This window comes from Pseudomonas alcaligenes, assembly GCF_041729615.1.
Classification (GTDB): Bacteria; Pseudomonadota; Gammaproteobacteria; order Pseudomonadales; family Pseudomonadaceae; genus Aquipseudomonas; species Aquipseudomonas alcaligenes_B.
This window is the reverse complement of the sequence record NZ_CP154874.1, coordinates 3,705,832-3,759,712: the sequence shown is the minus strand read 5'-3', so window position 1 is coordinate 3,759,712 and position 53,881 is coordinate 3,705,832. Positions and strand designations below refer to the sequence as shown.

64 protein-coding genes (2 of these 64 running past the window's edge) are annotated in these 53,881 nt (G+C 66.5%); 25 read left to right on the top strand and 39 right to left on the bottom strand.

Translation table 11 applies throughout. The features are described from left to right. Positions 1-729, bottom strand: the 5' portion of a protein-coding gene (locus tag AAG092_RS18295) for an NnrS family protein (protein WP_373387782.1). It extends 456 nt beyond the left edge of the window; the window shows 729 of its 1,185 coding nt (coding positions 1-729); its start codon is at positions 727-729; its stop codon lies beyond the left edge, outside the window. Then, positions 716-973 (bottom strand): transmembrane sensor/regulator PpyR, encoded by a 258-nt coding sequence (locus AAG092_RS18290; RefSeq protein WP_110682245.1) that lies wholly within the window; start codon positions 971-973, stop codon positions 716-718. The genes AAG092_RS18295 and AAG092_RS18290 overlap by 14 nt, the downstream gene beginning before the upstream one ends. Positions 974-1,214: 241 nt before the next feature. Between AAG092_RS18290 and AAG092_RS18285 the strand changes: the two genes are divergently transcribed. Further along, positions 1,215-1,496: a peptidylprolyl isomerase gene (locus AAG092_RS18285; protein WP_110682246.1), complete on the top strand. Its 282-nt coding sequence runs from the start codon at positions 1,215-1,217 to the stop codon at positions 1,494-1,496. Between the two features lie 60 nt (positions 1,497-1,556). Here the strand turns inward: AAG092_RS18285 and AAG092_RS18280 are convergent, their stop codons facing one another. Continuing rightward, complete coding sequence (locus AAG092_RS18280; RefSeq protein ID WP_373387781.1) at positions 1,557-1,973, bottom strand: HPF/RaiA family ribosome-associated protein; 417 nt, start codon at positions 1,971-1,973, stop codon at positions 1,557-1,559. A gap of 199 nt (positions 1,974-2,172) precedes the next feature. On the opposite strand from AAG092_RS18280, the gene AAG092_RS18275 reads away from it, so the two are divergent. From AAG092_RS18275 to AAG092_RS18245, 7 genes are all read left to right on the top strand, one after another. Beyond that, positions 2,173-2,544, top strand: a complete 372-nt coding sequence (locus AAG092_RS18275) for a DUF3597 domain-containing protein (protein ID WP_373387780.1) — start codon at positions 2,173-2,175, stop codon at positions 2,542-2,544. A 181-nt stretch (positions 2,545-2,725) separates the two neighbouring features. Continuing rightward, positions 2,726-3,427, top strand: a complete 702-nt coding sequence (locus AAG092_RS18270; protein WP_110682249.1) for a YebC/PmpR family DNA-binding transcriptional regulator — start codon at positions 2,726-2,728, stop codon at positions 3,425-3,427. Then, on the top strand, positions 3,427-3,615 hold the full coding sequence (locus AAG092_RS18265; RefSeq protein ID WP_110682250.1) for a hypothetical protein: 189 nt from the start codon (positions 3,427-3,429) through the stop codon (positions 3,613-3,615). Before AAG092_RS18270 ends, AAG092_RS18265 begins: the two co-directional genes overlap by 1 nt. Further along, complete coding sequence (locus tag AAG092_RS18260; RefSeq protein WP_373387779.1) at positions 3,612-4,016, top strand: NUDIX domain-containing protein; 405 nt, start codon at positions 3,612-3,614, stop codon at positions 4,014-4,016. Before AAG092_RS18265 ends, AAG092_RS18260 begins: the two co-directional genes overlap by 4 nt. A 120-nt stretch (positions 4,017-4,136) precedes the next feature. Beyond that, entirely contained in the window at positions 4,137-4,268 is a 132-nt protein-coding gene (locus tag AAG092_RS18255) for a hypothetical protein (RefSeq protein WP_258371509.1), read from the top strand. A gap of 151 nt (positions 4,269-4,419) precedes the next feature. Then, positions 4,420-4,740, top strand: a complete 321-nt coding sequence (locus AAG092_RS18250) for a DUF2025 family protein (RefSeq protein ID WP_373387778.1) — start codon at positions 4,420-4,422, stop codon at positions 4,738-4,740. Between the two features lie 57 nt (positions 4,741-4,797). Beyond that, positions 4,798-5,649, top strand: coding sequence for a substrate-binding periplasmic protein (locus AAG092_RS18245; protein ID WP_373387777.1), 852 nt, complete (start codon positions 4,798-4,800; stop codon positions 5,647-5,649). Here the strand turns inward: AAG092_RS18245 and AAG092_RS18240 are convergent. The 4 genes from AAG092_RS18240 to AAG092_RS18225 all read right to left on the bottom strand — a co-directional run bounded on the left by AAG092_RS18240 (position 5,640) and on the right by AAG092_RS18225 (position 10,414). Then, positions 5,640-6,950 (bottom strand): phospholipase, encoded by a 1,311-nt coding sequence (locus AAG092_RS18240; RefSeq protein WP_373389617.1) that lies wholly within the window; start codon positions 6,948-6,950, stop codon positions 5,640-5,642. The two genes, AAG092_RS18245 and AAG092_RS18240, sit on opposite strands and share 10 nt — an antisense overlap. A 101-nt stretch (positions 6,951-7,051) precedes the next feature. Further along, a complete protein-coding gene (locus AAG092_RS18235; RefSeq protein WP_110682254.1) occupies positions 7,052-7,903 on the bottom strand; it encodes an FHA domain-containing protein in 852 nt (283 codons plus the stop codon). Positions 7,904-7,919: 16 nt separating this feature from the next. Further along, positions 7,920-9,614 carry a protein kinase gene (locus tag AAG092_RS18230; protein ID WP_373387776.1) on the bottom strand — a complete coding sequence of 565 codons (1,695 nt, stop codon included), beginning with the start codon at positions 9,612-9,614 and terminating at the stop codon, positions 7,920-7,922. A gap of 17 nt (positions 9,615-9,631) precedes the next feature. After that, positions 9,632-10,414 (bottom strand): PP2C family serine/threonine-protein phosphatase, encoded by a 783-nt coding sequence (locus AAG092_RS18225; protein ID WP_258371510.1) that lies wholly within the window; start codon positions 10,412-10,414, stop codon positions 9,632-9,634. Positions 10,415-10,582: 168 nt separating this feature from the next. Between AAG092_RS18225 and AAG092_RS18220 the strand changes: the two genes are divergently transcribed. The 6 genes from AAG092_RS18220 to AAG092_RS18195 all read left to right on the top strand — a co-directional run bounded on the left by AAG092_RS18220 (position 10,583) and on the right by AAG092_RS18195 (position 14,484). Further along, a complete protein-coding gene (locus tag AAG092_RS18220; RefSeq protein ID WP_110682256.1) occupies positions 10,583-11,272 on the top strand; it encodes an endonuclease in 690 nt (229 codons plus the stop codon). Between the two features lie 179 nt (positions 11,273-11,451). Continuing rightward, positions 11,452-11,661, top strand: coding sequence for a cold-shock protein (locus AAG092_RS18215; RefSeq protein ID WP_110682257.1), 210 nt, complete (start codon positions 11,452-11,454; stop codon positions 11,659-11,661). A 90-nt stretch (positions 11,662-11,751) separates the two neighbouring features. After that, positions 11,752-11,934 carry a hypothetical protein gene (locus AAG092_RS18210; protein ID WP_110682258.1) on the top strand — a complete coding sequence of 61 codons (183 nt, stop codon included), beginning with the start codon at positions 11,752-11,754 and terminating at the stop codon, positions 11,932-11,934. Positions 11,935-12,033: 99 nt separating this feature from the next. Next, entirely contained in the window at positions 12,034-13,062 is a 1,029-nt protein-coding gene (locus AAG092_RS18205; protein WP_373387775.1) for a diguanylate cyclase domain-containing protein, read from the top strand. 53 nt (positions 13,063-13,115) lie between these two features. Continuing rightward, on the top strand, positions 13,116-13,670 hold the full coding sequence (locus AAG092_RS18200) for a magnesium transporter (protein WP_373387774.1): 555 nt from the start codon (positions 13,116-13,118) through the stop codon (positions 13,668-13,670). A 139-nt stretch (positions 13,671-13,809) separates the two neighbouring features. Next, complete coding sequence (locus tag AAG092_RS18195) at positions 13,810-14,484, top strand: substrate-binding periplasmic protein (RefSeq protein ID WP_373387773.1); 675 nt, start codon at positions 13,810-13,812, stop codon at positions 14,482-14,484. A 3-nt stretch (positions 14,485-14,487) separates the two neighbouring features. On the opposite strand, the gene pdxJ is transcribed toward AAG092_RS18195, so the two are convergent. The 12 genes from pdxJ to rpoE all read right to left on the bottom strand — a co-directional run bounded on the left by pdxJ (position 14,488) and on the right by rpoE (position 24,826). Next, the gene (pdxJ, locus tag AAG092_RS18190) at positions 14,488-15,234 is read right to left on the bottom strand and encodes a pyridoxine 5'-phosphate synthase (protein WP_373387771.1); all 747 of its coding nucleotides are present in this window, start codon (positions 15,232-15,234) and stop codon (positions 14,488-14,490) included. Beyond that, positions 15,227-15,925, bottom strand: a complete 699-nt coding sequence (gene recO / locus AAG092_RS18185) for a DNA repair protein RecO (protein WP_373387770.1) — start codon at positions 15,923-15,925, stop codon at positions 15,227-15,229. The genes pdxJ and recO overlap by 8 nt, the downstream gene beginning before the upstream one ends. A gap of 4 nt (positions 15,926-15,929) precedes the next feature. Continuing rightward, the gene (gene era, locus AAG092_RS18180) at positions 15,930-16,832 is read right to left on the bottom strand and encodes a GTPase Era (protein ID WP_373387769.1); all 903 of its coding nucleotides are present in this window, start codon (positions 16,830-16,832) and stop codon (positions 15,930-15,932) included. Further along, entirely contained in the window at positions 16,825-17,514 is a 690-nt protein-coding gene (rnc, locus tag AAG092_RS18175; protein ID WP_110682265.1) for a ribonuclease III, read from the bottom strand. Before rnc ends, era begins: the two co-directional genes overlap by 8 nt. Beyond that, positions 17,511-17,888 (bottom strand): DUF4845 domain-containing protein, encoded by a 378-nt coding sequence (locus tag AAG092_RS18170; RefSeq protein ID WP_373387768.1) that lies wholly within the window; start codon positions 17,886-17,888, stop codon positions 17,511-17,513. The genes rnc and AAG092_RS18170 overlap by 4 nt, the downstream gene beginning before the upstream one ends. 89 nt (positions 17,889-17,977) lie before the next feature. Further along, positions 17,978-18,829, bottom strand: coding sequence for a signal peptidase I (gene lepB / locus AAG092_RS18165; RefSeq protein ID WP_110682267.1), 852 nt, complete (start codon positions 18,827-18,829; stop codon positions 17,978-17,980). Positions 18,830-18,834: 5 nt separating this feature from the next. After that, positions 18,835-20,634 carry a translation elongation factor 4 gene (gene lepA / locus AAG092_RS18160; protein ID WP_373387767.1) on the bottom strand — a complete coding sequence of 600 codons (1,800 nt, stop codon included), beginning with the start codon at positions 20,632-20,634 and terminating at the stop codon, positions 18,835-18,837. Between the two features lie 150 nt (positions 20,635-20,784). Further along, complete coding sequence (locus AAG092_RS18155) at positions 20,785-22,206, bottom strand: DegQ family serine endoprotease (RefSeq protein WP_373387766.1); 1,422 nt, start codon at positions 22,204-22,206, stop codon at positions 20,785-20,787. Positions 22,207-22,244: 38 nt separating this feature from the next. Further along, entirely contained in the window at positions 22,245-22,688 is a 444-nt protein-coding gene (locus AAG092_RS18150) for a SoxR reducing system RseC family protein (protein ID WP_110682270.1), read from the bottom strand. Next, the gene (locus tag AAG092_RS18145) at positions 22,685-23,629 is read right to left on the bottom strand and encodes a MucB/RseB C-terminal domain-containing protein (protein WP_373387765.1); all 945 of its coding nucleotides are present in this window, start codon (positions 23,627-23,629) and stop codon (positions 22,685-22,687) included. The genes AAG092_RS18150 and AAG092_RS18145 overlap by 4 nt, the downstream gene beginning before the upstream one ends. 8 nt (positions 23,630-23,637) lie before the next feature. Then, positions 23,638-24,213 carry a sigma-E factor negative regulatory protein gene (locus tag AAG092_RS18140; RefSeq protein WP_110682272.1) on the bottom strand — a complete coding sequence of 192 codons (576 nt, stop codon included), beginning with the start codon at positions 24,211-24,213 and terminating at the stop codon, positions 23,638-23,640. Between the two features lie 31 nt (positions 24,214-24,244). Next, entirely contained in the window at positions 24,245-24,826 is a 582-nt protein-coding gene (gene rpoE, locus AAG092_RS18135; RefSeq protein ID WP_110682273.1) for an RNA polymerase sigma factor RpoE, read from the bottom strand. A gap of 355 nt (positions 24,827-25,181) precedes the next feature. On the opposite strand from rpoE, the gene nadB reads away from it, so the two are divergent. After that, positions 25,182-26,798: an L-aspartate oxidase gene (nadB, locus tag AAG092_RS18130; protein ID WP_373387764.1), complete on the top strand. Its 1,617-nt coding sequence runs from the start codon at positions 25,182-25,184 to the stop codon at positions 26,796-26,798. Here nadB and AAG092_RS18125 read toward each other — a convergent pair. Both AAG092_RS18125 and AAG092_RS18120 read right to left on the bottom strand, forming a co-directional pair. Next, entirely contained in the window at positions 26,767-27,219 is a 453-nt protein-coding gene (locus tag AAG092_RS18125) for a protein YgfX (protein WP_373387763.1), read from the bottom strand. The two genes, nadB and AAG092_RS18125, sit on opposite strands and share 32 nt — an antisense overlap. Continuing rightward, positions 27,203-27,457 (bottom strand): succinate dehydrogenase assembly factor 2, encoded by a 255-nt coding sequence (locus AAG092_RS18120; protein ID WP_110682276.1) that lies wholly within the window; start codon positions 27,455-27,457, stop codon positions 27,203-27,205. The genes AAG092_RS18125 and AAG092_RS18120 overlap by 17 nt, the downstream gene beginning before the upstream one ends. 119 nt (positions 27,458-27,576) lie before the next feature. Here AAG092_RS18120 and AAG092_RS18115 point away from each other — a divergent pair, with 119 nt between their 5' ends. The 3 genes from AAG092_RS18115 (at position 27,577) to AAG092_RS18105 (ending at position 30,343) form a co-directional block, all read left to right on the top strand. Beyond that, the gene (locus AAG092_RS18115; protein WP_373387762.1) at positions 27,577-28,518 is read left to right on the top strand and encodes a folate-binding protein YgfZ; all 942 of its coding nucleotides are present in this window, start codon (positions 27,577-27,579) and stop codon (positions 28,516-28,518) included. 110 nt (positions 28,519-28,628) lie between these two features. Further along, the gene (locus AAG092_RS18110; protein WP_110682278.1) at positions 28,629-29,465 is read left to right on the top strand and encodes an HDOD domain-containing protein; all 837 of its coding nucleotides are present in this window, start codon (positions 28,629-28,631) and stop codon (positions 29,463-29,465) included. Between the two features lie 122 nt (positions 29,466-29,587). Next, on the top strand, positions 29,588-30,343 hold the full coding sequence (locus AAG092_RS18105) for a substrate-binding periplasmic protein (RefSeq protein WP_373387761.1): 756 nt from the start codon (positions 29,588-29,590) through the stop codon (positions 30,341-30,343). Between the two features lie 23 nt (positions 30,344-30,366). Here the strand turns inward: AAG092_RS18105 and AAG092_RS18100 are convergent, their stop codons facing one another. After that, positions 30,367-31,749: a sensor histidine kinase gene (locus AAG092_RS18100; RefSeq protein WP_110682367.1), complete on the bottom strand. Its 1,383-nt coding sequence runs from the start codon at positions 31,747-31,749 to the stop codon at positions 30,367-30,369. A gap of 1 nt (position 31,750) precedes the next feature. Beyond that, positions 31,751-32,422, bottom strand: a complete 672-nt coding sequence (locus AAG092_RS18095; protein ID WP_373387759.1) for a response regulator — start codon at positions 32,420-32,422, stop codon at positions 31,751-31,753. Between the two features lie 209 nt (positions 32,423-32,631). Between AAG092_RS18095 and AAG092_RS18090 the strand changes: the two genes are divergently transcribed. The 5 genes from AAG092_RS18090 (at position 32,632) to AAG092_RS18070 (ending at position 38,000) form a co-directional block, all read left to right on the top strand. Next, complete coding sequence (locus AAG092_RS18090; protein WP_373387758.1) at positions 32,632-33,882, top strand: OprD family porin; 1,251 nt, start codon at positions 32,632-32,634, stop codon at positions 33,880-33,882. Positions 33,883-33,912: 30 nt separating this feature from the next. Next, entirely contained in the window at positions 33,913-34,887 is a 975-nt protein-coding gene (locus AAG092_RS18085) for a Bug family tripartite tricarboxylate transporter substrate binding protein (protein ID WP_373387757.1), read from the top strand. A 147-nt stretch (positions 34,888-35,034) separates the two neighbouring features. Then, positions 35,035-35,481, top strand: coding sequence for a tripartite tricarboxylate transporter TctB family protein (locus AAG092_RS18080; protein ID WP_373387756.1), 447 nt, complete (start codon positions 35,035-35,037; stop codon positions 35,479-35,481). Position 35,482: 1 nt separating this feature from the next. Further along, on the top strand, positions 35,483-36,991 hold the full coding sequence (locus tag AAG092_RS18075; protein WP_373387755.1) for a tripartite tricarboxylate transporter permease: 1,509 nt from the start codon (positions 35,483-35,485) through the stop codon (positions 36,989-36,991). Then, the gene (locus tag AAG092_RS18070; RefSeq protein ID WP_373387754.1) at positions 36,975-38,000 is read left to right on the top strand and encodes an AbrB family transcriptional regulator; all 1,026 of its coding nucleotides are present in this window, start codon (positions 36,975-36,977) and stop codon (positions 37,998-38,000) included. The genes AAG092_RS18075 and AAG092_RS18070 overlap by 17 nt, the downstream gene beginning before the upstream one ends. 102 nt (positions 38,001-38,102) lie before the next feature. On the opposite strand, the gene ccoM is transcribed toward AAG092_RS18070, so the two are convergent. From ccoM to AAG092_RS18050, 4 genes are all read right to left on the bottom strand, one after another. Continuing rightward, positions 38,103-38,228 (bottom strand): cytochrome c oxidase subunit CcoM, encoded by a 126-nt coding sequence (ccoM, locus tag AAG092_RS18065; protein WP_258371511.1) that lies wholly within the window; start codon positions 38,226-38,228, stop codon positions 38,103-38,105. A 142-nt stretch (positions 38,229-38,370) separates the two neighbouring features. Then, positions 38,371-38,529, bottom strand: coding sequence for a hypothetical protein (locus AAG092_RS18060; protein ID WP_181418760.1), 159 nt, complete (start codon positions 38,527-38,529; stop codon positions 38,371-38,373). Next, complete coding sequence (locus AAG092_RS18055) at positions 38,526-39,128, bottom strand: alpha-ketoglutarate-dependent dioxygenase AlkB (protein ID WP_373387753.1); 603 nt, start codon at positions 39,126-39,128, stop codon at positions 38,526-38,528. The genes AAG092_RS18060 and AAG092_RS18055 overlap by 4 nt, the downstream gene beginning before the upstream one ends. A 40-nt stretch (positions 39,129-39,168) precedes the next feature. Then, the gene (locus AAG092_RS18050; protein ID WP_373387752.1) at positions 39,169-39,468 is read right to left on the bottom strand and encodes an aspartate-semialdehyde dehydrogenase; all 300 of its coding nucleotides are present in this window, start codon (positions 39,466-39,468) and stop codon (positions 39,169-39,171) included. 164 nt (positions 39,469-39,632) lie between these two features. Between AAG092_RS18050 and rapA the strand changes: the two genes are divergently transcribed. Next, positions 39,633-42,482, top strand: coding sequence for an RNA polymerase-associated protein RapA (gene rapA / locus AAG092_RS18045; RefSeq protein ID WP_110682287.1), 2,850 nt, complete (start codon positions 39,633-39,635; stop codon positions 42,480-42,482). 61 nt (positions 42,483-42,543) lie between these two features. Here rapA and AAG092_RS18040 read toward each other — a convergent pair whose 3' ends face one another. Together AAG092_RS18040 and AAG092_RS18035 are read right to left on the bottom strand one after the other, a co-directional pair. Next, entirely contained in the window at positions 42,544-43,353 is an 810-nt protein-coding gene (locus tag AAG092_RS18040; protein ID WP_110682288.1) for an SDR family oxidoreductase, read from the bottom strand. A gap of 102 nt (positions 43,354-43,455) precedes the next feature. Then, the gene (locus AAG092_RS18035) at positions 43,456-43,818 is read right to left on the bottom strand and encodes a DUF2784 domain-containing protein (protein ID WP_110682289.1); all 363 of its coding nucleotides are present in this window, start codon (positions 43,816-43,818) and stop codon (positions 43,456-43,458) included. Between the two features lie 282 nt (positions 43,819-44,100). Between AAG092_RS18035 and bfr the strand changes: the two genes are divergently transcribed. Further along, complete coding sequence (bfr, locus tag AAG092_RS18030) at positions 44,101-44,571, top strand: bacterioferritin (RefSeq protein WP_110682290.1); 471 nt, start codon at positions 44,101-44,103, stop codon at positions 44,569-44,571. A gap of 45 nt (positions 44,572-44,616) precedes the next feature. Here the strand turns inward: bfr and AAG092_RS18025 are convergent, their stop codons facing one another. From AAG092_RS18025 to AAG092_RS17980, 10 genes are all read right to left on the bottom strand, one after another. Further along, the gene (locus AAG092_RS18025; RefSeq protein ID WP_110682291.1) at positions 44,617-45,168 is read right to left on the bottom strand and encodes a hypothetical protein; all 552 of its coding nucleotides are present in this window, start codon (positions 45,166-45,168) and stop codon (positions 44,617-44,619) included. A 27-nt stretch (positions 45,169-45,195) separates the two neighbouring features. Further along, entirely contained in the window at positions 45,196-45,879 is a 684-nt protein-coding gene (locus tag AAG092_RS18020) for a TadE family protein (protein ID WP_181418761.1), read from the bottom strand. 1 nt (position 45,880) lies between these two features. Beyond that, positions 45,881-46,324: a tetratricopeptide repeat protein gene (locus AAG092_RS18015; RefSeq protein ID WP_110682293.1), complete on the bottom strand. Its 444-nt coding sequence runs from the start codon at positions 46,322-46,324 to the stop codon at positions 45,881-45,883. Continuing rightward, positions 46,312-46,668: a DUF192 domain-containing protein gene (locus tag AAG092_RS18010; RefSeq protein WP_110682294.1), complete on the bottom strand. Its 357-nt coding sequence runs from the start codon at positions 46,666-46,668 to the stop codon at positions 46,312-46,314. Before AAG092_RS18010 ends, AAG092_RS18015 begins: the two co-directional genes overlap by 13 nt. After that, a complete protein-coding gene (locus AAG092_RS18005) occupies positions 46,668-47,546 on the bottom strand; it encodes a type II secretion system F family protein (RefSeq protein WP_110682295.1) in 879 nt (292 codons plus the stop codon). The genes AAG092_RS18010 and AAG092_RS18005 overlap by 1 nt, the downstream gene beginning before the upstream one ends. Next, positions 47,546-48,403: a type II secretion system F family protein gene (locus AAG092_RS18000; RefSeq protein ID WP_181418762.1), complete on the bottom strand. Its 858-nt coding sequence runs from the start codon at positions 48,401-48,403 to the stop codon at positions 47,546-47,548. Before AAG092_RS18000 ends, AAG092_RS18005 begins: the two co-directional genes overlap by 1 nt. Before the next feature lies 1 nt (position 48,404). Beyond that, on the bottom strand, positions 48,405-50,060 hold the full coding sequence (locus tag AAG092_RS17995) for an ATPase, T2SS/T4P/T4SS family (RefSeq protein WP_110682297.1): 1,656 nt from the start codon (positions 50,058-50,060) through the stop codon (positions 48,405-48,407). A gap of 10 nt (positions 50,061-50,070) precedes the next feature. Then, positions 50,071-51,558 carry a type II and III secretion system protein family protein gene (locus tag AAG092_RS17990; protein WP_110682298.1) on the bottom strand — a complete coding sequence of 496 codons (1,488 nt, stop codon included), beginning with the start codon at positions 51,556-51,558 and terminating at the stop codon, positions 50,071-50,073. Between the two features lie 73 nt (positions 51,559-51,631). Beyond that, positions 51,632-53,665, bottom strand: coding sequence for a Flp pilus assembly protein CpaB (gene cpaB, locus AAG092_RS17985; protein WP_373387751.1), 2,034 nt, complete (start codon positions 53,663-53,665; stop codon positions 51,632-51,634). A 104-nt stretch (positions 53,666-53,769) separates the two neighbouring features. Further along, positions 53,770-53,881, bottom strand: partial view of a hypothetical protein gene (locus AAG092_RS17980; RefSeq protein ID WP_373387750.1) — the final stretch only. Its footprint extends 962 nt past the window's final position; the window shows 112 of its 1,074 coding nt (coding positions 963-1,074); its start codon lies off the right edge, out of view; its stop codon occupies positions 53,770-53,772.

The following is a 53,881-nucleotide window of genomic DNA, read 5'->3' as shown; positions in this document are numbered from 1 at the left end:
CGCCAGCAGCGGCGTCGGCCGCTGGTTGAAGCCGACGGCGAACAGCAGCGCGGCCGCCAGCGAAAGACCGAGCAGGCCCCACATCAGCCAGGGGCGCGCCGCCGCCTGATTGGCCAGACCCAGGCCGCGCGCGGTGAAGAAGGGAATCACCCGCCCGCCGATGATGCTCATGAGGGCCGCCACCAGCCACAGCGCGGCCAGGATGCCGCGCCGCTGCAGGGCGTCGTCGCCCTCGACCAAGCCATACAGGGTCAGGGCCTGGCAGGCACCGAGCAGGCCGATGACCAGGACGATGGGCGCGTTGTGCCGCTGCCGCGCCCTGAGGATCAGGCGGCCGAAGACCAGCAGCAGCGCCACGGCGAAGGCCAGTTCGAGCAAGGCCAGCAGGACCGGCGACAACGGCAGGAACCAGGCCAGGCGGCCACCCAGCCACAGGCCGAACAGTGCCAGCAGCGGTCGCCCGGCGAGGCTGGGCAGGCCGGTCCAGGTCTGCACGGCGGTGAGCAGGAAACCGGCGATGATCGCCAGGCCGAAGCCGTACAGCATCTCGTGGCGGTGCCAGGCCAGCAGGCCACCCAGGGGTTGCGGCACGGCCAGACCGGCCAGGGCCACCCCCCACAGCGCCACGGCCAGCAGGGCGAACAGCGCACCGAACAGAAAGAACGGGCGAAAGCCCAGGCGCCAGAGCGGCGCGATGGCCAGGGCGGCACTGCGATCAAGCGGCTGCACAGCAGTCCTCCCGACCGGCCTTGCCCAGGTAGTGCTGGGCCAGCAGCCGCATCACGTAGCCGATCTTCAGCAGGCTGGGGCCGAGAATCACCGCCGAGTGTGCCGCCACCTGGGTGCCGATGGTCAGCCGGCTGTCCAGGCCGTAGGCGACCACGACCCCGAGCAGCAACAGCAGCAGGCCGGCGACCAGCAGGTGGGTGGATAGCCGCAGGACATTCCTGGGGCAGCTCAGGTACTCGATCATGGCGGCATCTCCCTTGAGAGTCGGGTGGAAATCCCCTGCCCTGTCCATTTCAGGAAGCGTGCCACTCGCGCAACCCAGCAGAATCGGGGCCTTGCGGGTTCTGGAGTCATACCGACAACAACCAGATAAGAGTCACCAGGACAGCATAGAGTCATATCGACAACACCGTACGGCGACAACAGGTGCAAGCTCGCGCCGACCGCGCTAGGCTCTGCACCTCGTTCAACTGGAGGTATTTCCCATGGCCCGCGCCACCGCCCGTCACATCCTGGTTTCCAGCGAAGCCAAGTGCAATGAACTGAAAGCCGCCATCGAAGCCGGCGCCGACTTCGCCCAGGTGGCCAAGGACAATTCCAGCTGCCCGTCCAGCCGCGACGGCGGCAACCTCGGCTCCTTCGGCCCGGGGCAGATGGTCCGTGAATTCGACCAGGTGGTATTCAGCGCCCCGGTCGGCGTGGTCCAGGGCCCGGTGAAGACCCAGTTCGGCTACCACCTGGTGGAAGTCACCAGCCGCCAGGACTGAGTGTTCCCAGACCATGAAAAACGCCGGCAATCGCCGGCGTTTTTTCAGTTGCAGGAAAGGTCAGACGCTGCGCAGCTGCTGCTCGGCGAGGAAGTCCTCTTCCAGCAGCTGGTCCTGGGCGCCGGCATCGCCAGCCGCCACGCCATCGCGGTGGCTCGGCCCGCGCTTGCTGCGCAGCTTGCCGAGCTGGTGATCGAGGGCATGGCCCAGTTTCTCCACGGCGCCATCGAGGGCGAACTCGATGGATTCGGCCTTGTGCGTGACCGATAGCGGCTGCAGCCCCTTGGGCCGCGCCTCGATCTGGCAGCGCTTGTCGTTGGCGCCGGCCTTGCCGCCATTCTCATCGTTGAAGTGGACGACGACGCGGGTCAGTTCCTCGTCGAAACGTTCCAGTTGGCTGGTGATGGTGGAGCTGACCCAGCCGGCGAGGCGGGCGCTACCGTCGATATGGTTATCGCTGTGAACCTGGATTTGCATAAAGCCTTCCTTATTCAACTTTCAGCCAGAGGTCGCTGTTGCGCGACACCCCCAGCCTACGCCTTCCGTTCGGAAAAAGGCGAGCCTGTTGCACGTCGAAACACTCTTTGCTGACCTGCATCAAGGGCGTCGGATCGGTCGACACACGAGCCATGGTCTAAGCTCCCGCCTCCACCTCGACAACAACGGAGGGTATCCCATGGGCCTGTTCAACAAGATCCTGCAAGTGCTCGGATTCGGCGCCGCCGAGGCCGCCACCGCCGAGCCCAAGGCGCCGGCACCGGCACCAATCGACGCCGGCGCCGTGCCTTTGGTGGACGTGGTGGCCAGGCTCGAGACCCTGGCTGCCAGCCATCCGGAAAAGCTCAACTGGAAGGTCTCCATCGTCGACCTGCTCAAGCTGCTCGGCCTCGACAGCAGCCTGGCGGCGCGCAAGGAACTGGCCGGGGAACTGGGCTGCCCGGTGGAGAAGATGGGTGACTCGGCACAGATGAACATCTGGCTGCACAAGACCGTGCTGCAGAAGCTCGCTGCCAACGGCGGCAACGTGCCGGCCGACCTGCTCGACTGAGACACGCGACACCGCTCGCTGCCGCGGCGCGCCTCAGCGGGCCGCCGCGACCCACCCATACCCGACCGGCTCGCGATGCGCCCGGCGATGGCGACCCGCCATGGCAAGACGCTAGAATCTGCACCCTCAGCCCGCCCCGCCTGCCGGGGCTCCGTCAGACGCAACCCGCGAGAACACCGCCATGGGCGCCCAGTGGAAAGCCAAACCCAAAGAAGCCGCCGCAAATGCCCGAGGAAAGATCTTCGGCAAACTGGTGAAGGAAATCATGATCGCCGCGCGTAACGGCGCCGATCCGGACATGAACCCCAAGCTGCGCCTGGCCGTGCACCAGGCCAAGAAGGCGTCCATGCCCAAGGACACCCTGGAGCGTGCGATCAAGAAAGGCGCCGGCCTGTCCGGTGAGGTGGTCAACTACGAGCGCACCCAGTACGAGGGCTTCGCCCCGCACCAGGTGCCGGTGATCGTCGAATGCCTGACCGACAACGTGAACCGTACCGTGGCCGAGATCCGCGTGCTGTTCCGCAAGGGCCAGCTGGGGGCCTCCGGCTCGGTGAGCTGGGACTTCGACCATGTCGGTCTGATTGAGGCCAGCAGCGACAGCGGCGCCGATCCGGAGCTGGCCGCCATCGAGGCCGGTGCCCAGGACTTCGTCCCGGACGACGAGGGCGCGACCCTGTTCATCACCGACCCGACCGACCTCGACGCCGTGTGCAAGGCCCTGCCGGAGCATGGCTTCACCGTCAACTCGGCCAAGCTCGGCTACCGCCCGAAGAACCCGGTGACCAGCCTGACGCCGGAGCAGCTGGAAGAGGTCGAAGCCTTCCTCGAGGCCATCGACGCTCACGACGACGTGCAGAACGTCTACGTCGGCCTCGCCGGCTGATGAGCCGGGCCGAGTTCCACCAGCAGCACGCCGCACGCGCCGAGGCCGAGGCCCGGCGCCTGTTGGCCGAGCGCGCCAGCCTCGGCGCGCGCTGGCTGGACTGGGTGGCCGCCGAGCTGTACCGCCTCACCCCGCCCGCCTACGCGGCCATGGTACGCCGCGAGCTGCAGCGCCTGAGCGGCGCATGAAGCTGCTGCGCATCGCCGCCGTCTGCCTGCTGGACGCCAGCAACCACCTGCTGCTGGTGCGCAAGCGCGACACCCGCGCCTTCATGCTGCCCGGCGGCAAGATCGAGCCCGGGGAAACGTCGCTGGGCGCTCTGCGCCGCGAACTGCAGGAAGAACTGCAACTGAGCCTCGACGAATCCGCACTGCTTGCACTGGGGCGCTTTCGCGCGCCGGCCGCCAACGAGCCGGCCACCGAGATCGACAGCCAGGTTTTTCTCGCCCGCCTGGCGCACCCGGTGCAGGCCGGCGCCGAGCTGGCGGAGCTGCGCTGGCACGACCCGCAGGGCCCGGACACCGCCGACCTGGCCCCACTGCTGCGCCTGCACGTCCTGCCAAGCTTGCGCCATCTGACGCCTGGCTGAGCCACCCGCCGACAGTGGAGCTATGCTCAAGGCAAGGCATGCAGCAGGCTGGCACAGCCTGGGAGGTGGTAGTGGCACTGGAGCTTGACACTCGACCCGGCCCATTTCGGAGGTAACGCCATGAGCAAAGGTATGGACAGGCACAAGGAGGCGAAGAAGAAGCCTCTGAAGAGTGCCCAGGAAAAACGCATGGCCAAGCGCAACAAGAAGTCCGGCACCACCCTGCTGGGCAGCCATGCCCCCAACCCCTGACCCCTCGCACACCCGGCAGCCGCCGGGTGTGTTCTTTGCGGCCGCCGCTCTCGCTTGACCCAGAGCAAGGCGCCGGCGCCACCATGGCCTAGGATGGCCGGCAAAAAACCACACCCCTTGCGTGCAGACCCACCACCAACAGGAGGTTTGCATGAGTATCACATCGTCCAGCATCTGCGCCGCCGCCGACGCCCTGCAGGGCCTGGTCGGCTACAACACCAGGAATCAACAGCACATCGTGCGTTTCAGCGAGGATTCCTTCGGCCTGGATGTGGCCGAGGACAGCATCCAGCCCTGTGCCGAGTTCGTCTGGCAGCCGCTCGAGGGCACGCTGATGACCCTCAGCCGGGCACGCCTGGGCCTGCTGCTGGAGCAGCGGATCGATGAGCGTCTGAACATTTCCGAGCCGCTGCGCGTCTACCTGCGCCGCAGCGACCTGCCGGAAATCATCGCCGAACGGCGCAGGGCCTGAAGCCTCGGGGGCTGGCATAATGCGCGCACCACGATGCTGTGCGAAGGACTGCAATCGATGCCCCTGCGGCGCCTGCCCTGGCTCCTGACCCTGCTGCTGATCGCCCTGCCCTGCCTGTCCGCGGAGGGGGTCTTGCGCTATCCGCGGGCGCCGGCCGGCGACGAGTTCCGCCCGGCCTACCCGCTGGCGCTGCTGCAGCTGGCCCTGGACCGGGCGGGCAGCCCGCTGCGCATCGAACCCTCGCAGCACCATATGGAACAGGGCCGCGCCCTGCTCGGCCTGGAGCAGAACGAAGCGGTGGACGTGGTCTGGACCATGACCAGCGTCGAGCGCGAGCGACGCCTGCTGCCGGTGCGCATCCCGCTGGACCGGGGGCTGTACGGCTGGCGCATCGCTCTCTTGCGCGCCGACCGGGCGCAGTTGCTGCGCGAAGTGCGCAGCCTGGAGGACCTGCGCAAGCTCAGCGCAGGACAGGGGCACGACTGGCCGGACACCCTGATTCTGCGCGGTCATGAGCTGCGCGTGGAGACCAGTTCCAGCTACGACAGCCTGTTCCTCATGCTGCAGGCCGGGCGCTTCGACTACTTCCCGCGCTCGGTGCTGGAGGCCCGCGCCGAGCTGCGCCACCAGAACTCTGCGGATCTGGTGCTGGACCGCCACCTGGTCCTGCACTACCCCACTGCGCTGTATTTCTTCTTCTCCAGGCAGCGCCCGGAGCTGGCCGAAACCGTGGAACTGGGCCTGGAAAAGGCCCTGGCCGACGGCTCCTTCGAGCACCTGTTCCTGCAGCACCACGGCGACGACCTGCGCCAGGCGAATCTGCAACAGCGCCGGGTCATCGAGCTGGACAACCCACTGCTGCCGCCGCAGACCCCGCTGCAGCGCCGGGAACTGTGGTATCAGCGCTGAGCGGCGACCTCGGTCGCATCGGCCTGCACCGCCGCCAGGGCGTTGCGGCTGTGGGCACCGAAGTGGCGGAACAGCTCGACCAGCAGAAGCTCCAGAGCCGGATCGGGCTGCACCGACTGCAGCCGGTTGCCTTCGCTGAAGCCACGGGCCGCACTGCCGCGTGCCATCCATTCACCGATCAGGGCATCGAACTCGTCGGCGCGGGCATGGGACTCGGCCGCCACCACCTGGGCCGCGTAGTCCACGCCGAAGGCCGGGTAGCCGGCATCGGCCTCGACCCGGGCATAGGCGCTCAGCAGCGGATGTTGCTCCTGGCCGTCCCGGAGCAGCGCCTGCATACGATCGAACTGATACTGCTCGATGGCGGTGTGACGGTCGGCCACGCGCTGGATCGCCGCCTCGCGCGCCTGCGGGTAGCCGGCCTCGGCCTTGGCCGCGATCAGCACCATGCCGGCGCTGCTCACCCCCGGCAGCACCCTGGCGTGGTAGGGCTGGGTGAGGTCCTGCAGGTAGTGCATGGCCCAGCCGAGGAAACGGTAGCCCCAGTAGGGGTGGCCGCTGGCGAAGGCCAGACGGGCCAGGCCGCTGTACTGGTAGATGCGCCAGTGCGGCAGGGTCTGCCCCAGGTAGGGCGCAGCGGCGAAGATCAGCGCCGCCTCGTGGTAGTAGCCGATATGGAACGGCGCCTGCGAGGAGTATTCGAAGCGCGCGTCGCCGAACGGCTGCGGGCCGAAGTTGTAGTGCTGCCCCGCCTCGCCGGGGTTGTCGCTGAACAGGTTGATGTCGTGGCCGTAGTCCGGCTCGTCCGCCGCGCTGGCCAGCACCTGCAGCGCCGGAACCGACTCGCCGGCGCGCAGGCCCAGGTAGCGCCAGTGGGTCCAGGGGCCGACCTTGTGGAACACCAGCACCTGGTCGCTGCCGAGCAGCGGCCGGCCGCCGGCATCCTGCCCCGGCAGCTGCTGGATGAAGCTGGCCAGCCGGACTTCGGGATTGATGCGCAGGGCCCGGAGGAAAGCGGCGCGGCGGTCGCCCGTGCCGGTGGCGCTCCAGCGCAGCGCATCCGGGCGCGCCGGGTAGTAGGCGAAATGCTCGCGGGCGAAGGCTTCCTGCTCGTCCAGCAGGCGCTCGAGGGCGATAGCCTGGTCGGCCAGGAAGGCCTCCAGCGGCTCAACGCGCACGTCCTGGTGCAGCTCGGGCCGGTCACGCAGGGCCAGCAGGCTGCCCAGGCTGTGGTTGGACCAGGCCAGGACCGGGGACGACAGGCAACTCAGCAATCCGGCACAGGCCAGCAGGGGTAGCAGCTTCACGGGCACTCCGATCTCCAGGGTCAGCGGCCTAGCCTACCCAGCCAGGGGCCAGGGAACACTGTCAGGCTGCGCCAGGCACACTCACCAATCGGGCATCACAACAGCAGCAGCGCCCCGCCCAGGGCCGCCGCCAACAGCACCAGGCCGAGGCCGAGCGGCAGCAGCGCCGCTCCGCGCTTGCCGGCCGGCGCCGGCGCGGCCTGAGCCTGGGCGGCCGCGCGCAGCGGATTGATGGTGGGCGCGGCACCGGGCCTGGACGCTTTGCCGGCCGCCGGCTTGGGCAGGTCGACGGCACGCACGAACAGGGTGGCGTCCTCGTTCTCCTCCTCCACCGCCTGCACCTCGACCCGCGGACCGATCACCAGCAGGGTCACCGAGCCCATGCGCACCTGGTCACCGGGCTTGAGCACGGCGGCGCCGGTCTTCTCGCCATTGACCAGCAGGCCATTGGCCGAGGCCAGGTCCTTGACCTCCAGCACATCGTCCTTGAGGAAGAACTCGCAGTGCCGGCGCGACAGCTGGGCATCGCTGAAGCACAGCTCGCACTTCACCGAGCGGCCGAAGGTCATGGAGCCGCTGACGTGGAACTTCTTGCCCTCGTGCTCACCCTGGATCACCTGCAGGAACCAGCGCTGGCTGGCCTCGTTGCGCGGCTTGGCCTTGGCCGGATCGCTCAGCTGCAGCTCCACTTCGCCAAGGCGCAGGCTGTCGCCGGAGCGCAACTGGTAGCGGCTGGCGATACGCTCGTCGTTGACGAAGGTGCCCAGCTCGCTGTCGCAGTCACTGACGTAGTAGAGGCCATTTTCCTGGCGGATCTCGGCATGGAAGGCGCTGATCCCGGCATCATCCAGGGCCAGGGTATTGCGCTTGTCGCGCCCGAGGGTGAAGCGTTCCTCGACCAGCCAGATGGGCGCCTGACGGCTGTCCTTGAAGTGCAGCTTGAGCATGGGTGGGTCCTGTCGGTCACTGGCCGAAGATATTGTTCCAGGCGCGCTTGAGCGGGTTGCTCTGGCGCTCCTGTTCCTCGCGCGCGGCCCGCTCGGCGGCCGCACGCGCACTGGCGGCACGGGCCTCGGCGAGCAGTTGCTGGTGCTCGCCGTGCATCCTCAGCAGCTCGGCATTCTGCGGCTCGGCCTCGAGGCCGCGCTCGATCATGGCCAGGGCACCGGGGAAGTCGCCACGCCGGTAGGCGCCCTTGGCCAGGTCGCGGTACAGCAGGGCCACGCGATTGAGGCCGGCCAGGGCATCGGCATTGTCCGGCGCCCAACCGAGAATCTGCCGGTAATAGTGCACGGCGCTGTCTTCGGCAGGCAGCAGCAAGCGCTTGTCGGCGATGCTGCGTTCGGCCAGCTGCAGATAGCGGGCGATGCGCGCGGCCAGCACGCGTTGCAGGCCATCGAGGGCGGCCGCGTGCTGCGGGTCGATCAGCAGGGCCTGGCGGAAATAGTGGTCGGCGTTGTCCCCGGCCGGCTCGGTCAGCAGGCCGTCAGCCAGGCGCTGCTCGGCCTGCTGCAGCAGCGCGCCGATGCGCACCTCGCGGATGCGCTGCAGACCGGCCAGGGCCTCGTCGCTGCCAGCGTCGATGGCCAGCACCTGGTTGAAGTAGTGCTCGGCACTGTCCTGCGCCGGCTCGCTCAGCTGGCCGGCGGCGAAGCGCTGCTCGGCCTGCTCGAGCAGCACGGCGATCTGCCGCTGCTGCTGGATATACAGGCCGGCCGAAGCCAGGGTACCGAGCAGCACCAGCACGCTCAGCACCACCAGCAGCGGCATGGCCGAACGGCGCTTGCGCGGCTTCTGCGCCACGGCTGCCGCCTCGGGCAGCGGCAGCGCCGGGCGCAGCTGGGTCTGCTCCAGGTCGCTCAGCTCCACCTCGTCCAGTGCGGCGAGCAGCGCGCGGCAGTCGGCGAAGCGCTCCTCGGGCTGCTTCGCCAGCATGCGTGCGAGCACGCCACGGAAGGCACCCAGGCTATCGGGCAGAGGTGGCGGCTCCATCTGCACGTGGTTGACCACGGTCTGGGTGTAGTTGCCGCCGCGATAGGGGTTGTTGCCGGTGAGCATCTCCAGAAGGATCACACCCAGGCTGTAGATGTCGCTGCGCGCGTCCAGGGGCTGGCATTGGGCCTGCTCCGGGCTGCTGTAGGCCGGGCTGCCGACGGCCACGCCGAACTGGGTCAGCTCGCTGTCGATGTCCACATCCTTGGCCACGCCGAAGTCGGTGAGCACGGCGGTACCGTCGCCGCGGAAGAGGATGTTGGCCGGCTTCACATCGCGGTGCACCAGGCCCTTGTCATGGACCACGGCCAGGCCGCTGGCGACCTGGCGGACGATCTGCAGGGCACGCTCGGGAGCGAACAGCTCGCCCTTGTGCCGGGCCAGGTCGCCGCCGGGGAGGAACTCCATGGCCAGGTAGTGGCGGCCATCGGCCAGCTGGTCGATATCGTGGATGGTGATGATCGACGGATGATTGAGCGAGGCGACTATGTGCGCTTCCTTGACGAAGCGCTGGCTGAAGGTCTGGTCCTCGGCACTGCGCAGCACCTTGATCGCCACCTTTCGATGCAGCGACTCCTGGGTGGCGAGGAAGACTTCGGCCATGCCGCCCTTGCCCAGCTGGCCGTGCACGCGATAACCGGGAATTTCAAGCAAAGTGTCGCTCATGGGATCTGCGTCGATGGTTAGTGCTTGCGCGATTGCAGCCAGCGGCTGATGAAGTTGCGCGGCCGGGCGTCGGTTGCCGCCGTGTCGGCCAGGCTGCGGCCCAGCACGATGCAGGAGATATTGTCTCTGCCGCCCTGCTGGTTGGCCAGCCCCACCAGCCGCTCGACCAGTTCGTCGAGGGTCGCGGCCGCGGCGCAGAGCGCCAGGATCTGCTCATCCTCCAGCTCGCCACTGAGGCCGTCGCTGCACAGCAGCAGCAACTCGCCGGGCGCCAGGCTGCCCTGTACGCGGCCGACCTCCAGGGCCTGCACGTCCTGCCCCAGGCACTGGGTGACGATGTTGCGCCGCGGATGCTGGCGGGCCTGCTCGGCGCTCATCTCGCCGGCGTCGATCATCGCCTGCACCCAGCTGTGGTCACGGGTCAGGCGCTCGATGCCGTCCAGGCTGATGCGGTAGGCGCGGCTGTCGCCGACCCAGGCCACCTCGAAGTCCGCCTCGGCGATGCGCACGGCCACCAGGGTGCTGCCCATGCGCCGCCCGCCCTCCTCCTGCACCGCAGCGAGAATGGCCCGGTTGGCGGCGTGGATGGCCTGTTCCAGGTCACTGCCGGTCTCGATCGCCTGCTGCAATTGTTCCAGGGCCAGGGCGCTGGCGACTTCGCCGCACTGGTGTCCGCCCATGCCATCGGCCACCGCCCACAGGCCGAGTCGCGGCTGGCACAGCACGGCGTCCTCGTTGTGCGCACGCACCCGCCCCGCGACGCTCTGCGCCGCATACACCAGGAACTGCTCGGTGAGCACTGCTGATTACCTCGCTTGTTGCACTGGCGTGCATGATGCTGCGCCGCGCCCCGCCTGTCAGCCCGAGGCGGTGGAACTGTTAAGCAGTCGAGCCTGGCCAGCGCCGTGCCACGATTGGCAGGCACGTAGCGATCGGTATGATGCGGCGCTTTTCGGGATGCCGTATCCATGCCCATGCGCTGTGCCCTGCTGTTGTTCTGCTGTTTCGCCCTGTCCGCCCTCGCCGCCCCACCGCGCACCTTCAGCGAAGCCAAGAAGATCGCCTGGCGGCTCTATGCCCCGCAGTCGCTGGAGTTCTATTGCGGCTGCCGCTATAGCGGCAAGCGGGTCGACCTGCACAGCTGCGGCTACCGGCCGCGCAAGAACCCGCAGCGCGCCGCCCGCATCGAATGGGAACACCTGGTACCGGCCTGGGTCATCGGCCACCAGCGCCGCTGCTGGCAGCAGGGCGGGCGCGCGCACTGTGCCCGCCACGACGCGACCTTCCGCCAGGCCGAGGCGGACCTGTTCAACCTGGTGCCGAGCATCGGCGAGATCAACGGCGACCGCAGCAACCTGCCCTTCGCCTGGCTGCCACAGCAGCCGAGCCAGTATGGCGCCTGCCCGATGGTGGTAGACTTCGAGGCCGGCAAGGCGATGCCGCGCCCGCGGGTACGCGGCATGATCGCGCGCACCTACTTCTACATGAGTCAGCGTTATGGCCTGCGCCTGTCGAGGCAGGAACGCCAGCTGTTCACGGCTTGGAGCCGGCACTACCCGGTGCAGCCCTGGGAGCGCCAACGCAACCAGCGCATTGCCTGCATCATGGGCTGGGGCAACCCTTTCGTCGGCGCCGTCGACCTGCGCCGCTGCCCCTGAAAGCCCGCCGTTTACCGGAAAAAAGCAGAAATCATTAGGCGATTGGGCCCTTTCCCTGTAGTGTGATCGGACTGTGCTGCATGTGTCATGGCTCCGACCCTCGGTTTCTTCGCTCTTTGCACTCAGTCATGGTCTGGGCAGTTCCAGCGCCATGTTCACTTTGTTCAAGGAGACATCCCATGTCCGTACGTCAAACCGGCACCGTCAAGTGGTTCAACGATGAGAAAGGCTTCGGCTTCATCACTCCGGAAAGCGGCGCCGACCTGTTCGTGCACTACCGCTCCATCCAGAGCAGCGGCTTCAAGAGCCTGAAGGAAGGCCAGCAGGTTTCCTTCATCGCCGTTCAAGGCCAGAAAGGCATGCAGGCTGACGAAGTTCAGGTCATCTGATCTTCTCGCCCGTAAAGGAACCGGCCTACGGGCCGGTTTTTTTATCCCCGCCATTTCGCTCAGTCATCCAACGATTCCTCAGGGGGAACCATGCGCGTCAAGAAGTCCACCCAGCAGCCCAAGCCACAACCGGCCGTGGAAACCCGCGAATCCCTCGAAGCGCAAGTCGCCGCCTTCCTCAACTCCGGTGGCGAGATCCAGCAGATCGCCAAGGGCGTCAGCGGCCAGACTTGGGGCACCCCCAGCCGCCAGATCACCCTGGGCAAGAAATAATACTGGCACTTTGCCTAGCAGTTCCTTGCCGATTGATTCAAAGCGCTGCATCCTTGACCGCATAACAACAAGCGGAGCCCAAGGCCCGAGAAAGCGCTGATGTTCAAGCGACTGCGCAACAACTTCCAGCTATCCATCATCACCCTGATGGGCATCATCGGCGTGCTCGGCATCACGCCCTATGCCATCTATCGCCTGCTGCAGGGCAATTACCTGGTAGGCATCGCCGATACCATCATAGTGCTGTCGACCCTGGCCGCCGTGGTCTACGCCTGGCGCACCGGCGACACGGAAAAACCCGGCCTGTACCTGGCCGGAGTCTTCTCCGTGGGCGCCACGCTGATCGCCATCAACCTGGGGGTCAACGGCCTGTTCTGGATCTACCCGCTGATCCTCTTCAACTTCTTCATGGTCTCGCCGGGCAAGGCGATAGTCGCCACCCTGCTGGTACTGGCCGGCCTGGTCGGCCACGCCCTCTGGGTGCCCGGCAGCGTGTTCGACAGCCACTACCAGATGGTCTCTTTCCTGGTGACCAACGCCATGGCCGGCGTGCTGACCTTCATCTTCGCCTACCGCACCCGCACCCAGCGCGACCAGCTGCAACTGCTGGCCATCCAGGACCCGCTTACCGGGGCGCGCAACCGCCGGGCGATGAACGAGGAACTGAAGATCGCCGTCGCCAGCAAGCGCCGTCACGGCCGCCCCTATGGCGTACTGGCAATGGACCTGGACCACTTCAAGCAGATCAACGACCTCTACGGCCACCACGCCGGCGACCAGGTACTGGTGGACTTCGTCCAGCTGATCAAGGCCGGCTCGCGCCAGGAAGACCGGCTGTTCCGCTTTGGCGGCGAGGAGTTCCTACTGCTCCTGCCGGACAGCGATGCCAAGGGCCTGGAAGCCGCGGCGCGGCACCTGCTGCAGAGCGTGCGCGACAACCTGCGCGGCCCCGGCGGGGCGGTGACGGTATCCATCGGCGGCGCCCTGCTGCGCCAGGACGAGCCCTGGAGCCTGTGGCTGCAGCGCGCCGACCAGTGCCTGTACCGGGCCAAGAGCGAGGGGCGCGACCGCATCATCATCGACGACGGCCGGACCAGCCCGGCCGGCCTGGACCTGACTACACTGTAGAGGTCAACCACGACCGCTCGGGGGAACCGGTCCGCAACGATGGGAGGTGTGCGATGAACCGGCATTACTACATCAGCGACAACCTGGACGACCTGGAGAAGCTGGAAAGCGAGCTCGAAGCCGGCGGCATCGCCACCGAGCAGATTCATGTGCTGAGCGAGCGGGACGCGGAAGTGGAGCAGCACCATCTGCACGACGTGCCCTCGATACTCAAGCAGGACATCGTCCACTCCGGGCGCATCGGCAGCCTGGTCGGGCTGGCACTGGCCGCACTGGTGCTGTTGCTGGCCTGGCTGAACGACTGGACCAGCAGCCCGGCAGGCTGGATTCCCTTCCTCTTCCTCGCCGCCGCCCTGTTCGGCTTCAGCCTCTGGGAAGGCAGCCTGTTCGGCCTGCAACGCCCCAACGAAGTCTTCCGCCGCTTCGCCGACAGGCTGCACGAAGGCAAGCATCTGTTCTTCGTGGATGTCAGCGCGGCCCAGGAGCCCATCCTCAACCAGACGATCGCCCGGCACCCGCGCCTGGAGCTGGCCGGTACCGGCCAGGCCAGTCCCGGCTGGGCCGTCAGCCTGCAGCATCGCCTGCACCAGCTGCGCAAAATGATGTGAACCAAGGCTAGACTGACTCTGGCGGCCCTGGGCCGTACAGACCCAAGGCCCGTCAGAGCTCATGAGAATTTGCCCGCAAGCGCTGGCGGCACTTCTGCTGCTATGCGCCGGAACTTCAAGCGCCGCACCGCTGAAACTGGTGACCGGTGATCAGTACCCACCCTTCACCGGGCAGGCACTGCCCAATGGCGGCATGCTCACCGAGCTGGTCCTGCTGGCGTTGCACGAGGCGAACCACCAGCCCCAACTGGCCTGGCTGCCCTGGAAACGCGGCTACCAGGCCACGCTCAAGGGCCAGTTCGATGCCACCTTCCCCTATCTGCCCTCGGCGGAGCGCGAGGCCGAATTCCTCTACTCCGCAGCGCTCTACGAAACCACCCAGAAAGTCTTCAGCCGCAGCGACCAGCCCCTGGAGCCTGACCAGCTGAGTGACAAGCGCCTGTGCCTGCCGCTCGGCTGGCAACCGCCAAAGCCTCTGCTGCCACTGCTGCAGTCAGGTCGCCTGCAGCGCCATGAGCCTCAGGACCTCAGCACCTGCGCCAGGCTGATCGCCCTGGGCCGCGACGACTTCTTCGTGGCCGACGACCTGCTCGGCCAGCGCGCCATCCGCCAGGCCGGCCTGGGCGTCGATGCACTGCGCGAATCCCGGGCGACCCTGGCGCGCAACAGCCTGCACCTGATCGTGCCGCGCAATCGCCCGGGGGCCAGGGAGCTGATCGCGCAGTTCGACGCTTCGCTACGCCGGCTGCGCGACAACGGCACCTATGCGCGCATCCTGCGCAGCCACCGCGAACACGCGCTCAACGCGCACTAGACCTCAACCACGCGCGGCAGCCGCGACGATCAGTTGCTTCATCTCGGCCACCGCCCCCTTGAAACCGACGAACAGGGCATGAGCGACGATGGCATGACCGATGTTCAGCTCGTGCACCCCGGCAATCGCCGCCACCGGCTCGACGTTGTGGTAGTGCAGGCCGTGGCCGGCATTGACGATCAGGCCATGGGCCAGGCCACAGGCCACGCCATCGCGGATGCGTGCCAGCTCACGAGCAGCCTCCTCGGGCGTGTGCGCATCGGCATAGCGACCAGTGTGCAGTTCGATGGCCGGCGCACCGATGCGCCGGGCCGCCTCGATCTGCCGCTCCTCGGCATCGATGAACAGCGACACCTCGCAGCCGAGCCTGGCCAGGCGCTGCACCGCCGCCAGGATGCGCGCCTCCTGGCCGGCCACATCCAGGCCGCCCTCGGTGGTCAGCTCCTGGCGGGTCTCGGGCACCAGGCAGACGTGTTCGGGACGGATGCGCTCGGCAAAGTCGAGCATGAAGTCGGTGACCCCCATCTCGAAGTTCATGCGCGTCTGCAGCACTTCCTTGAGCAGCAGCACGTCGCGCTCCTGGATGTGCCGGCGATCTTCGCGCAGGTGCACGGTGATGCCGTCGGCGCCGGCCTCCTCGGCATCCAGCGCGGCCTTGACCGGGTCCGGGTAGCGGGTGCCGCGGGCCTGGCGCAGGGTGGCGACGTGGTCGATGTTGACGCCGAGGAAGATACGGTTGGCTTCAGTCACGGGCAGGTTCCTTGAGAGTCATGAAGAGTTCGCGGCTGACCAGGGGTCGACCGCCCAAATGGGGGGCCAGGGCCTGGCGCATCAGGCGCTTGGCCGCGGCCAGGGCGCCGGCGGAGCTCCAGTCCGCCTCGGCCATGGCCAGCAGATCGGCACCCTGGAACAGGCCAGGCTGCAGCTGGCCCACCGGTTCCAGGCCAGCGTCCGGCAGCAGGCGATAGAGGCCATCAGGGGCGATCGGCTGGCCGGCGATATCGACATCCAGAGCGAAACCATAGCCCAGCTCGTCCAGCAGGCGCCATTCGAAGGCGCGCAGCAGCGGCTCCAGCGGCGGGTCGGCGGCCAGCGCCTGGAGGGTCAGGGCATAGTGATCGAACAGGGCGGGATGAGCATCCTCGGCCGGCAACAGGCGCAGCAGCAGCTCGTTCAGGTACATGCCGCTATACAGGGTCTGCCCCTGCAGCCAGTGCGCGATGCCGGAAGACTCCAGGCGGGCGACGTTCTTCAGCTCGCCACGCCCGCGCAGCTCCAACTCCAGCGGAGCGAAAGGTCGCGCCAGGCTGCCTGCCCTGCCCCGCGCAGCGCGCAGCACGGCGCGCAGGCGTCCCTCGGGCGTGAGGAAGTCGACCAGCGCGCTGGTTTCCTTATAGGGCCGGCTGTGCAGGACGAAGGCCGGAAACGCGCCGGAGAGCATGGGGTCAGAAGTCGGTGTAGCCCAGCGACCGCAGCGCGCGCTCGTCATCGGACCAGCCGCCCTTCACCTTGACCCAGAGGTTGAGCATCACCTTGGAGTCGAACATGGTTTCCATGTCCTTGCGCGCCTCCTGACCGATGCGTTTGATGCGCTCACCCTTGTCACCGATGATGATCTTCTTCTGCCCGTCACGCTCTACCAGGATCAGGCCGTGGATGTGCAGGATGCGGCCCTCCTGCTTGAACTCCTCGATCTCCACGGTGATCTGGTAGGGCAACTCGGCGCCGAGCTGGCGCATGATCTTCTCGCGGATCAACTCGGCAGCGAGAAAACGGCTGGAGCGATCGGTAATCTGGTCTTCCGGGTAGAAGTGCTCGGATTCCGGCAGGTTCTCGGCAACCAGGCGCTCCAGGGTATCCAGGTTCTGCCCATGCAGGGCGGAGATGGGCACCACCTCGGCCTGCGGCAGCTGCGTGGCCAGCCACTCCAGATGCGGCAGCAACTCGCTCTTGTCTTCCAGGCGGTCGGCCTTGTTCACCGCCAGCAGGATCGGGCACTTCACGTGCTGGACCTTCTCCAGCACCAGCTGATCCTCGTCGGTCCAGCGGGTACGGTCGACCACGAACACCACCACGTCGACGTCCTTGAGGGCGGTCGAGGCGCTGCGGTTCATGTAGCGATTGAGCGCCTTGTCGTTGTGCTTGTGCAAACCGGGCGTGTCGACATAGACGGCCTGCACCTCGCCCTCGGTCTTGATGCCGAGCATGTTGTGGCGGGTGGTCTGCGGCTTGCGCGAGGTGATCGCCAGCTTCTGCCCGAGGATATGGTTGAGCAGGGTCGACTTGCCCACATTGGGGCGACCGACGATGGCGACATAGCCACAACGGCTCACGGGTGCATCAGTCATGACTGTTCTCCACACCCAGCGCCACCAGCGCGGCGGCGGCGGCGACCTGCTCGGCGATGCGCCGGCTGGCGCCCTGCCCCTGGGTCTTGTCGTTCAATAGGGCCACTTCGCACTGGACGAAGAAGGTACGGCAATGCGGTTCGCCCTGGATATCCACCACCTCGTAGCGCGGCAGCTCGACGGCGCGCGACTGGAGGAACTCCTGCAGGCGGGTCTTGGGATCCTTGTTGGTATCGACCAGGGTCAGGCTGTCCAGTTCGTTGGCCAGCCAGGCCAGCACCCGCTCGCGCGCCACATCCATGCCGGCATCCAGGTAGATGGCGCCGATCAGCGCCTCGAGGGCGTCGGCGAGGATCGACTCGCGGCGGAAACCGCCACTTTTCAGCTCACCCGAGCCCAGGCGCAGGTATTCGCCCAACTCGAAACCGCGAGCCAGCACGGCCAGGGTCTCGCCCTTGACCAGCCGCGCACGCAGACGCGATAGCTGGCCCTCGCGCGCCTGCGGGAAACGCTCGAACAGCGCCTCGCCGGCCACGAAATTGAGAATGGCGTCGCCGAGGAACTCCAGACGCTCGTTGTTGCGCCCGGCAAAGCTGCGATGGGTCAGGGCCAGGAGCATCAGCTCCTGGTTCTGGAAACTATGGCCGAGCTGGCGCTCGAGGCGGGAGAGGGACTGGCTCACTGGGCGCGGACACGAAATTCTTTATCGAACCTGGCTACCAGGTCGAGATTCTGGATCAGCGACTCGCGCTTCTCATAACTGAGATGAACCTGAAAGTCCCTGTCTTCCAGCTTGATCGTCACTGCTTCTTTCAAGTTGATATCTCGGATGTTGTTAACCTGCATGCCTTTCTGCATATGTTCATAGAAGGCATTGACGGTGGATATCTCCAGCGAGGGATCTTTCTCCACCTCGGTAATCATCTTCTCCATGGCCATATAGTCCATGTAGTGCGGAAGCATCTTGAATGCCGTACTGGCAAAGAATGCTACCAGCGCCAGCACCATGAGCCAGCCGAGCAGGGACATACCTTTCTGCGAATGCGTAACCATCATGCGACCCCAATTTTCAGAGTTATTGTGCTGTCGTGACTATATATAGGCAGGCGCCGCTCGATTGAACAGCGCCGCACAGATTCGACTCGTCAGCGGATCAGGCCGACCCGGGAAAAGTGCGGCAGGCTGCGCAGCTTGGGATCGGGCCAGCTCATCCACACGGCAAAGGCCTTGCCGACGATGTTGCGGTCCGGAACCATGCCCCACTCCTCCTTCGGGATATGAGCATCGTTCCAGTAGCGGCTGTCGTTGGAATCGTCGCGGTTGTCGCCCATCATGAAGTAGTGCCCCTGGGGCACCACCCACTCGTCGCCGGGCTGGATATTGCGGTGCAGCTGCTTGCGAATCATGTGCTCCACCTCGCCCAGCTTCTCCCTGAACAGCAGCGCCCGCCCCAGGGAACCCGGTTCTTCGCCGATCAGGCTTTCCGCCACCGGAGTGCCGTTGACCAGCAAGCGCTTGCCCTGGGTGTAGCTGATACGGTCGCCCGGCAGGCCCACCACGCGCTTGATGTAGTTGATGCTCGGATTGCTCGGGTAGCGGAACACCATCACGTCGCCACGCTGCGGATCGCCGACCTCGACGATCTTGGTATCCACCACAGGCAGACGGATGCCATAGGCGAACTTGTTGACCAGGATGAAGTCGCCCACCTCCAGGGTCGGCTTCATCGAGCCCGAGGGAATCTGGAACGGCTCAAGCAGGAAGGAGCGCAGCACCAGGACGATGGCCAGCACCGGGAAGAAGGACTTGCCGTACTCGACCAGCAAGGGCTCCTTGTTCAGGCGTTGCAGAACCTGCTCGTCCGGCTCACCGACCTGGCCTTCGTAGGTGGCGATGGCGGCCCGTCGCCGCGGCGCCAGCAACAGCAGATCAAGCAGGGCTAACGCACCGCAAACCGCAACGGCGATGACCAGAATCAGCGGGAAGTTGAACGACATAGGGATTAGCTATCCACCTTGAGTACGGCCAGGAAGGCTTCCTGCGGGATTTCCACGCTGCCGACCTGCTTCATCCTTTTCTTACCGGCCTTCTGCTTCTCCAACAGCTTTTTCTTACGGCTGACGTCGCCGCCGTAGCACTTGGCCAATACATTCTTGCGCAGCGCCTTGACCGTGGTGCGGGCGATGATCTGGCCGCCGATGGCCGCCTGGATCGCCACGTCGAACATCTGCCGCGGGATCAGCTCCTTCATCTTCTCGGTCAGCACCCGACCCTTCTGATGGGCACGGTCACGATGCACGATCAGCGCCAGGGCGTCGACCTTCTCGCCGTTGATCATCACGTCCAGGCGTACCAGGTTGGCCGACTGGAAGCGATCGAAGCTGTAGTCCAGCGAGGCGTAGCCGCGGCTCACCGACTTCAGGCGATCGAAGAAGTCCAGTACTACCTCGTTCATCGGCAGGTCGTAGGACACCTGCACCTGGCTGCTGAGGAACTGCAGGTCGCGCTGCACGCCACGCTTCTCTATGCACAGGGTGATGACGTTGCCCAGGTGCTCCTGCGGTACCAGGATATTGGCGCGCACGATCGGCTCGCGCATGTCGAGGATACCGGCCGGGTCGGGCAGCTTGGACGGGTTGTCGACGTAGATCGTTTCGCCGTTCTTCATCTCCACTTCGAAGATCACGGTCGGCGCGGTGGTGATCAGGTCCAGGTCATACTCGCGCTCCAGGCGCTCCTGGATGATTTCCATGTGCAGCATGCCGAGGAAGCCGATGCGGAAGCCGAAGCCCAGGGCGTCGGAGCTTTCCGGCTCGTACTGCAGGGCGGCGTCGTTCAGGGTCAGCTTCTGCAGAGCTTCGCGGAAGTCCTCGAAGTCGTCGGAACTGACCGGGAAAAGGCCGGCATAGACCTGCGGCTTGACCCGCTTGAAGCCCGGCAGCACATCGACGTCCGGGGTGGTGGACAGGGTCAGGGTGTCGCCCACGGGGGCGCCGTGAATGTCCTTGATACCGGCGATGATGAAGCCCACCTCGCCGGCCTTGAGATCGGCGGTCTCGGTGTGTTTCGGCGTGAAGACGCCGACGCTGTCGACCTGGTGCATCTTGCCGGTCGACTTGACCAGGATCTTGTCACCCTTCTTCACCCGGCCGTGCTTGACCCGCACCAGGGAGACGACCCCCAGGTAGTTGTCGAACCAGGAGTCGATGATCAGCGCCTGCAGCGGCGCCCCGATATCGCCCTCCGGCGGCGGGATCACCTTGACCAGGTGCTCCAGCACGTCGATCACACCCATGCCACTCTTGGCGCTGCAGGGCACGGCGTCGGTGGCGTCGATGCCGATGATGTGCTCGATCTCGTCCTTGACCCGCTCCGGCTCAGCCTGGGGCAGGTCCATCTTGTTCAGCACCGGCATGACCTCCAGGCCCTGCTCGATGGCGGTGTAGCAGTTGGCAACGGACTGCGCCTCGACGCCCTGGCCGGCGTCCACCACCAGGATCGCGCCCTCGCAGGCGGCCAGGGAACGGCTCACCTCGTAGGTGAAGTCGACGTGGCCGGGGGTATCGATGAAGTTCAGCTGGTAGGTCCTGCCATCCTGCGCCGGATAATGCAGGGTCACGCTGTGCGCCTTGATGGTGATGCCGCGCTCGCGCTCCAGGTCCATGGAGTCGAGGACCTGGGCTTCCATCTCGCGGTCGGAGAGACCGCCACAGATCTGGATGAAGCGGTCGGCCAGGGTCGACTTGCCATGATCGATGTGGGCGATGATGGAGAAATTGCGGATATGACTCAGGTCACTCACGGATCAACACTCGAAAAGGCCGCGGGCAGGCTGCCCGCCGAAAAATAGCCGGGAATTCTACCCGATTGGCGAGCCTGACGTCACGCGACGCCGCCGGCGGCGGGCGCAAAAAGGGCGGCCACGGCCGCCCTTGTCACCCCTGGTGCGAAGCTACTCGGCCAGCTTGAAGGTGATGAAGCTCGCCCGCCCCTGGCGCAGCACGCGCATGGACACCGAACGGTTGACCGGCAGGGACTTGGCCACGTCGGTGAACTGCTTGGCCGATGCTATGGCCTGGTTGTTCAGATGGGTAATGACATCGCCGGGGCGCAGGCCGATCAGGGCCGCCGGGCCATTCTGTACTTCCTTGATGACCACGCCGCCACGCAGGTCGAGGGCCTTCTTCTGCTCGGCAGTCAGTTCGGCCACCGCCACCCCCAGGCGATTGCTGTTGCGCTCGACACCTTCAGTCTCGCCGACCGCCACCTCGTCGCCCTCCTCCGGCAACGCCCCGACGGCCAGCTCGATACGCTGGCGCTCGCCTTCGCGCACCACCTCCAGTTCGGCCTTGGCGCCAGGCTTGAGAGCCCCGACCAGATGCGGCAGATCGGCTGACATCACGATGGGCTGGCCATTGAGGCTGAGGATCACGTCACCCACCTGCAAGCCACCCTTGGCCGCCGGCCCATCCTCCAGAACCTGTGCCACCAGGGCCCCGGCCGGCTTGTCCAGACCGAAGGATTCGGCCAGGTCCTTGTTCACTTCCTGAATCACCACGCCAAGCCAGCCGCGACTGACCTTGCCCTCGGCCTTGAGCTGGTTGGCCACATCCATGGCCACGTCGATCGGAATGGCGAACGACAGCCCCATGAAGCCGCCGGAGCGAGTGAATATCTGCGAGTTGATGCCGACCACCTCGCCATCCAGATTGAACAGCGGACCGCCGGAGTTGCCCGGGTTGATCGCCACGTCGGTCTGGATGAAGGGCACATAGTTCTCGTTCGGCAGGCTGCGACCCTTGGCCGACACGATACCGGCAGTCACCGAATGATCGAAACCGAAGGGCGAGCCGATGGCCAGCACCCAGCTGCCGACCTTCAGCTCGTCGGACTTGCCCAGCTTGACCGTCGGCAACCCCTTGCCCTCGACCTTGAGCAGAGCCACGTCGGTACGCGGATCGGCACCGATCAGCTTGGCCTCGAGCTCGCTGCGATCGGACAGGCGCACAATGATCTCGTCGGCGTCGGCCACCACATGGTTGTTGGTCAGCACATAGCCATCAGCGGAAATGATAAAGCCCGACCCCAGCGACTGCGCCTCGCGCTGGCGCCCACCCGGAGCGCGCGGCATCTGCGGGATGCTGCGCTCGAAGAACTCGCGGAACATCGGCGGCAGCCCTTCCAGATCGGGAATCTGCCCCTGCATGGCGACTTCGCGCTGCGGCAGGTTCTGCCGGGTACTGATGTTCACCACCGCCGGCGAAGCCTCCTCCACCAGCTCGGTGAACTCCGGCAACTCGGCGCGCGCCAGGGACACCTGCCCCAACAGCAGCAGGGCACACAGACCGGACAACGAGGATCTCAGGCTAGGCATCGACTTCAGCTCCATCCACAGAAAACGGCAAGATAATCTCAGCAACCGGCCAGCAGCACGCGCACCACCACGGGCTGCAGCGCCGGCTCATGTGCGGTACGGCGGCTGCGCCAGCGCACCAGCAGCCAGCCCATGGCCAGCCCGGCAAAACCGGCGAGTATCACCAGCGGCTCGGCCAGCCCCCACTGTTGGGCCAGCACGGCAGCGGCAAACAGGCACAACAGCGGCAACAGGTAGACCAGCAGGGAACCACGCACCAGCAGCTCCTCGCGCACCCCTATCACCACCGCATCGCCAACCTGCAACTGCAGATCACAGAGCGCCCGCACCAGCCCGCGCTGGCGCCCGACGCCGAGCTTTTCCATCAAGCCCTGGCCACACCCCGCATTGGCCGAGCAGCTGGAGCAGGTGCTCCGGCGCAGCGTTTCCACCCAGACGGCGCCCGCCTCGACAGCCACGACTCGCCCCTGCTCCTCGATCACGGCGCCGACGCCTCGACGGCGCCAGCGGGCTGCATCGATAGCGCCACCCGCTCGGCCGTACCCAGGGGAATCTCGCCCACCACAGTGACCATCACGTCGCCATCGGCCGTGCTCATGCGCCGCGACACCACGGCGGTCGGACCCAGCTGGCTACGCGCATCCTCGGCACCGACGCCGCGCAGCGGCTCGAGAAAAACGGTGAAACGTGCCAGACCATCGCCATACAGGAGGCTCGCCACCGGCTCGGAGGATGCCGGACTGGTGCGCTGCAGGGCCTGGTTCAGCTCGAAGCCCGGCGGCACCCAGCCGGCCTTCCAGGAAGGCGGCAGCTCACTGACCTTATCCAGGCTCACGGCCTTGCAGGCACTGCCGGGTTGCAGGGCATCCTCCGCCAGCCGGTCGGCCAGTTGCAGGCTGACAAACTGGAAGCGCTCCAGCAGCTGGCCCTTTTCGTTGATCAGCAGGGACTTGAGCGGCAAGGCACTCTCTTCGTCCAGATGCAGTTCGAAGGCATAGCGATGCCTGTCACGCGGAACCAGGGCCAATACCGAGGCGGGCCGGCCGGCGACGCGCGAGCGCCCCAGCACGCGCAACTCGTAGAGTTTCTCCAGCTGCACTGCATCGAGATGGCGCGCCGGCCACTGCACGTCGGCCATCTGGTCGGCAAGTCCGCCGCTGACACACTGCGGACGACCATCGACCCTCAGCACTTCCTGCGGCGAACCATCGAGCTGTAGCAGACGCTCGGTGATGCCCGTCTCGCCACCGCGATGCCAGATGCCATGCGTGGAGAAGCTGCCGTTGCGCTCATAGACGAATGTGCCCTGAAAGCTCTGATGCTCGGCCCGGGCCAGACGCTGCAGCCAATCCTGCGCTTCAGCGGCCTGAACCTGAGCTGCCAGGCCGCCGCCGAGCAGGGCGATTAGCGGGAGTATGCGCATGCACCCTCTCAGCGATTTTCCAGACTGGCGGCACGCGCATAGGGCAAGGCGGAGTCCGCACCACTGGCGGCGGCCTGCTGGGCGTGCTGACGGAGATACGTAGGCAGTCGCTGCTCATGCCAGGAGGAGCCCGACTGTACGGGGCTCTGCTGCGCAGCGGCGCCCTCGCTGTAGCCGGCCAGCACGGCCGGACCCTGGACCTGCGGCAGCACCAGGCTGGGCTGGTTGCCCTGCTGGGCCAGCTGGGCCCCGGCCAGTTCGTCCTGGTTGTAGAAACGCACGCCGACCAGCACAGCCAGGGTTACCGAAGCCGCTACAGCGACACGCCCCAGCGTACGCCAGGGACCACGCACGGCCTTGGCCGGCAGCGCCTCGTCGGCCAGGGCGGCCGATACCGCGGCGGCAATATCCAGGCGCGGCTCCAGCAGCTCCTTGTGCATCACCGCACGGGCGAGCTGGTAACGCGACCAGGTGCCGCGCAACTCGGCATCGTCGCTGGCGGCCAGCACCCGACGCAGCTCCAGTTCGTCCGCTTCGTTATCCATCACCGCGGACAGCGATTCCTGCAGGGCTTCACGACTCATGGTGGTTCCTCTCTTGGCTGTCGCCGCTGTCTCAGGCTTCCTGCAACAGAGGTTGCAGGGCTTTATCGATGGCCTCGCGCGCCCGGAAGATCCGCGAACGCACGGTGCCGACCGGACACTGCATCACATTGGCAATGTCCTCGTAACTCAGGCCGTCGAACTCGCGCAGGGTCAGGGCCGTGCGCAGATCCTCCGGCAGTTGCTGGATGGTTCGGTGCACGGTGGCCTCGATCTCATCCCGCAACATGGCACGCTCCGGTGACTCGATGTCCTTCAGGGCGTGGTCACCCTCGTAGAACTCGGCATCCTCGGCACTTACATCACTGTCCGGCGGCCGACGGCCGCGCGAGACCAGATAGTTCTTCGCCGTGTTGATGGCGATGCGGTACAGCCAGGTGTAGAACGCACTGTCACCGCGGAAATTGCCCAAGGCACGATAGGCCTTGATGAAGGCCTCCTGCGCCACATCCTGGGCCTCGTGGCTGTCGTGAACGAAGCGCACCACCAGGCCGAGAATCTTGTGCTGATACTTGAGCACCAGCAGATCGAAGGCCCGCTTGTCACCGCGCTGCACCCGTAGGACCAGCTGCTGATCGTCTTCCTGGGCTAGCATGAATACTCCTCGTGCATATCGGAGGAGCTCTGCATCGGCCATTCTGTCGGTCTGCCAAGATAGACTCGGACGCTGCGCAAAAGTTCTCCCCTCCGAACAAGCCTCGCGGGCCACTGCGGCCACCCGGGGCATGGCGCCAGGGATTTGCCCTGGCGCCTGATGATCTGTTGACCGATATCGCGGCCGCGCTGAAGCGCCGCTCGCCCTCGGTGACTGCTTATGAAACCCGAACGACTAAGAAAGTTCCCGAACATTTTACTGGGTCATAAGCCAGCTATTGTGCCGCCCACCCCCTCTATATACTAGGCATAGCCGCTGTCACCCTCGGCAGTCCTTTTCGCGGAATCAGCAGTAGATGAGCCAACATTATCAGCACGACGTTCTGGTCATCGGCAGCGGCGCTGCCGGCCTGACCCTGGCCCTGACCCTGCCCGGGCACCTGCGCATCGCCGTGCTGAGCAAGGGCGACCTGGCCAACGGCTCCACTTTCTGGGCCCAGGGCGGGGTCGCCGCCGTGCTGGACGATGCCGACACCGTCGAATCCCATGTCGCCGACACCCTCAATGCCGGCGGTGGCCTGTGCCGCGAGGACGCCGTGCGTTTCACCGTCGAGCACAGTCGCGAAGCCATCCAGTGGCTGATCGAACAGGGCGTGCCCTTCACCCGCGACGACGAGCAGGAGCGCGAGGACGGCGGCTTCGAGTTCCACCTGACCCGCGAGGGTGGCCATAGCCACCGGCGCATCATCCATGCCGCCGATGCCACCGGCGCGGCGATCTTCAACACCCTGCTGCAGCAGACCCGCCAGCGCAGCAACATCGAGCTGCAGGAACAGCGGGTGGCGGTCGACCTGATCACCGAGCGCAAGCTCGGCCTGCCCGGCCAGCGCTGCCTGGGCGCCTACGTCCTGAACCGCACCAGCGGCGAAGTGGACACCTACCATGCGCGCTTCGTCATCCTCGCCACCGGCGGCGCGGCCAAGGTCTACCTCTACACCAGCAACCCGGACGGTGCCAGCGGCGACGGCATCGCCATGGCCTGGCGCGCCGGCTGCCGGGTCGGCAACCTGGAATTCAACCAGTTCCACCCGACCTGCCTGTACCACCCGCAGGCCAAGAGCTTCCTGATCACCGAGGCCCTGCGCGGCGAGGGCGCCCTGCTGCGCCTGCCCAACGGCGAGCGCTTCATGCCGCGCTTCGATGCACGCGAAGAACTGGCCCCGCGCGACATAGTCGCCCGCGCCATCGACCATGAAATGAAGCGCCTGGGTATCGACTGCGTGTACCTGGACATCAGCCACAAGCCGGCCGAGTTCGTGAAGTCGCACTTCCCCACCGTCTACGAGCGCTGCCTGGGCTTCGGTATCGACATCACCCGTCAGCCGATTCCGGTGGTGCCGGCGGCGCACTACACCTGCGGCGGCGTGGTCGTCGACCAGCATGGCCGCAGCGATGTGCCCGGCCTCTACGCCATCGGCGAAACCAGCTTCACCGGCCTGCACGGCGCCAACCGCATGGCCAGCAACTCGTTGCTGGAATGCTTCGTCTACGCCCGCTCGGCGGCCCAGGACATAGTCGCCCAGCTCGACCAGGTCGACATGCCGCAAACGCTGCCGACCTGGGACGCCAGCCAGGTGACCGACTCCGACGAGGACGTGATCATCGCGCACAACTGGGACGAGCTGCGGCGCTTCATGTGGGACTACGTCGGCATCGTGCGCACCAACAAGCGCCTGCAGCGCGCCCAGCACCGCGTGCGCCTGCTGCTCGACGAGATCGACGAGTTCTACAGCAACTACAAGGTCAGCCGCGACCTGATCGAGCTGCGCAACCTGGCCCAGGTCGCCGAGCTGATGATCGAGTCGGCCATGCGCCGCCACGAGAGCCGCGGCCTGCACTACACCCTGGACTACCCGGGCCTGCTGCCCGAGGCCCGCGACACTATCCTGGCGCCGCCCACCTACGCCGGCTGAACTTCAGACGCACGCGCAGGCGCCGGTGCACATCGCGCGGCAGAGCGTCGCGCGGGATACACAGCGCACGCGTACGCCGCTCGCCCTCCAGACGAAAACGCAGGATCACCGCCAGCTGCAGGGCCAGGCTGTCCGGGCGCAGCTGCACCGCCTGCCAGCTATCGCGCGCATTGAACAGCTGCCAGCCCGCCTCGTTGCGCCGCAGGCCGGTGAAGGCGGCCGGATGCCTGAGCAGCACCTGGCGCGGCAGCGTCCAGGCCGCCTGCGCCAGGCACAGGGCAGCGCCGAGCAGTGCGGCCCAGAGCGGCAAATCGATGAGAAACAGGGTGAGCAGCGCCAGGGCCAGCGCCGTCAGATAGAGCGCCAGCAGCAGGCGCGAGGCCTGCCAGTGGCATTCGAAGTGTTCACTTCGGCTGGACACGATCCAGGATCATGCGAACCATGCGCAGCAGATCGGGATCCTGCGGCTCGTCGCGCTGCATGAACCAGCCGAACATGTCCTGATCCTCGCACTCCAGCAGCTTGCGGTAGCGCGCCTGATCCTCGGCGTCCAGGCTGGGGTAGACCTCCTTGACGAAGGGCACCAGCAGCACATCCAGCTCCAGCATGCCGCGGCGGCTGTGCCAGAAGAGTCGGTTCAGTTCGGTCGCGTCGGCCATGCGGCAGGCTCCTGTGCAAAGGGGCGCAGTATAACGGCGCACGGCGCGCTCGGCACCCGCTGACAAGGTGCCGGACGGCCTCTATGATGACGGCCTGACTTATTGACCAGCGATCGCCCATGGCCGACTCCGCCTTCTTCACCCCGCTCAATCACGAAGCCCTGCTCGCCGTACGCGGCCCGGACGCCGCCAAGTTCCTTCAGGGCCAGCTCACCTGCAACCTCAACTATCTCGACGAACGGACCTGCAGCCTGGGCGCCCGCTGCACACCCAAGGGCCGCATGCTCTCCAGTTTCCGTATCGTCCAGCACCACGACGGCTACCTGCTGGCCCTGGCCGGTGAGCTGCTGGAGGCACAGCTGGCGGACCTGAAGAAGTACGCGGTGTTCTCCAAGTCGACCCTCGCCGACGAATCCGCCGCCTGGGTGCGCTTCGGCCTGTCCGGCGGCGACGGCGCCCTGCTCGCCCTCGGCCTGGACTTGCCGCAGCAGGTCGACAGCGTGGCCCGCGCAGGTGACCTGCTGGCCATCCGGCTACCCGGCGGGCGCGCCGAGCTGTGGGTACCGACCGCCCAGGCCGAGACCCTGCAGGGCCGCCTGGCCGCACAGCTGCACGAGGCGCCGCTCAACGACTGGCTGCTCGGCCAGGTGCGCGCCGGCATCGGCCAGGTGTTCGGCGCCACCCGCGAGCTATTCATCCCGCAGATGATCAACCTGCAGGCGGTCGGCGGCGTCAGCTTCAAGAAGGGTTGCTACACCGGCCAGGAAATCGTCGCGCGCATGCAGTACCTGGGCAAGCTCAAGCGCCGCCTGCAACACCTGCGCCTGGCTGCCGGCGAGGTGCCGCAGCCGGGTAGCGAGCTATTCTCGCCGGTGCACGGCTCCAGCGTCGGCGAAGTGGTGCTGGCTGCCCGCGCGCCCGAGGGCGTGGAGCTGCTGGCCGTGCTGCAGGAGGATGCCAAGGACGATGGCCGCATCCACCTGGGCAGCCCGCAGGGCCCAAGCCTGGAACTGCTCGACCTGCCCTACCAGCTGGACGCCGACCGCGAAATCCAGCGCTAGACGAAAAAGCTGATGCAAGAGCCCAGGCAAACGCGGTACAACCCGGGCATACCTGAACCAAGTTCGCCCCAGCGCCTAGACTGATGCGGACGCATGATCCGAGAGCCGAGATGAGCAAGCTTGCCGAGAAAGTCCAAGAGGAACTGATCCAGGCCATCGACAACGATGAACTGGTGCTGCCGACCCTGCCGGAAGTGGCACTCAAGGTGCGCGAAGCGGCGGAAGACCCGAACGTCAGCATCCCGGCCCTGAGCAAGGTGATCGGCAACGACGCGGCGCTCACCGCGCGCATCATCAAGGTGGTGAACAGCCCGCTGCTGCGCACCAGCAAGGAAATCACCGACATCCAGATGGCCGTCAGCCGCCTCGGCATCAACTACACCTGCAACCTGGCCACCGGCCTGGCCATGGAGCAGATGTTCCAGGCCACCAGCGACGTGGTCGACCGCAAGATGCGCGAGGTGTGGAACAAGAGCACCGAAATCGCCGGCATCTGCCATGTGCTGTGCCGCCACTACACCCGCCTGATGCCCGACCAGGCCACCCTGGCTGGCCTGGTGCACCAGATCGGCGTGCTGCCGATCCTCACCTACGCCGAAGAGAACAACGCCCTGCTGGCCGACTCGATCAGCCTCAACCACGTGATCGAGAAGATCCACCCGATCATCGGCGACAAGATCCTGCGAGCCTGGGAGTTCCCCGAGCCGATCGCCATAGTGCCCAGCCAGCACCTGGACTTCACCCGTAACTCGCCGAAAGCCGACTACGTCGACATCGTCCAGGTCGCCACCCTGCAGAGCTATCTGGGCAGCGAGCACCCCTACACCCAGCTGGACTGGAGCAAGATCCCGGCCTTCGCCAAGCTCGGCCTCGACCCCAACGTCGACATGCAGGCCGACGAGGATCTCTCCGCCGCCATGGAAGCGGCCACCAGCATGCTGCAGTAACCCGGCACCCCGACTAGACTGCTGGCATGCCCGGCACTTGGCCGGGCGGCGATCCAAGCCGTACGCCGCAGGGCGGGAGGACTCCGCCCTGCCCCGCTCAGTTCCGGGTAAGGAAGCGTGCCATGCGTCTGCTGTCCGTGCTATTCACCCTGCTGCTCTGCTGCACCGCGCGCGCCGATGAGGTGCGCCTGACCAACGGCGAGTGGAGCCCCTACCTCGGCCAGAATCTGCCCCACCACGGCGTTGCCTCGCGCATCGTCGAAGAAGCCTTTGCCCTAGAAGGCATCCGGGTCAGGTGGGAGTTCTACCCCTGGGCTCGCGCCCTGCGCAGTGCCGAGCGCGGCAAGAGTGATGGCAGCGCCGTGTGGCTGCGCAGCCCCGAACGCGAGCAGACCTTCTACATCAGTGACCCCGTGGTGGAGAGCGGCTACTACCTGTTCCACCGCAAGGACCGCCCCTTCGACTGGCAGCAGGTCGCCGACCTCGCACCGCTGCGCCTCGGCGGCGCCATCGACTATGACTACGGCCAGGCCTTCCAGCAGGCCGAGCGCGACGGCCTGCTCAGGGTCAAGCGCCTAAGCAGCGAAGAGCAGGGCCTGCGCATGCTGCTGGCCGGTCGTCTGGATGCCTTCCCGATGGACAAGGTGGTGGCCTTCGACATGCTGCACAGCCGCTTCAGCCGCGAGCAGCGCAGCCAACTGAGCTTCCACCCGCAGCCGCTGAGCAGCGACAGCCTGCACCTGCTGCTGTCGAAGCGGGTACCCGGAAATGCCGAGCGCATGGCGCGCTTCAACCGCGGCCTCAAGGCCCTGCAGGACAGCGGCAAGGTCAGCCAGTACCTGCTGGAAATCCAGCAGCCGCTGAGCCTGGCGCGCTAGGGGCCGCTGCGACGACAAGGGCCCTAGGCCGGCGGAAAGCTCACCCGCACCAGCAGCCCACCGCCGGCGCCCCGTTCCAGCTCGACCCGCGCCAGATGGGCGCGACAGATCTCGCCGACGATGGCCAAGCCCAGGCCGGCGCCGCTGCCCTGCGGGTTGCGCCGGTAGAAGCGCTCGAATACCCGCTCGCGCTCCTCGGCGGGAATCCCCGGGCCGTCGTCCTCCACCTCCAGCACGGCCGGCCGGCATACCCGCAGCACCAGGTTGCCACCTGCCGGGGTATGCGCCAGGGCATTGTCCACCAGGTTGTAGACCAGCTCGTTGAGCAGGGTCGGCTCGCCCTGGACAACCACGCCCTCCTCGGCCTCCAGGGCCAGGGCGATGCCGCGCTGGTGCGCCAGGGGCGCCAGAGCCAGGCCCAGCTCGCGCACCAGCTGGGCCAGCTCGACCCGCTCGGCGCCGCCCTCGCTCACCGCACGCGCCGCGCGCTCGATACGCGCCAGCGACAGCAGCTGGTTGGCCAGATGGGTGAGGCGGTCGGTGCTCTGCGCCGCCTTCTCCAGGGTGCCGTACCACTGCTGCGGCTCGTGCTCGCGCAGGCCCAGTTCGATGCGCGCCTTGAGCGCCGCCAGCGGCGTGCGCAGCTCGTGGGAGGCGTCGGCGATGAACTGCGCCTGGCGTTCGAACTGCTGGCGCAGGCGCTCGGTGAAATGGTTGAGCGAGACCACCAGCGGGCGCAGCTCGTCCTGCGCCTCGACCAGCGGCAGCGGCCGCAGGTCGTCCGGCTGGCGCTCCTCCACCGCCGCGCGCAGGCGCTCCAGCGGACGCAGCGCAGCACTCACTGCCAGCCACACCAGGGCCAGGGTGATCAGCGCCAGCAGGCCCATGCGCCACAGGGTATCGAGCAGCAGACCGCGCGCCATGCGCTCGCGGGCCACGTCGGTCTCGGCCACGCGGATCTCCGCCATGCCGTTCATCCCCGGTTCGCTGACCGGCTGCAGCAGGCTGACCAGGCGCACGCCGACGCCGTCGAACTCGCCGTCGTAGAAACGCGCCAGCGCCGGGTAGTCGTCGGTGCGGGGGGTGCCAGGCGGTGGCGCCGGCAGGCCGTCGTAGCCGGACACCAGGCGCCCCTCGAGGTCGCTGACCTGGTAGAAGATGCGCCCCTCCAGGTCGTAGGCGAAGGGGTCCAGCGCGACATAGGGCACATCGGCCCGCAGCAGGCCGTCCTCGGTATACAGGCCGTCGGCGATGGCCCGCGCCGAGGCCAGCAGGGTGCGGTCGTAGGCGTCGTCGGCCGCCGCACGGCCGTTCCAGTAGGCGCTGAGGCTGCCGATCAGCAGCGGAATCGCCAGCAGAATGGCCAGGCGGCGCAGCAGCCGGCCACGCAGGCTGCCGGCGGCCAGCTCAGTCACCGGTGGCTTCCAGCAGGTAACCCAGGCCGCGGAAGGTGACGATGCGCACGCTGTCGCCCTCCAGCTTCTTGCGCAGGCGGTGCACGTAGATCTCGATGGCGTCGGCGCTGGCCTCCTCGTCCAGGCCGAACACCTGGTCGGCCAGCTGCTCCTTGCTCATCACCCGCCCCGGCCGGGCGATCAGCGCCTCCAGCACGGCCTGCTCGCGCGAGGTCAGGTTGAGCGGCTGCTCGCGCAGGCTGAAGCGCCGGGTGCCCAGGTCGTAGACCAGATCGCCGCAGCGCTGCTGCTGCTCGCCGCCGAGCACGCTGCGGCGCAGCAGGGCCTTGACCCGCGCCTCCAGCTCGGTCAGTTCGAAGGGCTTGGCCAGGTAGTCGTCGGCGCCCAGGTTGAGGCCATGCACGCGGTCCTTGACCTCGCCACGGGCGGTCAGCATCAGCACCGGCAGGGTCTTGCCGCGCCCGCGCACGCGGGCCAGCACCGCGAAACCGTCGAGCCGCGGCAGGCCCACGTCGAGCACCGCCAGGGCGTAGTCCTCGCTGGCCAGGGCGTGCTCGGCGGCCACCCCGTCGTGCAGCACATCGACGGTCAGCCCGGCGCCGCGCAGGGCCTGGGCCACGCTCTCGGCCAGGGGCAGATGGTCCTCGACCAGCAGGATTCGCACGGCAGCACACTCCGAAGTCTTGTCGTTATGCGCCGAGTTTAACCAGCACGGGCAGCCTGTGAAGGCCACTTGCACTTTCTTTCACGCTGAAAGCCTGGCGAAAGTTTCGCCCCCTAGGATCGCGACCAGGGTGGCAAGAACCACCCGCGAAAGCGCCGGCCGCGTGGTTGCCCCGGCGTGACAAGAACAACAATCGGAGACCACCTGCAATGCCTATTGCACTGCCTGCAAACCGCCTCGCCCTGGCGATTCTCGCCGCCACTTGCGCCACCGGCGCCCATGCTGCCTTCATCGAAGACAGCAGCGCCAGCCTGACCACCACCAACATCTACCTCAACCGCGACTTCCGCGAAGACGATGGCCAGAACAAGCGCGAGGAATGGGGCCAGGGCTTCCTCCTCGACATCCGCTCCGGCTACACCGAGGGCACCGTCGGCTTCGGCCTAGACGCCCTTGGCATGCTCGGTATCAAGCTCGATTCCGGCAAGGGCCGCAGCGGCACCGACCTGCTGCCGGTGCAGGACGACGGCGGCACCCCGGACCAGTTCGGTCGCCTGGGCCTGACCGCCAAGGTCAAGGTCGCCGAAAGCGAGTTCCGCTACGGCTCGCACATCCCCGAGCTGCCGGTGGTCAAGGCCAGCGACAGCCGCCTGCTGCCACAGGTGTTCGAGGGCGGCCTGCTGACCTCCAACGACATCGACAACCTGAGCTTCACCGGCGGGCGCCTGGACAAGGTGATCGACCGTGCCTCGACCAACTCCGAGGACCTCATCCTCAACAGCAAGAACAAGCGCTTCGCCGGTGGCGTGACGGCCGAGCACATGGACCTGGCCGGCTTCGATTACAGCTTCGCCAAGGGCCTGACCGGGCGCTACTACTACGCCGATGTCGAGGACATCTACCGCCAGCACTTCCTCGGCCTGCTGGCCAGCCAGCCCCTGGGCGGCGGCACCCTGAGCGCCGACCTGCGCGTCTCGATCAGCGACGACAGCGGCTCCGCCCAGGCCGGCGAGATCGACAACAAGGCCTGGAACGGCCTGGTCTCCTATGCCCATAGCGGGCACAAGGTCGGTCTCGGCTACCAGCACATGAGCGGCGACACCGGCTTCGCCTACCTCGATGGCAGCGACCCCTTCCTGGTCAACTTCGTGCAGATCAACGACTTCGCCAACGCCGACGAGCGTTCCTGGCAGGCCCGCTACGACTTCGACTTCGCCGGCCTCGGCATCCCCGGTCTGAGCTTCATGACCCGCTACATCCACGGCGACAACGCCCAGGTCAGCGGCAGCGATGAAGAAGGCCGCGAGTGGGAACGCGACATCGAGTTCAAGTACGTGGTGCAGAGCGGCCCGCTCAAGGACCTCTACGTGCGCCTGCGCAACGCCAGCTTCCGTTCCAGTTTCGCCCGCGATGCGGACGAGAACCGCCTGATCGTCGGCTACAGCCTGCCGATCTGGTAAGCCACAATAAAACTCCACAGGAGAATGCTGATGAAAACTGCCCTGTCCCGCATCGCCCTCGCCTTCGGCACCCTCGCCCTGAGCAGCCAGCTGCTGGCCGAGCCCAAGCGCCCCGAGTGCATCGCCCCGGCCAAGCCCGGCGGCGGCTTCGATCTGACCTGCAAGCTGGCCCAGAGCGGCCTGAAAGACAACGGCCTGCTCAAGGCGCCGATGCGCGTCACCTACATGCCCGGCGGCGTCGGCGCGGTGGCCTACAACGCCGTGGTCGCCCAGCGGCCGAAGGACGCCGGGACCATTACCGCGTTCTCCTCCGGCTCCCTGCTCAACCTGGCCCAGGGCAAGTTCGGCCGCTACGACGAGAACGCCGTGCGCTGGCTGGCCGGCATCGGCACCGACTACGGCGCCATCAGCGTGCGCGCCGACTCGCCCTACCAGACCCTCGACGACCTGGTGCAGGCGCTGAAGAAGGACCCGGGCAGCATCGTCTTCGGCGCCGGCGCCACCATCGGCGGCCAGGACTGGATGCAGACCGCGCTGATCGCCCGCGCCGCCGGCATCGACCCGCAGAAGCTGCGCTACGTGGCCTTCGAAGGCGGCGGCGAGACCCTCACCGCCATGCTCGGCGGCCACGTGCAGGTCACCTCCAGCGGCCTCGGCGAAGTCACTCCGCAACTGGCGGCGAACAAGATCCGCGTCATCGCCGTGCTCTCCGACGAGCGCCTGCCGGGCAAACTGGCCAACCTGCCGACCGCCAAGGAGCAGGGCTACGACATCACCTGGCCGGTGATCCGCGGCTTCTACATGGGGCCGGAAGTCAGCGACGCGGACTTCGCCTGGTGGAAAGGCCAGTTCGACACCCTGCTGGCCAGCCCGGAGTTCGCCAAGCTGCGCGAACAACGCGACCTGTTCCCGCTGAGCATGACCGGCGACGAGCTGAAGGCCTACGTGTTCAAGCAGGTGCAGGACTACAAGGCCCTGGCCGGCGAGTTCGGCCTGGTCCAGTAGGGAAGCTGCTGCGCTAGGAAAGGCTGTGTTGGAAGGCGGCTCGGTTCGGTCATTGGGTTGACCCAACTCCCTCCCCTCGCCGCCTTCCGCCTTGCCTTTCCGTCGCTCGCGACGCTTCCCCCTTCCCAATATCCCGAGGAACTCCTCATGTACGTCCGCCTGTTCGCCGCGGTGTGGCTGCTCGTCTGCGCCTTTCTCGCCGTGGTCGCCTGGGGCTTCCAGGCGCCCTTTTCCTACGACCCGGTCGGCCCGCGCGCCTACCCCTTGCTGCTGCTGAGCCTGATGGCCGTCGCCGCCCTGTGGCTGCTGTGCAAACCGAGCGGCGAGCCGACCCCGCCGATCTCCTGGGCGCTGGCGCGCAAGGTCGGCCTGTGCGTCGGCGCCCTGCTGGCCTACGCCCTGCTGTTCGAGCCGCTGGGCTTCGTGCTCAGTACCGCCCTGGCCGGCTTCGGCCTCGGCCTGCTGTTCGGCGGCCGCCTGCTGCCCAGCGCCCTCAGCGGCCTGCTGATGGGCACCCTGCTGTACGGTCTGTTCGACTACCTGCTGGACGTGCCGCTGCCGCTCGGCCTGTTCGCCGCCTTCGTGGAGAGCTGAAATGGAAACGCTGAATTTCTTGATGCAGGGCTTCGACGTGGCCACCCGGCCGGTCAACCTGCTGGTGGCGCTGTTCGGCGCCTTCGTCGGCACCGTGGTCGGCCTGCTGCCGGGCCTGGGCCCGATCAACGGCGTGGCCATCCTGCTGCCGCTGGCCTTCGCCCTCGGCCTGCCGCCGGAAACCGCGCTGATCCTGCTGGCCGCCGTGTACCTGGGCTGCGAGTACGGCGGGCGCATCTCGGCCATCCTGCTCAACGTGCCGGGCGACGCCGCAGCGATCATGACCACCCTCGACGGCTACCCGCTGGCGCGCCAGGGCAAGGGCGGCATCGCCCTGTCGCTGTCGGCCATGAGCTCGTTCATCGGCAGCACCATCGCCACCATAGGCGTGGTGCTGTTCGCGCCGATCCTGGCCAACTGGGCGGTGGCCTTCGGCCCGGCCGAGTACTTCGTGCTGATGGTGTTCGCCATCGCCTGCCTGGGCGGCATGGTCGGCGACAAGCCGGTCAAGACCCTGCTCGCCGCGCTGATCGGCCTGGGCCTGGCCACGGTCGGGGTGGACGCCACCACCGGGGTGTACCGCTTCACCTTCGACAGCATCGGCCTGTCCGACGGCATCCAGTTCGTCATCGTGGTGATCGGCCTGTTCAGCGTCAGCGAAGTGCTGCTGATGCTCGAACACACCACAAGCGGGCAGAAGGCAGTCAAGGCCAGCGGGCGCATGCTGTTCAACTTCAAGGAGTTCGCCTCGGTCTGGTGGACCACCCTGCGCAGCTCGCTGGCCGGCTTCGTCATCGGTGTGCTGCCGGGCGCCGGGGCGACCATCGCCAGCGCCATCACCTACATGAGCGAGAAGCGCATGGCCGGCGCCAACGGCCGCTTCGGCGACGGCGACCTGCGCGGCGTGGCGGCACCGGAGGCGGCCAACAACGCCTCGGCCTGCGGCTCGCTGATTCCCATGCTGACCCTCGGCGTACCGGGCTCGGGCACCACAGCGGTGATGATCGGCGCCCTGACCCTGTACAACATCACCCCCGGCCCGCTGCTGTTCGAGCAGCAGCCGGACGTGGTCTGGGGCCTGATCGCCTCGCTGTTCATCGGCAACGTCATCCTGCTGGCGATGAACATCCCGCTGGTCGGCCTGTTCGCCCGCATGCTCAGCGTGCCGAGCTGGATCCTGGTGCCGGCCATCACCATCGTCAGTCTGGTTGGCGTGTACGCGGTGCACAGCACCACCTTCGACCTGGTGCTGATGATCGGCCTCGGCGTGTTCGGCTACCTGCTGCGCAAGATGGACTTCCCGCTGTCGGCGCTGATCCTCGGCTTCGTCCTCGGCGAGCTGATGGAGTCCAACCTGCGCCGCGCCCTGTCGATCAGCAACGGCGACCTGGCGATCCTCTGGTCCAGCCCGATCACCGTGGCGCTGTGGGGCCTGGCCCTGCTGATGCTGGCCCTGCCCGGCCTGCGCTGGCTGCGCAAGCGCCGCTCGCTGCGTGCCGCGCATGCCTAAATGGTGGCTCACGCCGCTGGCCGGTGCGGCCGGCGGCGCCCTGGCCAGCCTGATAGGCTGGCCTTTGCCGTGGATGGTCGGCTCGTTGCTGGCGGTGATCCTGCTGCGCTGCCTGGGCGGCCTGGACCTGCGCGAAGTGCCCGGCGCGCGCAAGGCCGGGCAGTGGCTGGTCGGCACCGGCATCGGCCTGCACTTCAGCCCGGCGGTGCTGGAGCAGGTGCTGGCCCACGGCGGCCTGCTGCTGGCCGGCGCCCTGCTCACCAGCCTCACCAGCCTGATCGGCATCGCCCTGCTACGCGCCGCCGGCCACGACCGCGCCACTGCGTTCTTCGCCAGCATGCCCGGCGGCGCCAGCGAGATGGTCAACCTCGGCCAGCGCAACGGTGCCCAGGCCGGCGAGGTGGCGGCCGGGCAGAGCCTGCGCCTGCTGCTGGTGGTGCTGCTGGTGCCGGCGCTGTTCCAGTTCTGGCTGGGCGCCGCGCCGACCCTGGCGCACACGCACAGCCACAGCCAGCCCCTGGCGCTGGCTGCGCTGCTGGCCGGCGGCGCGCTGCTGGCCCTGCTTGGCCAGCGTTTGCGCCAGCCCAACCCCTGGCTGCTCGGGCCGATCCTGTTCGCCGCCGCCGGCGCGATCTGGCTGGACCAGCCGCTGAGCCTGCCGTCTGGCACCAGCGAACTGGGCCAGTGGCTGATCGGCAGCGCCCTGGGCTGTCACTTCAGCCGCGAGTTCTTCCGCCGTGCGCCGCGCTTCCTCGCCCTGGTGCTGGGCGCCACGCTGCTGGCCATGTGCGCCGCCGCCCTGGCCGCCGAGGCCCTCGGCTGGCTGGGCGCGCTGGATCAGCGCTCGCTGATGCTGGGCATGATGCCCGGCGGCATCGCCGAGCTGAGCCTGACCGCCGAGGCCCTGGCCCTGTCGGTGCCGCTGATCACCGGGCTACAGGTGCTGCGCCTGATGTGCGTGCTGTTCCTCGCCGAACCGGCGTTCCGCCTCTGGCAACGCCACCCCTGAACCCACGTTTAGGCCCGCCGCGCGCGGGCCTCTTTTTCTGCGGGCAAAAAAATGGGCGACCGAAGTCGCCCCAAATGCCTTGCGTGCACTATTTCAGAAGGATCACTCGGCCTTGGCTTTGGCCTTCCTGTGAGCATCCTTCCAGATGAAGTAACCGACGCCGCCGAAGAAGGCGACCATCAGGGCAACTGTGCCGATCCCGGCGAGAACCACTGTATCGAGGAACATGGCGGCCTCCTGTCTGAGCCTTGTCTTGCATGGCTTCAGAGTAGAGGAGGCAGGCGGGCGGGAATTGATCCGGATCAATATCCGGTGAGGTGGGCGCCGCGACAGGGCGCCGCAGGTCGACAGGAACCGGCGCGCAGGGGGCTCAGCGCTTCTTCGGTTTACCCTTGGACTTCTTCTTGGCCTTGGCCAGCGGCAGGGCCTGTTCGAAGGCCTGACGCATCTCGTCCAGCTTCTTGTCGTGCAGGTCATGGATGCGCTTGCCGCGCTCGGCGGAGAAGTCGATCAGCTTGTCGTCGCTCATGCTCGGCCCCGGATCAGGCGAAAGGTCAGGTTGATGCGTGGCGCCACCGGCTTGCGGGTCTTGGCCACCTGATGCTGCCAATGATGCTGCGTCGCGCCGCGCATGACCAGCAGCGAACCGTCGGCCAGTTCCAGGGAGTGCTCGATGCGGCTGGCGCCCTTGCGCCGCAGGTCGAAACGGCGAGTGCCGCCGAGGTTGAGCGAGGCGATCAGCGGATCGCGGCCCAGCTCGGGCTCGTCGTCGCTGTGCCAGCCCATGGAATCGTTGCCGTCGCGGTAATAGTTGAGCAGCACGCCATTGAGCGGCTGGCCGGCCGCCTCCTGCACCCGCGCGCGGATCTCGGCCAGCAGCGGAGTCCAGGGCAGCGGTCGATGTTCCAGGCCGGAATAGCGGTAGCTGGCCTCGGCATCGCCGTACCAGGCGACCAGGCGCGGCACGGCGACAGGTCGCCCGTGGATGAACAGCTGCGGCTGCTCCCAGGGGGTTTCCGTCGCCAGCTGGTGGAACCAGGCGGTGGCCGTGGCGCTGTCGAGCCAGTGTGGCCACAAGTCCAGCTCGGCACCGGGCAGCTCGATGAGGGGATCGGAGAACAGGTCCAAGGCGGTCGCAATAGGAGAGTGGGCTTGCATTGTCCGACGATCAGACTTCCACATCCACCCACAGACCCTGGCGCGGCAGCTCTTCCAGCAGCTTCTCCTGCTCGGGGCTGGCGGCGTCCAGTTCGGCCAGCTCCTCCGGGGTGTAGCCACGGCGCTGGCGCCGCCGTTGCTCCTCGCGCAGCAGTTCCTCGGCCTCCTGCGGGTGGCGCTTGTCCAGCTCCACCTGGCTCTCGTTGGAGCTTTCGTTGGCCTGGGTCACCGGCGGGATGTCCGGGCGCGGCTTGACCACGTCCTGCTGGGCGGTGACGGGGAGCAGACTGTGCGGAATGGGCGGTAGCATCGGGGTCTCCCTGGTTAACCCTGCTGTCGGCCGGACGGTCTCCAACTTGAACGCCCGCTCGCTACACTTTCGACTCGGGACGCACGCATTGATTCAGTACGGACGTCGCCCTCGACGCGGCGTTCCGCTAACATACGCGGCTTTTTTCGCAGCTGGGGCTTTTCATGGCAAGTAGTGGCATCGTGCAGTATCAACCGGGGCAACGCTGGATCAGCGACAGCGAGGCGGAACTCGGGCTCGGCACCATCCTCACTTCCGACGGCCGCCTGCTCACCGTGCTCTACCCGGCCACCGGCGAGACCCGCCAGTATTCCCTGCGCAACGCCCCGCTGACCCGCGTGCGCTTCGCCCCGGGCGACGAGATCACCCATTTCGAGGGCTGGAAGCTGACCGTGCAGGAAGTCGAGGACATCGACGGCCTGCTGGTCTACCACGGCTTCAATGCCCAACACGAAGCGATCAGCCTGCCGGAAACCCAGCTGTCCAACTTCATCCAGTTCCGCCTGGCCAGCGACCGCCTGTTCGCCGGGCAGATCGACCCGCTGAACTGGTTCGCCCTGCGCTACCACACCCTGGAGCACCAGAGCCGCCTGCTGCAGTCCAGCCTGTGGGGCCTGGGCGGCGCCCGCGCCCAGCCGATCGCCCACCAGCTGCACATCGCCCGCGAAGTGGCAGACCGCATCGCCCCGCGCGTGCTGCTGGCCGACGAAGTGGGCCTGGGCAAGACCATCGAGGCCGGCCTGGTGATCCACCGCCAGCTACTCTCCGGCCGTGCCAGCCGCGTGCTGATCCTGGTGCCGGAGAACCTGCAGCACCAGTGGCTGGTGGAGATGCGCCGGCGCTTCAACCTGCAGGTGGCGCTGTACGACGCCGAGCGCTTCGCCGAGAGCGATGCCAGCAACCCCTTCGAGGACACCCAACTGGCGCTGGTCGCCCTGGAATGGCTGAAGGACAGCGACAAGGCCCAGGACGCCGCGTTCGCCGCCGGCTGGGACCTGCTGGTGGTCGACGAGGCGCACCACCTGGTCTGGCACCCGGAGAAGGCCAGCGACGAATACCGCCTGGTCGAGCAGCTGGCCGCGACCATCCCCGGCGTGCTTCTGCTCACCGCCACCCCGGAACAGCTGGGCCTGGAAAGCCACTTCGCGCGCCTGCGCCTGCTCGACCCGGACCGTTTCCATGACCTCGACGCCTTCCGCGCCGAGAGTGCCAACTACCGCCCGGTGGCCGAGGCGGTGCAGGAACTGCTCGACGAGGGCCGCCTGTCCGCACAGGCCCACGCCACCATCGGCCGCTTCCTCGGCGCCGAGGGCGAGGCCCTGCTGGCCGCCGTCACCGATGGCGACAGCGAGGCCGCCGCGCGGCTGATCCGCGAGCTGCTGGATCGCCACGGCACCGGCCGCGTGCTGCTGCGCAACACCCGCGCCGCCGTGCAGGGCTTCCCCGAGCGCCAGCTGCACCCCTACCCGCTGCCCAACCCCGAGCAGTACGCCAACCTGCAGCCGGGCGAGCACGCCGAGCTGTACCCGGAAGTCAGCTACCAGGCGCAGGGTGATGACGAAGCCTGGTGGCGCTTCGACCCGCGCGTCGACTGGCTGATCGACACCCTGAAGATGCTCAAGAAGTTCAAGGTGCTGGTGATCTGCGCCCACGCCGAGACCGCGCTGGACCTGGAAGACGCCCTGCGCGTGCGCTCCGGCATCCCGGCCACGGTGTTCCACGAGGGCATGAGCATCCTCGAGCGCGACCGCGCCGCCGCCTACTTCGCCGACGAGGAGTTCGGCGCCCAGGTGCTGATCTGCTCCGAGATCGGCTCCGAAGGCCGCAACTTCCAGTTCAGCCACCACCTGGTGCTGTTCGACCTGCCGGCCCACCCGGACCTGCTGGAGCAGCGCATCGGCCGTCTCGACCGCATCGGCCAGAAGCACACCATCCAGCTGCACGTGCCCTACCTCGAGGACAGCCCGCAGGAACGCCTGTTCCAGTGGTACCACCAGGCGCTGAACGCCTTCCTCAACACCTGCCCGACCGGCAACGCCCTGCAGCACCAGTTCGGCCCGCGCCTGCTGCCGCTGCTGGAAGACCACGCCGAGGGCGCCTGGAACGCCCTGCTGAGCGAGGCCACCGCCGAACGCGAACGCCTCGAAGGCGAGCTGCACAGCGGCCGCGACCGCCTGCTGGAGCTCAACTCCGGCGGCGCCGGCGAGGGCGAGCGGCTGGTCGAGGAAATCCTCGAACAGGACGATCAGTTCGCCCTGCCGATCTACATGGAAGAACTGTTCGACGCATTCGGCATCGACAGCGAGGACCACTCCGAGAACGCCCTGGTGCTGCGTCCCAGCGAGAAGATGCTGGACGCCAGCTTCCCGCTCGGCGACGACGAGGCGGTCACCGTCACCTACGACCGCAACCAGGCACTGGCCCGCGAGGACATGCAGTTCCTCACCTGGGAACACCCCATGGTGCAGGGCGGCATGGACCTGGTGCTGTCCGGCTCGATGGGCAACACCGCGGTGGCGCTGATCAAGAACAAGGCGCTCAAGCCCGGCACCGTGCTGCTCGAACTGCTGTATGTCAGCGAAGTGGTGGCGCCCAAGGCGCTGCAGCTTGGCCGATTCCTGCCGCCGGTGGCGCTGCGCAGCCTGCTCGACCCCAACGGCAACGACCTGGCATCGAAGGTCGCCTTCGATACCCTCAATGACCAGCTGGAAGCGGTGCCGCGGGCCAGCGCCAACAAGTTCGTGCAGGCCCAGCGCGACGTGCTGGCCAGGCAGATCAACGCCGCCGAGGCGAAGATCGCGCCGCGCCACAACGAGCGGGTCAACGAGGCGCGCCAGCGCTTCACCGCCACCCTGGACGAGGAAATCGCGCGCATGACCGCGCTGCAGGCGGTCAACCCGACGGTGCGCCCGGCCGAGATCGAAGCCCTGCGCAAGCAGCGCGAGAGCGGCCTGGCCTTCCTCGACAAGGCGGCGCTGCGCCTGGAGGCAATCCGCGTGCTGGTGGCCGGCTGACGCCCGCGCCCAAAACGAAAAAGGGGCAGCCTCGGCTGCCCCTTTTTCATGCCCGCACGAGTCAGGCGGCGCCCATCTTGGCGCGCATCTTCTCGCACATCTTAGTCATCTCGTCGTAGATCAGCTGCGGGTTCTGCCGCTTGATGGCCCAGGCCATGCGGCCCTGCTCGTGGGGCAGGATCATGAACTCGCCCTTGGCCACCTCGTCGTAGATGTAGTGGGCGATGTCGGTGGCGCTGATCGGGCTGCCTTCGAGCAGCTTGCCGACCTGCTGCTTCATCTCCGGGGTCGGCCCGCGGAAGGAGTCCAGCAGGTTGGTCTGGAAGAACGACGGACAGACCACGTGCACGCCCAGGCCCTCAGGCTTGAGCTCCACCAGCAGGCTCTCGGAGAGTGCCACCACGCCGGCCTTGGCCACGTTGTAGTTGCTCATCGCCGGGCCCTGCATCAGCGCCGCCATGGAGGCGATGTTGATGATCTTGCCCTTGCTGGCACGCAGCAGCGGCAGGAAGGCCTTGCAGCCCTTGATCACGCCCATCAGGTTGATCGACAGCTGCCAGTCCCAGTCCTCCAGGCTGAGGTCGGCGAACATGCCCCCGGCGGCCACCCCGGCGTTGTTGACCAGCACGTCGAGGCCGCCGAAGCGCTCCTCGCAGGCCTGCGCCACGGCGGTCAGCTGGCTGTAGTCGCGCACGTCGCAGCGCAGGGTGAAGCCGTCTCCGCCGGCCTCGCGGACCAGCTTCAGGGTCTCCGCCAGGCCCTGCTCGTTGACGTCGCACAGCGCCAGGCGCCAGCCCTCGCGGGCCCAGCGCAGGGCGATCTCGCGACCGAGACCCGAGCCGGCGCCAGTGATCATCATGCGATTCTGCATACTCGTATTGCCTTGTTCTGTGGTGAGGTTGGGGCGAGTGTAGCCAAGGCCATCCCGGACGCCCTCCAGCATCAGGACGCTGAATGACGACCCACAAGCACCCTAGCGCCGCAGGCGCCAGAGCAGCCAGGCATAGGCCGGCAGATTGATCAGCAGCACCAGGGCGCCCAGCCATAGCTGGATCTGCGGCGTCAGCCCGGCGGGGTAGATCAGCGGAATCAGGTAGTGCTCGACGAAACCGCCGGCGTAGCCGGCCTCGCCGGCGGCGCGACGCAGATCGTTCTCCAGCGGCGTCAGCGGGCAATACAGGTGCAACAGTTCCACTGCCGCCCCCCAGGCCGCCGCCGGCACGTGCAGCAGTGCCAGGCGCGGCCAGCGCAGCACCGCCAGGGCTCCGAACAGCACGAAGAGAATGAAGGCCAGATGCAATAACACCACGGCATCGGCCGCCAGCCGCAGAATCATTGCCGCGTTACTCCGATATATATTCCAGACAGTTGCGGTGCATTCTCAAACAATTCCATTTTGGAACTTCCATCCCTAGCGCCATGCAGCGGAAAAATCTGGGAAATATCTCCCAGGCCCCGGAATTTATTCCGAACATTCAATAGCTTAGACACTCGATGCAGAAGTTAAACGTTCTTATTTATATTTAATTTCATATACAATTCAATTACTTACATTTGACGCAAACCAATGCCTGGCGCAGACTTCGGGTTTAACGACCACCCCTATTCGAGGCGCATCATGAAAGGCGACAAGAAAGTCATCCAGCACCTGAACAAGATCCTCGGCAACGAGCTGGTGGCGATCAACCAGTACTTCCTGCACGCCCGCATGTACGAGGACTGGGGCCTGAAGAAGCTCGGCGAGCATGAGTACCATGAGTCCATCGACGAGATGAAGCATGCCGACAAGCTGATCAAGCGCATCCTGTTCCTCGAGGGCCTGCCCAACCTGCAGGACCTGGGCAAGCTGCACATCGGCGAGAACACCAAGGAAATGCTGACCTGCGACCTCAAGCTGGAGCAGGCTGCCCTCCCCGACCTCAAGGCCGCCATCGCCTACTGCGAGACCGTCGGCGACTACGGCAGCCGCGAACTGCTGGAGGACATCCTCGAATCCGAGGAAGAGCACATCGACTGGCTGGAAACCCAGCTCGGCCTGATCGAGAAGGTCGGCCTGGAGAACTACCTGCAGTCGCAGATGGACGAATAAGCCAGCACCCAACAAAAAGCCCCGCACTGCGGGGCTTTTGTATTTTCAGCGCGCAGCAGTCGCCAGGGGTGGCGCCTTGGCCAGGCGCAGATCATCGATGATGCGCGTAGCCAGTGCCTCGACCTGCCGCTCGGTCATGTTCGAGAAGAAGGTTCCCCAGCCGGAGGAGCCCGTCCTGTAACTGCGTGCCCCCAGCTGGCGTCCCGACTGCAGATCGTAGTAGGCCACCCGCAGGTCGACCCAGGCATCGCCGGTGGTCGGCCCCAGGAAGCGTCGGCTCATCTGGCTCAGGTAACGGAAGCTGGTGACCTCGGCAGTCACCAGAACGCCAGGCAGTGTCAGGGTCGGCCGTCCCGAGACCGGTGTCATGCGGTACAGGGCATCGAAGCTCTTGTGATCGAGCTGGGCCTGCAGGCTCTGCCGCAGGTCCTGCCAGCGCGGCTCGCTCTCGGCGGGTGTACTGCCGCTCAGGTTGAGCACTATATTGCGCCGCTCCAGCTTGCCGACCTCCAGCTCCCCCGAACTGGACAGGGTATCCACCTGCGCCGCACAGCCCGTGAGCAGGGTGGCAGCAAGCAGCATGATCAAGGTGCGCATAAGGACTCCCCCTTTAGATGATCGCCTTCACAGGCATTGCATGTCCGAACCACAGGCCGCATCGCGCAGAGCGGGTGACTGCATCCGCACCACGGCCTCGGAAGTGATGACGATGCCGCGCCGGCCGGCCTGGCAGATGTCGTCGTAGTTATCCACCGCATCGGCGGAAGCGCGGCTGAAGCTGCCCTCCACGCCTGCGCTGTTGAAGCTCGAGGCCGCGCTGAGCAGGCGATCGACTATCGGCACGACCAGCTTCAGGCAGTACTGCACGCGAATCTTCAGCAGGTTGGCATCCTGGATGCCGGTGCCCGGGCGATACATCAGGTTGTCGTTGGGAATGGCATCGGCGTTGGCTTCGCCATCCCACTCGCCATAGGCATCGAAATTGTTCTGCGTGGGGCTGATCAGGGTGATCAGCGCAAAGTTGTCCACTTCCGCCCCCGCTTCCTCGAAGGCACGCTCCTTGTCCGCATCGGTATTGCGATGCACGAACATCGGAGTCAGGCCACGGATCAGCCCGCGTCGCAGGCCGTCGTAGCTGGCGTTGTTGACCGCGCCCAAACGCGCAGCCTGGAAGGTGGCGTAATTCAGGCTGCTCTTGGCCGAATAGATGAACGCGGCCTGGATAGTGCCGAAGATCAGCATGACCAGCACCGGCAGAATGATCACGTATTCCACCAGAGCCTGGCCGTGCTCGCTGCGCCCGCGCATCTCAGGGCTCCTGGCGATCCAGCGGCACATCGAACGCCTGCAGCACCGCCTCGGCCTTCTGCGCCACGGGAGCGACACGCGGATCGTCTCGACTGATGTGCAGGTACATTTCCGCCACCGTGTGGCCAACGCCCTGCAGCTGCAGATAGACCAGGTTGTGCCAGGCCTTGGCGTGCTTGGAGTCACGTACCACGGCCTCGCGATAGGCCTGGATGGCACCCTCGACATCGCCCTGCTTGGCCAGGCTGTTGCCCAGGCGATAGCGCATCTCGGCATCCTGCGGCAGTTCCTCGGCCAGGGCCCGGTAGCCACGGGTTGAGCGAGCGAAATCGCCACGGTTATAGGCTTCGGCGGCCTCCCGTTGCACCTGCAGCAAATCGCCACTCGGCAGGCCGGCACAACCGCACAGGGCCAGCACCAGGCCACAGAAAATCAGGCCACGCATGAGATCACATCCCCTTCACGTATGTTCAATCTTTGCACCTCACCGCTGGCCATCTCGACCACGCTGCGCGCGCCCCGACAAGCCGCCATGCGCCAGGGGCGCAGGCTCGCCACAGACTTGAGTACCCGCCCATCGCCATCGAGAAACAGCACATCGATGCGGTAACGCATGAACCAGCAGTGTACGGCGCTGCAGGGCTTGAGCCAGAGGCCATGCCCGGGCAGTGGCTGGGCCCGGCCGAGCAGACCACGGGCACGCCGCAACAGATCGAAGGCTGCCAGCAGGCGCAACTCCGTCAGCGGCTCGCCAGCACGCAACACGCGCACTTGCAGGTGACGCGCCATCAGCCCTGCCCCATGAACTTCACCACGATGGGGAACAGCAGGATCACGAAAGTCAGCGGGAAGATGAACAGGATCAGCGGGATGATCAGCTTCACGGGGGCCTGCATGGCGGTCTTCTCGGCACGCTGGAAGCGCTCCTCCAGACGCTGTTGGGCCTGGATCTGCAACGTCGTCTTGAGACTCGACCCCATCTTCTCGGCCTGGATCACCGCACGCACGAAGGTGCTGATGTCCTTCAGGTTGACCCGCTGCTCCATCCGGGTCAGCGCCTCGGCACGCGGCAGGCCGGAACGGATATCGCGCAGGACGATGCGGAACTCGTTCTTCATCGCGCCGTTGGGCCCCTTCTCCACCGCCTGCTGCAGGGCACCGAGAAAATTCAGACCGGCGTCCACGCACATGGTCAGGTATTCGAGGAATACCGGCAGGTTGCGCACGATGTCGCGGTCACGACGATTGCGCGTGTCGTTGATCCACAGCTCCGGCAGCACCGCACCGAGCACCATCATCAGCAGCAGGACCGGCCACATGATGCCGCTCTTGCCGCTGACCATGGGCAGCAGGGCGATCACCGGCAGAAGGATGGCCAGACTCAGGCTCAGGCCGAAGTAGTCCTCCGGGGTCAACACATAGAGCGCCCCCGTGCGCTGCAGGCGTTTGTCCAGCCAGTCGAGGAACTTGGGTGGCAGCATCGAGCCGACAAAGTAGGAAACCAGTCGCACCAGCGGCCATACCGGCTTCATCAGCGGTGGCACCGGGTCCATGTAGGCGCGGTTCTCTTCCGGCAGAAAGCGGAACAGCGCCATGAACACCAGGATGAAGCAGGTCACCGCGACGCCGGTGCCGGCGCCGCTGAGCAGGGCAAGCAATTCACTCATCAGGCGTCGATCCGGGTGATTTTCTTGATGAAGGTGAAGCCGAGGATCTCCATCACCACCATCACCGCCAGCACGGCCAAGCCCATGCGGGTGGTGTACAGCTGGCTCATGGCCTCGGGTTCGATGGCGCTGAGGATGCCGGCGAGAAAGATCGGCAGCATGGCCATGAAGATGCCCTGGGCGCGGCCCTGGGATGTGAGGCTATCGATCTTGCCTTCCATCACCTTCTTGCGCCGCAGGGTGGTGGCCATGCCGTTGATGGTCTCGACCAGGTTACCACCCACCTCGCGACTGATACGCACCGCCGAGCTGGCCATGATGAAGCTGGGCAGCGGAATGCGCTCCTCCATCTTCACCAGGGCGTCCTCCAGGGTCACGCCCAGGCGCAGTTTCTTCACCAGCAGGCCGAATTCCTGGCTCAGGGGTGCCGGTGATTGCTGCACCACGTTCTCCAGCGCCATGTTCAGACTGGCGCCGGACTGCAGGCTGCTGGACAGCAGCATGAAGGCATCCGGCAGCTGCTCCTCGAACTTCATCAGGCGCTTGCGCTTGAGCGTCTTGAACACGACGCGCGGCACGAACAGGGCCAGTAGCGCGCCGGTGGCGGTGATCACCAGGATGTCGAACAGCACATGCAGGAACAGCGGCACGAACACCAGCAGCATCAGGTTGAACACGAACAGCTGCTGGCCGCTGGCGAAGATGAACATGTCGGCCAGTTCCACTTCGGCGCTGGCACTGAACTGGCGCCGGTAGAAGCTCAGGTTGGCCAGGATCACCCGGCCGAAGATCAGCGCCAGGCAGAAGGCGCACAGGGCCACGGCGGCCACGCAGAGGATCAGCATCAATCCGCTCATGTCAGACCTCCTGGCTGGTCTTGAAGATGCCCATATCCACCGGAATACCCCGACTACGCAGCTCCTCGTAGAACTCCGGCACCTGGCCTGTCGCCAGGTAGCGCCCCCTGACCCGGCCATTCTGGTCGAAGCCCTGCTGGCGGAAGCAGAAGATCTCGTTGAGCAGTATGGTGCCCTGCTCCATGCCGGTGACCTCGGTGATGCTGGTGATGCGCCGCGAGCCGTCGCCGAAGCGGGTCTGCTGCACGATGATGTTGACCGCCGAGGCGATCTGCTCGCGGATGGCCTGCACCGGCAGGTCCATGCCGGCCATCAGCACCATCACCTCCAGACGGCGCAGCATGTCGCGCGGTGAGTTGGCGTGGCCGGTGGTCAGCGAACCATCGTGACCGGTATTCATCGCCTGCAGCATGTCCAGCGCCTCGCCGCCGCGACACTCGCCGACCACGATGCGGTCGGGGCGCATGCGCAGGCAGTTGCGCACCAGATCGCGGATGGTCACCTGGCCCTTGCCTTCCATGTTCGCCGGGCGCGCCTCCAGGGACACCACATGTGGCTGTACCAGCTTCAGTTCGGCGGCGTCCTCCACGGTCACCACCCGCTCCTCCACCGGAATGAAGTTGGACAGGATGTTCAGCAGGGTGGTCTTGCCCGAACCCGTGCCTCCCGAAACCACTATGTTGAGACGCTGCTCCACCGCCGTACGCAGAAAGGTCACCATGGGTTCGTTGATCGAGCCGTAGCGGATCAGGTCATCGGTGGTCAGCTTGTGCTGGGAGAACTTGCGGATGGTCAGGCATGGGCCCTTGAGCGCCAGCGGCGGGATGATGGCGTTGACCCGCGAACCGTCCTTGAGGCGCGCATCGACCATCGGCGAGCTCTCGTCGATGCGCCGGCCGAGCGGCGAGATGATCCGCTCGATGGTGGCCATCACCGTGGCATCGGAGCTGAAGTTGATCGTCGTCCGCTCCAGGCGGCCGGAGCGCTCGACGTAGATGTCGTCGTGGCGGTTGACCATGATCTCGGTGACGCTCTCATCGGCCAGCAGGTCCTCCAACGGCCCCAGCCCGACCGCCTCGTCCAGCACGATCTTGCGCAGCACATCGCAATCGATGCACTTGGGCAGGCGCCCGCGAATCTGCTCCATGATCTCGTCGACCAGCTCGGACAGGCGCGCACGCACCTCGTCGGCAGCCATGGTTTCCAGATCCATGCGGCGCAGGTCCATGGCACGGAACAGCTCGCCATGGATGTACTTGGACCACTCCATGTAGGCGGCCTGGTCGTGGGTGACCACACCGGCAGCCTCTTCCTCGTTGAACGGCAGGTCGCTGTCGGTGGGCGGCATGTCCTCGGTCTCGACCACCAGCGGGCGAACCCGCACCAGGTAGCCGCCGATGCCGATCACATCGCTTTCGCTCAGCGGGCCATAGCGCCCCACCAGCTTGCCGTTGACCTCCAGCTCGTAGCCACGACTGAGGTCCTCGACGAACAGCCCGGCCAGCGAGCGCTCGATGCGGGCATGCACCGGCGCCACACGCCAGCCTCGCAGACGCAGGATGCAGGTGCGCGCCTTACCCAGCTCGCACTGGGCGGCAGTGCAGGTGAGCTTGTCGACGGGCTGACCGTTGCGGTAAGTGACTTCTAACTCGAACATCAGCGCATCCTCAGTCGAGCAGACCTTTCTTCACCGACTTCTCGAAGTCGCCGAGCATGCGCTCGGCACGATCCAGCTCACGCTGGTTGACGGTGGCCGTCGGGCCGGTCATCAGCTCGGGCGTGATGAAGATCACCAGCTCGGTCTGGGTACCCTTGAAGCTCTTGTTACGGAAGAACGGGCCCAGCACCGGGATGTCCTGCAGCCACTTGATACCCTCGTAGGTCTGCTGGCTGTCCTTGTTGACCAGGCCGGACAGCACCAGGGTCTCGCCGACTCGCAGCTGCACCTCGTTGTCGGTGCGGCGCGTCTTGAACGCCGGGTAGTCACCCACCTGGTTGGCCTTGTCCAGCTGGCTGATCTCGGCCATCACCTTGGCCGCGACGCGGTCGTTGCCGTAGATCTGCGGCGCGATGTTGAGGATGATGCCGAACTCCTTGTACTCCACCGAGGGGCCGTTGATGCTGCTGGTCACCACCGGCACCTCGCCGCCGACCGTCAGCTCGGCCTGGCCGCCACTGCGTGCGGACAGCCGTGGCGAGGCCAGGGTCAGGGCCGAGCCGTTCTTCTCCAGCATGTTGATGCGCGAAGTGATCTCGGTGGCGATACCCCAGTAGCCATTGGTACCGGTATTGCCGACTGCCTCGTTGAGGTCGTCGAAAGTACCGCTGTCGCTGGGGAACTGGCCGCGGAAATAGGGGTTGGTACGCTGGTCCGAGGAAAACACGAAGCTCGGCCCGTTGATGCTGGTGCTCCAGTTGATGCCCAGCTCCTCTACGTCGTCCTTGGCGAATTCGGTGATGCGCACATCGAAATAGATCATCGGTGCGACGAACTGCGACATCGGCTGAGCCAGTACCAGCATGTCCGGATAGCGCTCCTGCAGCAGCTTGATGCGTTCCATGTCGATCTCGTTGAGGTCGCCATCGACCACGATCTGCCGCCCCACGGTCTTGATCGAGATGCCCGGAATCTGCCCGAGCATGGCCCGCACTTCCTCCAGCATCAGCCCGGAGTCGGACTTGGTCGCCGCACCGTTCTGCTCCTCGGCCAGCACCAGCACGTTGTCGTAGAACTTCACCGCATCCTTGACCCGCTGCAGATCCTGACTGTGCAGACGCCCCTCCATCACCACCTGGCGGCCGACCGTACGGATCTTCAGCCCGGGGATATCGCCGAGCAGCGCGCGCAACTCGCCGATCTGCCGATAGCCGTTGGCCTTGACCACCACCACCCCCATCTGCTCCCGCGAGCCATCGGCGAACCAGGCCTGCACCGTGGTTTCGCCTTCGGCCTCGGCGGTCAGTACCATCTCCTGATTCTTCAGCAGAGTGGCGCCGAGCAATTCCACGTTGCCCACCGCCAGGCGCTCGATCCCCGGCGCCTCGATCACCCGCACATCACCCTTGTACAGCGTCAGCTGCGCCGGCAGGCTCTCGGCCATGGCCAGCGGCGCCGCCAGCATCCCCACGCAAAGCAAAAGAAATCGTACTTTCATCTTTATGGTCTCGAAGCCCTAGCGTCCTTCTTATCCCGTGCGGCACTGCGAGGCGCCGCTACGGCCTTGCGATCTATTCCAGGCGCAGGCTCTGCACCGGGATCACCCCGTTCTTGCCGGTGCCACCGGGAATGAACTGCACCATGCGGCTGGTCTGCGGCGCGCCGCCCTCTTCCTCACCCGCCAGTGCCAGCGCGGTATCGGCCTGCGCCTGCCCCTCGACCTCGGCGCTGATGCCGGAGGCCACGACATTGCCGTTGCCATCCACCACCTTGCCGTCCACCAGCTTGCCGACCACCTTGCCCTCGGCGTCGTAAACGGTGTCGCCCTTGACCGTGCCGATGGCTTTGCCGGAAGCATCACGGGCCACGCGCACCGCATCCTGCTGCACCTCGACCTGGGCACCGGCCAGGGCGCGGCCGCTCTTGTCGACCACCTGGCCATCCACCACCTTGCCGACTTCGCGCCCCTGGGCATCCAGCACACGGTCACCGACCACGGTGCCGATCACGTTGCCGCTGGCATCGCGCACCACCCGCACACCATCGTCCTTGGGCTTGCCCTGTTCATCGAGCTGCACCTTGTCCAGCTGGCCGATGCTCTTGCCATCCACACCCACGGCCTTGCCATCGCGTACCACACCGAGCACCTTGCCATTGGCATCCACCACCTGACCGTCGACCACCCGGCCGATGATCTTGCCGTTGGCATCGCGCACCACCTCACCCATGCGCCCGACCACCTTGCCATTGCCATCGACCAGGGCAGTCTCCACCTTGCCCAGCGCCTTGCCGTCCAGGCCGACCGCCTTGCCATCGCGGTACTGGCCGATGACCTTGCCATCGGCATCCACCACCTGGCCGCCAACCACCCGACCTATCACCTTGCCGCTGGCGTCACGCACCACCTGCTGTTCGCTACCCTGCTTCTGCGGCGCGGCCTGGGCGACGGATTTGCCCATGTCGATCACCCGCCCCTGGGCATCCAATGCAGCGTTGCGCTCGACGCTGCCCAGGCTCTCGCCCTTGAGACCGACCGCCTGGCCGTTCTTGACCACGCCGATGACCTTGCCATCGGCGTCCACGATCTTGCCGTCGACGATGCGACCGATCACCTTGCCGTCGGCGCCACGCACCACGTCGGCGCGCTCGCGCATGCGCAGCAGCGGGTCATTGGCCGCCACATCCTTGACCACCCGCCCCAGCGCCTTGCCATCGAAACTCACCGCCTTGCCATCGACCATCTTGCCGACGATGCGGCCCTGGGCATCCACCACGTTGTCGCCCACGATGCGTCCGACCAGCTTGCCATCGGCATCCAGCACCACATCGGCCTTCTCGGCAGGTGGTGGCTCCAGCAGGTTGGCCACGGTGATCTGCCCCAGCCGGGCGAAGCTGGTGTCCTTGGGATGGCGCAGCACCGCGACCAGGTCGCCACTGCGCTCGGCCAGCTCCACCCGCGCCACCTGCTGCGGGGTCAGCATCAGGCTGATGGTGGAGAAGTTCATGTTGAAACCGTCGGCCGAGTTCTGGTCGTAGAAGGTTTCGTACTTGCGCCCGCTGGCATCCTCACGGCCGGCGGCGACCACCACCAGGTCCTCGAGGATGGTCATGACCACGGCATCGGCCATGTTGGGCTGCTCCTGCAGGCCGATATCGCTGGCGGCGAAACTGCCGAGCAGGTCGATATGGTCACCGGGGCGCAACAGGCCGTCGAAGGAATTGATCTTGCTGATCTTCACCGTCTTGGCCCGCTTGCCCAACTCGACGTTCTCGGAGAAGCGACTGACCGAGCTGCCCTCGACGGCGCTCCAGGTGATCGGCTTGCCCTTCTGCAGGGGCATCTCGACCATGCGTCCGTCGAGCTTCTTCCAGTCCTGCGCGAGGACAGCCCCGGATGGGACGAACTGCGCCGGCACTTCCAGCACCGCGACCTTTTCCTTGTTGACCACCTCGGCCTTGCCGATGTCCCGACGCGGCACCACCAGCGCCACCTTGCGCTCGACCGGCGGCTTGTAGGCCTCGCGGTACTGCGCTTCCTTGCTCTTCAGATAGAGCCAGGCCGCGCCACCTGCGAGCACCCCGCAGACCACCGCAATAATCAACAACTTGCTCCCCGAAACAGGCTGCATGCCCTCTCCCCCAGTGAATCGAATACTTGTTCTACGCGGCTCGCGCAGTGCGGCAGCGCTATTGTTCTCGTCACGCGCCCTTAGAACGGGCCACCCAGGCTCCAGCTCGTCGCACCCTCGGTCAGCACCCAGCGCCCCTGGCAGCCGCCACTGCCCTGGTCCGCATTGTCGATATAGCCAAGGTTGTTGGTG

Excerpts from the sequence above, each read along its gene's own strand:
- AAG092_RS18105 (WP_373387761.1), top strand. The coding sequence starts at position 29,588 with ATGCGTCTGCTGTCCGTGCTATTCACCCTGCTGCTCTGCTGCACCGCG.
- AAG092_RS18080 (WP_373387756.1), top strand. The coding sequence starts at position 35,035 with ATGTACGTCCGCCTGTTCGCCGCGGTGTGGCTGCTCGTCTGCGCCTTT.
- AAG092_RS18145 (WP_373387765.1), bottom strand. The coding sequence starts at position 23,629 with ATGCGCATACTCCCGCTAATCGCCCTGCTCGGCGGCGGCCTGGCAGCT.
- lepB (WP_110682267.1), bottom strand. The coding sequence starts at position 18,829 with ATGTCGTTCAACTTCCCGCTGATTCTGGTCATCGCCGTTGCGGTTTGC.
- AAG092_RS18255 (WP_258371509.1), top strand. The coding sequence starts at position 4,137 with ATGAGCAAAGGTATGGACAGGCACAAGGAGGCGAAGAAGAAGCCTCTG.
- AAG092_RS18155 (WP_373387766.1), bottom strand. The coding sequence starts at position 22,206 with ATGCCTAGCCTGAGATCCTCGTTGTCCGGTCTGTGTGCCCTGCTGCTG.
- AAG092_RS18005 (WP_110682295.1), bottom strand. The coding sequence starts at position 47,546 with ATGAGTGAATTGCTTGCCCTGCTCAGCGGCGCCGGCACCGGCGTCGCG.
- AAG092_RS18085 (WP_373387757.1), top strand. The coding sequence starts at position 33,913 with ATGAAAACTGCCCTGTCCCGCATCGCCCTCGCCTTCGGCACCCTCGCC.
- rapA (WP_110682287.1), top strand. The coding sequence starts at position 39,633 with ATGGCAAGTAGTGGCATCGTGCAGTATCAACCGGGGCAACGCTGGATC.
- bfr (WP_110682290.1), top strand. The coding sequence starts at position 44,101 with ATGAAAGGCGACAAGAAAGTCATCCAGCACCTGAACAAGATCCTCGGC.
- AAG092_RS18010 (WP_110682294.1), bottom strand. The coding sequence starts at position 46,668 with ATGGCGCGTCACCTGCAAGTGCGCGTGTTGCGTGCTGGCGAGCCGCTG.
- AAG092_RS18060 (WP_181418760.1), bottom strand. The coding sequence starts at position 38,529 with ATGAGCGACGACAAGCTGATCGACTTCTCCGCCGAGCGCGGCAAGCGC.
- AAG092_RS18000 (WP_181418762.1), bottom strand. The coding sequence starts at position 48,403 with ATGAGCGGATTGATGCTGATCCTCTGCGTGGCCGCCGTGGCCCTGTGC.
- AAG092_RS18075 (WP_373387755.1), top strand. The coding sequence starts at position 35,483 with ATGGAAACGCTGAATTTCTTGATGCAGGGCTTCGACGTGGCCACCCGG.
- rpoE (WP_110682273.1), bottom strand. The coding sequence starts at position 24,826 with ATGCTAGCCCAGGAAGACGATCAGCAGCTGGTCCTACGGGTGCAGCGC.
- AAG092_RS18040 (WP_110682288.1), bottom strand. The coding sequence starts at position 43,353 with ATGCAGAATCGCATGATGATCACTGGCGCCGGCTCGGGTCTCGGTCGC.
- AAG092_RS18140 (WP_110682272.1), bottom strand. The coding sequence starts at position 24,213 with ATGAGTCGTGAAGCCCTGCAGGAATCGCTGTCCGCGGTGATGGATAAC.
- AAG092_RS18230 (WP_373387776.1), bottom strand. The coding sequence starts at position 9,614 with ATGAGCGACACTTTGCTTGAAATTCCCGGTTATCGCGTGCACGGCCAG.
- AAG092_RS18035 (WP_110682289.1), bottom strand. The coding sequence starts at position 43,818 with ATGATTCTGCGGCTGGCGGCCGATGCCGTGGTGTTATTGCATCTGGCC.
- AAG092_RS18215 (WP_110682257.1), top strand. The coding sequence starts at position 11,452 with ATGTCCGTACGTCAAACCGGCACCGTCAAGTGGTTCAACGATGAGAAA.
- nadB (WP_373387764.1), top strand. The coding sequence starts at position 25,182 with ATGAGCCAACATTATCAGCACGACGTTCTGGTCATCGGCAGCGGCGCT.
- AAG092_RS18260 (WP_373387779.1), top strand. The coding sequence starts at position 3,612 with ATGAAGCTGCTGCGCATCGCCGCCGTCTGCCTGCTGGACGCCAGCAAC.
- AAG092_RS18220 (WP_110682256.1), top strand. The coding sequence starts at position 10,583 with ATGCCCATGCGCTGTGCCCTGCTGTTGTTCTGCTGTTTCGCCCTGTCC.
- AAG092_RS18280 (WP_373387781.1), bottom strand. The coding sequence starts at position 1,973 with ATGCAAATCCAGGTTCACAGCGATAACCATATCGACGGTAGCGCCCGC.
- AAG092_RS18285 (WP_110682246.1), top strand. The coding sequence starts at position 1,215 with ATGGCCCGCGCCACCGCCCGTCACATCCTGGTTTCCAGCGAAGCCAAG.
- AAG092_RS18265 (WP_110682250.1), top strand. The coding sequence starts at position 3,427 with ATGAGCCGGGCCGAGTTCCACCAGCAGCACGCCGCACGCGCCGAGGCC.
- ccoM (WP_258371511.1), bottom strand. The coding sequence starts at position 38,228 with ATGTTCCTCGATACAGTGGTTCTCGCCGGGATCGGCACAGTTGCCCTG.
- AAG092_RS18025 (WP_110682291.1), bottom strand. The coding sequence starts at position 45,168 with ATGCGCACCTTGATCATGCTGCTTGCTGCCACCCTGCTCACGGGCTGT.
- AAG092_RS18015 (WP_110682293.1), bottom strand. The coding sequence starts at position 46,324 with ATGCGTGGCCTGATTTTCTGTGGCCTGGTGCTGGCCCTGTGCGGTTGT.
- AAG092_RS18020 (WP_181418761.1), bottom strand. The coding sequence starts at position 45,879 with ATGCGCGGGCGCAGCGAGCACGGCCAGGCTCTGGTGGAATACGTGATC.
- AAG092_RS18115 (WP_373387762.1), top strand. The coding sequence starts at position 27,577 with ATGGCCGACTCCGCCTTCTTCACCCCGCTCAATCACGAAGCCCTGCTC.
- AAG092_RS18270 (WP_110682249.1), top strand. The coding sequence starts at position 2,726 with ATGGGCGCCCAGTGGAAAGCCAAACCCAAAGAAGCCGCCGCAAATGCC.
- AAG092_RS18290 (WP_110682245.1), bottom strand. The coding sequence starts at position 973 with ATGATCGAGTACCTGAGCTGCCCCAGGAATGTCCTGCGGCTATCCACC.
- AAG092_RS18200 (WP_373387774.1), top strand. The coding sequence starts at position 13,116 with ATGAACCGGCATTACTACATCAGCGACAACCTGGACGACCTGGAGAAG.
- AAG092_RS18210 (WP_110682258.1), top strand. The coding sequence starts at position 11,752 with ATGCGCGTCAAGAAGTCCACCCAGCAGCCCAAGCCACAACCGGCCGTG.
- recO (WP_373387770.1), bottom strand. The coding sequence starts at position 15,925 with ATGCTCTCCGGCGCGTTTCCGGCCTTCGTCCTGCACAGCCGGCCCTAT.
- AAG092_RS18205 (WP_373387775.1), top strand. The coding sequence starts at position 12,034 with ATGTTCAAGCGACTGCGCAACAACTTCCAGCTATCCATCATCACCCTG.
- AAG092_RS18235 (WP_110682254.1), bottom strand. The coding sequence starts at position 7,903 with ATGCTCAAGCTGCACTTCAAGGACAGCCGTCAGGCGCCCATCTGGCTG.
- AAG092_RS18090 (WP_373387758.1), top strand. The coding sequence starts at position 32,632 with ATGCCTATTGCACTGCCTGCAAACCGCCTCGCCCTGGCGATTCTCGCC.
- AAG092_RS17995 (WP_110682297.1), bottom strand. The coding sequence starts at position 50,060 with ATGTTCGAGTTAGAAGTCACTTACCGCAACGGTCAGCCCGTCGACAAG.
- AAG092_RS18050 (WP_373387752.1), bottom strand. The coding sequence starts at position 39,468 with ATGCTACCGCCCATTCCGCACAGTCTGCTCCCCGTCACCGCCCAGCAG.
- era (WP_373387769.1), bottom strand. The coding sequence starts at position 16,832 with ATGACTGATGCACCCGTGAGCCGTTGTGGCTATGTCGCCATCGTCGGT.
- AAG092_RS18275 (WP_373387780.1), top strand. The coding sequence starts at position 2,173 with ATGGGCCTGTTCAACAAGATCCTGCAAGTGCTCGGATTCGGCGCCGCC.
- AAG092_RS18110 (WP_110682278.1), top strand. The coding sequence starts at position 28,629 with ATGAGCAAGCTTGCCGAGAAAGTCCAAGAGGAACTGATCCAGGCCATC.
- AAG092_RS18250 (WP_373387778.1), top strand. The coding sequence starts at position 4,420 with ATGAGTATCACATCGTCCAGCATCTGCGCCGCCGCCGACGCCCTGCAG.
- AAG092_RS18245 (WP_373387777.1), top strand. The coding sequence starts at position 4,798 with ATGCCCCTGCGGCGCCTGCCCTGGCTCCTGACCCTGCTGCTGATCGCC.
- AAG092_RS18120 (WP_110682276.1), bottom strand. The coding sequence starts at position 27,457 with ATGGCCGACGCGACCGAACTGAACCGACTCTTCTGGCACAGCCGCCGC.
- AAG092_RS18170 (WP_373387768.1), bottom strand. The coding sequence starts at position 17,888 with ATGATGGTTACGCATTCGCAGAAAGGTATGTCCCTGCTCGGCTGGCTC.
- AAG092_RS17990 (WP_110682298.1), bottom strand. The coding sequence starts at position 51,558 with ATGAAAGTACGATTTCTTTTGCTTTGCGTGGGGATGCTGGCGGCGCCG.